57 protein-coding genes (2 of these 57 cut by a window edge) are annotated in these 56868 nt (G+C 48.2%); 41 read left to right on the top strand and 16 right to left on the bottom strand.

What is annotated here, in order from left to right:
* From pyk to Q0380_RS10155, 4 genes are all read left to right on the top strand, one after another.
* Window positions 1-776, top strand: the 3' portion of a protein-coding gene (gene pyk / locus Q0380_RS10170; protein WP_298963379.1) for a pyruvate kinase. Its footprint begins 694 nt before the window's first position; 776 of the gene's 1470 nt are visible here — the last part of the coding sequence; its start codon lies beyond the left edge, outside the window; the stop codon is at window positions 774-776.
* 9 nt (window positions 777-785) lie between these two features.
* A complete protein-coding gene (locus Q0380_RS10165) occupies window positions 786-1736 on the top strand; it encodes a hypothetical protein (RefSeq protein ID WP_298963377.1) in 951 nt (316 codons plus the stop codon).
* 196 nt (window positions 1737-1932) lie between these two features.
* Window positions 1933-2640 (top strand): cytochrome-c oxidase, encoded by a 708-nt coding sequence (locus Q0380_RS10160; protein WP_298963374.1) that lies wholly within the window; start codon window positions 1933-1935, stop codon window positions 2638-2640.
* A 129-nt stretch (window positions 2641-2769) separates the two neighbouring features.
* Window positions 2770-3726, top strand: coding sequence for an NADAR family protein (locus tag Q0380_RS10155; RefSeq protein ID WP_298963371.1), 957 nt, complete (start codon window positions 2770-2772; stop codon window positions 3724-3726).
* An 88-nt stretch (window positions 3727-3814) separates the two neighbouring features.
* On the opposite strand, the gene Q0380_RS10150 is transcribed toward Q0380_RS10155, so the two are convergent.
* Complete coding sequence (locus Q0380_RS10150) at window positions 3815-4036, bottom strand: hypothetical protein (RefSeq protein WP_298963368.1); 222 nt, start codon at window positions 4034-4036, stop codon at window positions 3815-3817.
* 119 nt (window positions 4037-4155) lie between these two features.
* Between Q0380_RS10150 and Q0380_RS10145 the strand changes: the two genes are divergently transcribed.
* The 10 genes from Q0380_RS10145 to Q0380_RS10100 all read left to right on the top strand — a co-directional run bounded on the left by Q0380_RS10145 (window position 4156) and on the right by Q0380_RS10100 (window position 12217).
* Window positions 4156-5391 carry a hypothetical protein gene (locus Q0380_RS10145; RefSeq protein WP_298963366.1) on the top strand — a complete coding sequence of 412 codons (1236 nt, stop codon included), beginning with the start codon at window positions 4156-4158 and terminating at the stop codon, window positions 5389-5391.
* A 253-nt stretch (window positions 5392-5644) separates the two neighbouring features.
* Window positions 5645-6073: a hypothetical protein gene (locus tag Q0380_RS10140; protein ID WP_298963363.1), complete on the top strand. Its 429-nt coding sequence runs from the start codon at window positions 5645-5647 to the stop codon at window positions 6071-6073.
* Window positions 6074-6105: 32 nt separating this feature from the next.
* A complete protein-coding gene (locus Q0380_RS10135; RefSeq protein WP_298963360.1) occupies window positions 6106-7548 on the top strand; it encodes a hypothetical protein in 1443 nt (480 codons plus the stop codon).
* Window positions 7549-7564: 16 nt separating this feature from the next.
* A complete protein-coding gene (locus Q0380_RS10130; RefSeq protein ID WP_298963358.1) occupies window positions 7565-8116 on the top strand; it encodes a hypothetical protein in 552 nt (183 codons plus the stop codon).
* 36 nt (window positions 8117-8152) lie between these two features.
* Window positions 8153-8500 carry a hypothetical protein gene (locus tag Q0380_RS10125; protein WP_298963355.1) on the top strand — a complete coding sequence of 116 codons (348 nt, stop codon included), beginning with the start codon at window positions 8153-8155 and terminating at the stop codon, window positions 8498-8500.
* Between the two features lie 369 nt (window positions 8501-8869).
* On the top strand, window positions 8870-9226 hold the full coding sequence (locus tag Q0380_RS10120) for a hypothetical protein (RefSeq protein ID WP_298963351.1): 357 nt from the start codon (window positions 8870-8872) through the stop codon (window positions 9224-9226).
* 63 nt (window positions 9227-9289) lie between these two features.
* Window positions 9290-10003, top strand: coding sequence for a hypothetical protein (locus Q0380_RS10115; RefSeq protein ID WP_298963348.1), 714 nt, complete (start codon window positions 9290-9292; stop codon window positions 10001-10003).
* A gap of 84 nt (window positions 10004-10087) precedes the next feature.
* Complete coding sequence (locus tag Q0380_RS10110; protein WP_298963345.1) at window positions 10088-10513, top strand: ecotin family protein; 426 nt, start codon at window positions 10088-10090, stop codon at window positions 10511-10513.
* Between the two features lie 184 nt (window positions 10514-10697).
* Complete coding sequence (locus Q0380_RS10105; protein WP_298963342.1) at window positions 10698-11399, top strand: YbaK/EbsC family protein; 702 nt, start codon at window positions 10698-10700, stop codon at window positions 11397-11399.
* Window positions 11400-11599: 200 nt separating this feature from the next.
* A complete protein-coding gene (locus tag Q0380_RS10100; protein ID WP_298963340.1) occupies window positions 11600-12217 on the top strand; it encodes a hypothetical protein in 618 nt (205 codons plus the stop codon).
* 463 nt (window positions 12218-12680) lie between these two features.
* Here the strand turns inward: Q0380_RS10100 and Q0380_RS10095 are convergent, their stop codons facing one another.
* The gene (locus Q0380_RS10095) at window positions 12681-12971 is read right to left on the bottom strand and encodes a DUF5339 domain-containing protein (protein ID WP_291936556.1); all 291 of its coding nucleotides are present in this window, start codon (window positions 12969-12971) and stop codon (window positions 12681-12683) included.
* 335 nt (window positions 12972-13306) lie between these two features.
* A complete protein-coding gene (gene hisD, locus Q0380_RS10090) occupies window positions 13307-14596 on the bottom strand; it encodes a histidinol dehydrogenase (RefSeq protein WP_298963338.1) in 1290 nt (429 codons plus the stop codon).
* 157 nt (window positions 14597-14753) lie between these two features.
* Here hisD and Q0380_RS10085 point away from each other — a divergent pair, with 157 nt between their 5' ends.
* Window positions 14754-15797: an SEL1-like repeat protein gene (locus Q0380_RS10085; protein WP_298963336.1), complete on the top strand. Its 1044-nt coding sequence runs from the start codon at window positions 14754-14756 to the stop codon at window positions 15795-15797.
* 337 nt (window positions 15798-16134) lie between these two features.
* Here the strand turns inward: Q0380_RS10085 and Q0380_RS10080 are convergent, their stop codons facing one another.
* The 4 genes from Q0380_RS10080 to Q0380_RS10065 are packed head-to-tail and all read right to left on the bottom strand — an operon-like array spanning window position 16135 to window position 20323.
* Entirely contained in the window at window positions 16135-17157 is a 1023-nt protein-coding gene (locus Q0380_RS10080) for an OmpA family protein (RefSeq protein WP_298963334.1), read from the bottom strand.
* Window positions 17144-18433: a MotA/TolQ/ExbB proton channel family protein gene (locus tag Q0380_RS10075; RefSeq protein ID WP_298963332.1), complete on the bottom strand. Its 1290-nt coding sequence runs from the start codon at window positions 18431-18433 to the stop codon at window positions 17144-17146. Before Q0380_RS10075 ends, Q0380_RS10080 begins: the two co-directional genes overlap by 14 nt.
* A 1-nt stretch (window position 18434) precedes the next feature.
* On the bottom strand, window positions 18435-19499 hold the full coding sequence (gene fbaA, locus Q0380_RS10070; protein ID WP_298963330.1) for a class II fructose-bisphosphate aldolase: 1065 nt from the start codon (window positions 19497-19499) through the stop codon (window positions 18435-18437).
* Window positions 19500-19513: 14 nt separating this feature from the next.
* Entirely contained in the window at window positions 19514-20323 is an 810-nt protein-coding gene (locus tag Q0380_RS10065; protein ID WP_291936539.1) for a peptidyl-prolyl cis-trans isomerase, read from the bottom strand.
* A 105-nt stretch (window positions 20324-20428) separates the two neighbouring features.
* On the opposite strand from Q0380_RS10065, the gene nth reads away from it, so the two are divergent.
* Window positions 20429-21064, top strand: a complete 636-nt coding sequence (gene nth / locus Q0380_RS10060) for an endonuclease III (RefSeq protein WP_298963327.1) — start codon at window positions 20429-20431, stop codon at window positions 21062-21064.
* Between the two features lie 195 nt (window positions 21065-21259).
* On the opposite strand, the gene Q0380_RS10055 is transcribed toward nth, so the two are convergent.
* Entirely contained in the window at window positions 21260-22735 is a 1476-nt protein-coding gene (locus tag Q0380_RS10055; RefSeq protein ID WP_298963325.1) for a hypothetical protein, read from the bottom strand.
* Window positions 22736-22797: 62 nt separating this feature from the next.
* Between Q0380_RS10055 and Q0380_RS10050 the strand changes: the two genes are divergently transcribed.
* Complete coding sequence (locus Q0380_RS10050) at window positions 22798-22938, top strand: hypothetical protein (RefSeq protein WP_298963323.1); 141 nt, start codon at window positions 22798-22800, stop codon at window positions 22936-22938.
* A 124-nt stretch (window positions 22939-23062) separates the two neighbouring features.
* Here the strand turns inward: Q0380_RS10050 and Q0380_RS10045 are convergent, their stop codons facing one another.
* From Q0380_RS10045 to Q0380_RS10025, 5 genes are all read right to left on the bottom strand, one after another.
* Entirely contained in the window at window positions 23063-24340 is a 1278-nt protein-coding gene (locus Q0380_RS10045; protein WP_298963321.1) for a M20/M25/M40 family metallo-hydrolase, read from the bottom strand.
* 277 nt (window positions 24341-24617) lie between these two features.
* Window positions 24618-24878, bottom strand: coding sequence for a heavy metal-associated domain-containing protein (locus tag Q0380_RS10040; RefSeq protein ID WP_298963319.1), 261 nt, complete (start codon window positions 24876-24878; stop codon window positions 24618-24620).
* Window positions 24871-25272 (bottom strand): aryl sulfotransferase, encoded by a 402-nt coding sequence (locus Q0380_RS10035; RefSeq protein WP_298963318.1) that lies wholly within the window; start codon window positions 25270-25272, stop codon window positions 24871-24873. The genes Q0380_RS10040 and Q0380_RS10035 overlap by 8 nt, the downstream gene beginning before the upstream one ends.
* Before the next feature lie 444 nt (window positions 25273-25716).
* Window positions 25717-26787 (bottom strand): transglutaminase-like domain-containing protein, encoded by a 1071-nt coding sequence (locus Q0380_RS10030; protein WP_298963316.1) that lies wholly within the window; start codon window positions 26785-26787, stop codon window positions 25717-25719.
* 335 nt (window positions 26788-27122) lie between these two features.
* On the bottom strand, window positions 27123-28178 hold the full coding sequence (locus Q0380_RS10025) for a transglutaminase-like domain-containing protein (RefSeq protein WP_298963313.1): 1056 nt from the start codon (window positions 28176-28178) through the stop codon (window positions 27123-27125).
* 107 nt (window positions 28179-28285) lie between these two features.
* On the opposite strand from Q0380_RS10025, the gene cmoB reads away from it, so the two are divergent.
* Complete coding sequence (gene cmoB, locus Q0380_RS10020; RefSeq protein ID WP_298963310.1) at window positions 28286-29179, top strand: tRNA 5-methoxyuridine(34)/uridine 5-oxyacetic acid(34) synthase CmoB; 894 nt, start codon at window positions 28286-28288, stop codon at window positions 29177-29179.
* Between the two features lie 654 nt (window positions 29180-29833).
* On the opposite strand, the gene Q0380_RS10015 is transcribed toward cmoB, so the two are convergent.
* Window positions 29834-30433, bottom strand: a complete 600-nt coding sequence (locus Q0380_RS10015; RefSeq protein WP_298963309.1) for an MBL fold metallo-hydrolase — start codon at window positions 30431-30433, stop codon at window positions 29834-29836.
* 95 nt (window positions 30434-30528) lie between these two features.
* Between Q0380_RS10015 and nadE the strand changes: the two genes are divergently transcribed.
* The 13 genes from nadE (at window position 30529) to cmoA (ending at window position 44293) form a co-directional block, all read left to right on the top strand.
* A complete protein-coding gene (nadE, locus tag Q0380_RS10010) occupies window positions 30529-31332 on the top strand; it encodes an NAD(+) synthase (RefSeq protein ID WP_298963306.1) in 804 nt (267 codons plus the stop codon).
* Between the two features lie 10 nt (window positions 31333-31342).
* Window positions 31343-32479, top strand: coding sequence for a DegT/DnrJ/EryC1/StrS family aminotransferase (locus Q0380_RS10005; RefSeq protein ID WP_298963303.1), 1137 nt, complete (start codon window positions 31343-31345; stop codon window positions 32477-32479).
* Entirely contained in the window at window positions 32472-33587 is a 1116-nt protein-coding gene (locus Q0380_RS10000) for a tetraacyldisaccharide 4'-kinase (RefSeq protein WP_298963300.1), read from the top strand. The genes Q0380_RS10005 and Q0380_RS10000 overlap by 8 nt, the downstream gene beginning before the upstream one ends.
* A gap of 18 nt (window positions 33588-33605) precedes the next feature.
* On the top strand, window positions 33606-34463 hold the full coding sequence (argB, locus tag Q0380_RS09995; RefSeq protein WP_298963297.1) for an acetylglutamate kinase: 858 nt from the start codon (window positions 33606-33608) through the stop codon (window positions 34461-34463).
* A gap of 121 nt (window positions 34464-34584) precedes the next feature.
* Window positions 34585-36123 (top strand): threonine synthase, encoded by a 1539-nt coding sequence (gene thrC, locus Q0380_RS09990; protein ID WP_298963295.1) that lies wholly within the window; start codon window positions 34585-34587, stop codon window positions 36121-36123.
* Window positions 36120-36842, top strand: coding sequence for a 3-deoxy-manno-octulosonate cytidylyltransferase (gene kdsB / locus Q0380_RS09985; protein ID WP_298963294.1), 723 nt, complete (start codon window positions 36120-36122; stop codon window positions 36840-36842). The genes thrC and kdsB overlap by 4 nt, the downstream gene beginning before the upstream one ends.
* Window positions 36832-36969 (top strand): hypothetical protein, encoded by a 138-nt coding sequence (locus Q0380_RS09980; RefSeq protein ID WP_298963292.1) that lies wholly within the window; start codon window positions 36832-36834, stop codon window positions 36967-36969. The genes kdsB and Q0380_RS09980 overlap by 11 nt, the downstream gene beginning before the upstream one ends.
* Window positions 36966-38972, top strand: a complete 2007-nt coding sequence (ligA, locus tag Q0380_RS09975) for an NAD-dependent DNA ligase LigA (RefSeq protein WP_298963291.1) — start codon at window positions 36966-36968, stop codon at window positions 38970-38972. Before Q0380_RS09980 ends, ligA begins: the two co-directional genes overlap by 4 nt.
* A complete protein-coding gene (locus Q0380_RS09970; protein WP_298963289.1) occupies window positions 38969-39553 on the top strand; it encodes a hypothetical protein in 585 nt (194 codons plus the stop codon). Before ligA ends, Q0380_RS09970 begins: the two co-directional genes overlap by 4 nt.
* Entirely contained in the window at window positions 39550-40764 is a 1215-nt protein-coding gene (locus Q0380_RS09965; protein WP_298963286.1) for an SAM-dependent methyltransferase, read from the top strand. The genes Q0380_RS09970 and Q0380_RS09965 overlap by 4 nt, the downstream gene beginning before the upstream one ends.
* The gene (locus Q0380_RS09960; RefSeq protein WP_298963283.1) at window positions 40754-41266 is read left to right on the top strand and encodes a lipocalin family protein; all 513 of its coding nucleotides are present in this window, start codon (window positions 40754-40756) and stop codon (window positions 41264-41266) included. Before Q0380_RS09965 ends, Q0380_RS09960 begins: the two co-directional genes overlap by 11 nt.
* Window positions 41266-42648, top strand: a complete 1383-nt coding sequence (locus tag Q0380_RS09955; protein ID WP_298963280.1) for a riboflavin kinase — start codon at window positions 41266-41268, stop codon at window positions 42646-42648. Before Q0380_RS09960 ends, Q0380_RS09955 begins: the two co-directional genes overlap by 1 nt.
* 940 nt (window positions 42649-43588) lie before the next feature.
* On the top strand, window positions 43589-44293 hold the full coding sequence (cmoA, locus tag Q0380_RS09950; protein ID WP_298963277.1) for a carboxy-S-adenosyl-L-methionine synthase CmoA: 705 nt from the start codon (window positions 43589-43591) through the stop codon (window positions 44291-44293).
* Window positions 44294-44740: 447 nt separating this feature from the next.
* On the opposite strand, the gene rpsO is transcribed toward cmoA, so the two are convergent.
* Window positions 44741-45013: a 30S ribosomal protein S15 gene (gene rpsO, locus Q0380_RS09945; RefSeq protein WP_005871877.1), complete on the bottom strand. Its 273-nt coding sequence runs from the start codon at window positions 45011-45013 to the stop codon at window positions 44741-44743.
* Between the two features lie 104 nt (window positions 45014-45117).
* Between rpsO and Q0380_RS09940 the strand changes: the two genes are divergently transcribed.
* The 5 genes from Q0380_RS09940 to Q0380_RS09920 all read left to right on the top strand — a co-directional run bounded on the left by Q0380_RS09940 (window position 45118) and on the right by Q0380_RS09920 (window position 49281).
* Complete coding sequence (locus tag Q0380_RS09940; RefSeq protein WP_177387765.1) at window positions 45118-45531, top strand: Rrf2 family transcriptional regulator; 414 nt, start codon at window positions 45118-45120, stop codon at window positions 45529-45531.
* Window positions 45528-46580 carry a 3'-to-5' oligoribonuclease B gene (locus Q0380_RS09935; protein ID WP_298963274.1) on the top strand — a complete coding sequence of 351 codons (1053 nt, stop codon included), beginning with the start codon at window positions 45528-45530 and terminating at the stop codon, window positions 46578-46580. Before Q0380_RS09940 ends, Q0380_RS09935 begins: the two co-directional genes overlap by 4 nt.
* Window positions 46570-46812, top strand: coding sequence for a hypothetical protein (locus tag Q0380_RS09930; protein ID WP_298963272.1), 243 nt, complete (start codon window positions 46570-46572; stop codon window positions 46810-46812). Before Q0380_RS09935 ends, Q0380_RS09930 begins: the two co-directional genes overlap by 11 nt.
* Before the next feature lie 1067 nt (window positions 46813-47879).
* Window positions 47880-49073 (top strand): TRAP transporter substrate-binding protein DctP, encoded by a 1194-nt coding sequence (gene dctP, locus Q0380_RS09925; RefSeq protein ID WP_298963269.1) that lies wholly within the window; start codon window positions 47880-47882, stop codon window positions 49071-49073.
* A gap of 67 nt (window positions 49074-49140) precedes the next feature.
* Entirely contained in the window at window positions 49141-49281 is a 141-nt protein-coding gene (locus Q0380_RS09920) for a hypothetical protein (RefSeq protein WP_298963267.1), read from the top strand.
* A gap of 746 nt (window positions 49282-50027) precedes the next feature.
* On the opposite strand, the gene Q0380_RS10560 is transcribed toward Q0380_RS09920, so the two are convergent.
* Complete coding sequence (locus tag Q0380_RS10560; RefSeq protein ID WP_366806693.1) at window positions 50028-52295, bottom strand: molybdopterin-dependent oxidoreductase; 2268 nt, start codon at window positions 52293-52295, stop codon at window positions 50028-50030.
* A 394-nt stretch (window positions 52296-52689) separates the two neighbouring features.
* On the opposite strand from Q0380_RS10560, the gene Q0380_RS09905 reads away from it, so the two are divergent.
* The 5 genes in view from Q0380_RS09905 to Q0380_RS09885 are tightly spaced (at most 10 nt apart) and all read left to right on the top strand, a layout consistent with a single transcriptional unit that may run on beyond the window.
* Window positions 52690-53289: a 4Fe-4S dicluster domain-containing protein gene (locus Q0380_RS09905; protein WP_005871891.1), complete on the top strand. Its 600-nt coding sequence runs from the start codon at window positions 52690-52692 to the stop codon at window positions 53287-53289.
* Window positions 53286-55259, top strand: a complete 1974-nt coding sequence (locus Q0380_RS09900; protein WP_298963265.1) for a proton-conducting transporter membrane subunit — start codon at window positions 53286-53288, stop codon at window positions 55257-55259. The genes Q0380_RS09905 and Q0380_RS09900 overlap by 4 nt, the downstream gene beginning before the upstream one ends.
* A 10-nt stretch (window positions 55260-55269) precedes the next feature.
* Window positions 55270-56199 carry an NADH-quinone oxidoreductase subunit H gene (locus Q0380_RS09895; RefSeq protein WP_298051785.1) on the top strand — a complete coding sequence of 310 codons (930 nt, stop codon included), beginning with the start codon at window positions 55270-55272 and terminating at the stop codon, window positions 56197-56199.
* A 1-nt stretch (window position 56200) separates the two neighbouring features.
* Window positions 56201-56845: a hydrogenase 4 membrane subunit gene (hyfE, locus tag Q0380_RS09890; protein WP_297879995.1), complete on the top strand. Its 645-nt coding sequence runs from the start codon at window positions 56201-56203 to the stop codon at window positions 56843-56845.
* Between the two features lie 2 nt (window positions 56846-56847).
* On the top strand, window positions 56848-56868 hold the 5' end (the start) of the coding sequence (locus Q0380_RS09885; protein ID WP_298963262.1) for a hydrogenase 4 subunit F. It continues 1461 nt past the right edge of the window; 21 of the gene's 1482 nt are visible here — the first part of the coding sequence; its start codon is at window positions 56848-56850; the stop codon falls past the right edge of the window.

Below are 56868 nucleotides of genomic sequence, written 5' to 3'. Positions count from 1 at the left end.
TCGAGCAGATCATCGAAGCAAGCGACGGTATAATGGTCGCGCGCGGAGATCTGGGCATCGAGATGCCGTTTTATGAGATCCCGCGCATCCAAAAACGCATCATCGCCCTAGCCAACGCCCGCTCAAAGCCCGTCATCACCGCCACGCAGATGATGCTTAGCATGACCGAGCACGAGCGCGCCACTAGAGCTGAGATCAGCGACGTCGCAAACGCCGTGCTCGACGGCACCGACGCCGTAATGCTAAGCGAGGAAAGCGCCATCGGCAAAAATCCCGCAGCCGTGGTCGCCGCGATGAGCGAGACGATCCGCGAGACCGAAAAGATCTATCCTTACGATAAATTTAACGATTACGATTTCTACGACGAGACCGATATGATCACTTCAAGCACCGCAGCGCTTGCCGCAAGGCTGGGCGCGGGCGCGATACTTTCGATCACGGGCTCGGGGCGCTCGGCGATCAAACTCGCACGCAACCGCGCCAAAATCGACATCATCGCAATCGCGCACGACGAGCAGACCGCGCACGCGCTAAGTCTCGTGTGGGGCGTAAATCCAGCGATGGTCAGGGAAAAAACGAGCATCAACTCGCTGCTCGCACGTATCATAAGTGAGGCTCTGCAGCGCGGGCTCATCGAAGAAGGCGGCACCTACGTGATGACGGCGGGCTTTCAAAGCGGGCATCCCGGCAGTACCGACTACATCCGCATCATCAAAAAAGATCAGATCGATTTCTACCGCGACGCGGCAGAAACGGGCTTTAGCGGTAAAATTTAAAAAATCAAAATGTCAAAGTCCATTAAAATCAAAGAATCGCGGTTAAATTTAACCCCTTGCTACGAACTAACGCCAAAAGAGGCGCGAGAGCTCGTCAGCATCGGCATCACCGAGCGCGGCGAGATATATTTTCTATGCGAGGATGCGGGCGAATACGTCATAAAATTTATGCAAGACGGGCGGCTGCGCGAGATAAAAACCGACGCGGACGAAAACGGCTACCGCTTCGCCGTGTCCGTGGATTTTCCAAACCGTTGGGCGCTGCTAAACGCTCGCTCGCGCTACGATGAGAAGCTAAAACGCAGCGAGGAAAATTTAAAATTTATCGATGAGCTGGGCGCCCGGACGGGCAAAATTTGCGTGGGCGACGGCATAGCAAAGATCATAGCGCAGGGCGGGCGCCTCTACGTTTCATATTTTGGAGACGGGCTCTTCGGCAACTTCGGCGGAGACGAGTGCGAACTCGCCGTTTGGAACGAAGCGGGCGAAAAACTCTATGGATTTGACCTCAGCCGGATTCACGACTGCTACGCGATAAATCTATTTGGCGGCGCGTGCTACGCGCACTATTGCAGTAGCTTTGATTTCGTGCGTATCAAGGACGGGCAAGCCACGGCGTATACTCCGAAAATCAGTTCTTATAAACCGGGCTCCGCGGCTATTGAAACGTGCGAGTTAGAATTTTCAAAGAGCGATTATATTTTTGCGAGCAGCGACTTCGCGCTGGATGAGCGAAGCGTGCTATTTTGCCTGGCCGATAACGACAAAGAAGAGCTGTTTTTGTTTAAATTTAAAGGCGAAACGCTAGAATTCGACAGAAAAATCAGCCTAAATTTTCTCGGCGCAGACGGCTCGAAAAATAACAAAAATGAGGGCTGCGGCTCGTACGGGAACGGCGAATATTTAGCTCTTTTAAAAGGTGCTAAAATTTATAAAATTTGCGTGAGCGAGCTAGATTGAAATGTAAATTTAGTAGCTAACGGCGTCTAAATTTAGCCGCGTAAAGCGTAGCGCTGAAGCCGAATCAAAAGAAATAGAGCCGCACCGAAAAATTAAAATTCCGCAAAAATATATTCGTTAAAAATCAAGCTCGCGCTCTTAAATTTCAGGGTATAATTACGAAACAAATTTACAAAATTTAACCGAAGGAGAAACCATGAAAAAATTTCGCTTACTACTGCTCTGTGCGGCGGCGGCTGCGACTTTGAGCGCCCAAGGCGAGAGTGAGGATAAGGTGGAAAAAATCACTTCGATCGACATCTATGTTTCGCCGTTTTATTCGGCTAAGGAGGGCAAGCCCGAATACGTGCATGTTTACGAGCCGATCGACGATCTGTTGATGAAAAACGACGTGCCGAGCCTGAAAAAAGCGATCAAAATCATCGAGGACGCCCCGGACATGGTCGCTCCGACTACGCTGATGACCGTCGCTGCGCGCGCTTATGATCTGGGGCTTAAGGACGACGCGGTGTTTTGGTTCTACGCGGGCAAATACCGCTTCATCTCCTTCGCCTCGGTAATCGACGTCAGCGGCGCGATGTTTATGGAGACGGTCGAGGCAAATTCCGCTTTCATGCACCTTGCGGGCGACGTGATCAACCCATACGCGTTTTGCGACATCGACAAGCAGCAGATCATAGTCGAAAAGGCGGTGGATTGGGTAGAGGATCATCCGTACAAGGCGATATTTTCAGATAAATTCCCATCCATGGCTAGCGACCGCAAGGGGGCTCTAAAGGAAGTGATAGAAAAGCTCAAAGCCGATCAGCAGAAGCAAAAACAGTATTTTGCCGATCCGAAAAACAGAGCCGATTACATCGCCGAGCGCAAGAAATACCGCACTGACGAGCGCTTCTGCGACTAAATTTGCGGCTAAGTTTATCGCCTAGTCGGCTTTGGCTAGCTTAGCCGTACTTTGCCTAAATTTCAGCTCGCAGGCTAAATTTAGGCAAATTTCAAGCTATGCTTCAAAATAAAATTTTAAGGAAAGGGCGTGAGCGAAATTTTAAAAAACGTGATGCCGCCGCCGTGGATCAAATACCCCGCTCTTAGCGAGTTTTCGCTTGGCTGGCGGATGGGCGCGGCAGAGGATTATAAATTTAAATTTTGGCAGTGGTTTGAGCGCCTGGATAAAGCGGCGCAAAAAGCGTATGCACGGGCCTTCCCCTATCCTTGCTTTTGGCACTACGGCGACTGGAACGGGCTGGATGAGACGTCTGAAAATGAGCGCGTAAAATGCGCGCATGGCGACGACAGATGCTGCTCGGAGCCACGAAATTTGAAATTTAGCGAGTGTGGTGAGCTTAGGGGCAATCTTACGGACGACACGGACGATTTCTACCGCGAGGGCGTGCCGTTTTGGCGACGTGGCGGAGCGGCGAAATACGATAAAACTTCGCTAATAAATTCTTCCAAAGCGCACGAATTTCTATTTTTCTACAAGCCGGATGCGGCCGCGGACGAATCCTGCCTCGGGCAGTGGCAGAGCTCGCCTTTTGCCGTAGATACCGACGAGTATGCCTGCGCCGAGCAGTTTATGATGGCGAGCAAGGCGCAAATATTCGGCGACGAGCAGACGCGGGAGCGGATAATACAAAGCCGCGATGCAAAGCAGATGAAGGCGCTAGGCAGGCAGGTGCGGGGCTTTGATGAGCGGCTCTGGGGCGAGGTGCGCTACAGCATCGTGCTAAGCGGCAATTACTATAAATTTACGCAAAATCCCGCGATGATGCGCTTTTTGCTCGCGACGGGAGATAAAATTTTAGTTGAGGCCAGCCCGCTAGATAAAATTTGGGGTATCGGCCTTGGGCAGCAGAGCGAAAATGCAAGCCGTCCGAGCGCGTGGCGCGGGCAAAATCTGCTCGGCTTTGCGCTGATGGAGGTGCGAGATGAGCTGCGCAGGCTGTATAAAAACTACGACCTGATCGATAAGAAATTTTTACAAGATTAGGCGTCGGTTAAAATTTTACCGCTCCTGCCGGGTGCATTCGGCACGGACATAGCGCGGCAGAGCGGCGAGGCGCCAAATTTATAAAATTTTAAAATTTATACAGACGGCTGAGGCTCGCGCCGCTTTTGCGACGGTTTGGATTAAAATTTAAATAGCCGCCGTCCGCGCAAAATTCCGCCGAAAGCCCTCGTAAAATTTCAAAAGCAGATCGCGCGGAATTTCGGTCGCTTAAACTCGCGCAAAATTCCAACCACCCGATGATGTAAAATTCCAATCCAAAAACTCGCGCAAAATTCCGACTAGCCGACATAAAATTCCGCCGCCGCCGTCTCAAAGCCCGAGTTTTTTAAATTTAGCCGCGCGGCGAAATTTTATCCGTTTTTATATACGAACATTATATAATTATCAAAATTTTTCCAAGGAGAGAGGATGAAAAAGCTCGCTACGATACTTGCGCTGCTCTGTGCGGCGGCGTTTGCCAAGGAGTATGAGTATATGGTGCAAAGCATGAGCTACGGCTCGCTCGGGCAGCGCAAGGAGAGCACGCATCTAAGCTACGACGCGGCGGCGCGCAAGCTAGAGCAGGTAAGAGATACGAACTCCTCTGACGGATTAGGCTCTAGCTACAAAGAGATCAGCTACTTTGACAAAAAGGGGGATATGGTTAAATTTGAAGTATTTAACCTTGATCTTAAAAGCGGCAAGTGGAAAAAAATAGAAGACTACACGGAAAGCATAAAGGGTAATGTCACGACGCGCGAGAGCAATTCGATAGCAGATGACGGCACGCGCAATGCGAGCAAAACCGTCTCCAGCTACGACGGCAACGCGACGCAGGACGTGCGATATAAGTTTGTAAAGGGCAAATGGCAGAAAGATAGCATGAACAGATCCGTAAAAAACGCGTGGGATAAGGAGGAACTTACGATAAGCTTCAAATGGGACGGCAAGAGCTGGCAGCCCAAAGATAAGACCGAAATTTTCTATGACAGCCTAGGAGAGATGAGCGGATACGTGAGCTACGAGTTTGTAAACGGCGCGTGGCAAAACAGCGAGCGAGAGATGCTTAACGGCGATCGAAACGGTAGCTACGAGCAGATCCGCAGCACTTTCCAAAACGGCGCATGGCAAAACGCGACTATGAGTAAGCACGAGCTTGATGCCGCGAAGGGCGAGGGGATCGTTACGAGCTTCATCTGGAACGACGAGAAGGGCGCATGGGATAATATGAGCAAACAGACCGTTATCAAGAAGGGGGCGGATCTTAATATAACCTCGTATCTGTGGGACGAGCAACTTAAAGAGTGGGTCAAAAGCTACTCAAACGGCGAAATTTACGATAAATCGGGCGAGCGACTGCTCGAGCAAAGCTACGAATCAAATTCCAGCAGCGGCAAATACGTCTATAGCTACGACGAGCACGGCAGCAATACCGCGATGAATATCTACAAGCTTGATGCGAGCGGCAAATGGGTGCAAACGGGGCGCTCGGAGGCTACTTACGATACCCAAATCCCATCAGACAGCGTGGGGCACGGAGCCGCGCTGATGATGTTTGAGATGCCTAGTATCTACGCGATAACGAGCTTTAAGGAATTTAAGCTTACAAACGGCAAGTCCGAGCTCATAACGGAGCAGACGTGGAAATATAAAAAGATAAAGTAGCGTTTGAAGATGCGTCGGTAAAATTTCGCGGCTAAATTTTATCTGCGCGATCTTGCGCGAATGTCGCGGTTAAATTTAGCGGACGTAGCAATATTCGTGCGAGTGCCGGTTTAAAATTTAGCAGGTGCCGGCACACGAGCTTTACAGTTAAATTTAACGGCGCGGATGTTTCGTGTGCCGCGCAAATTTTAAAATTTAAATCCTACATCGCGGCAGGTCCGCACGCAGCGGCGGCAAAAGGAAAGGTTGAAAAATGGTTTTAATTAGAGCGGTAAGGGCGGCTATTTCGGCTTTAATTTCGGCGAGTATCTGTTTTACCGCCGTAGAGGCGCAAGATCACGGCGCGGCGAGCGAGCAAAAACAGACGGCGCAAGGCGGCGGGAGAGATGATCAAACGCCCGCGGACAAGCAAAGTAGCGAAATAAGCGCAACAAAGCATGCAGACGAGCAAGGCGGCGAGGCACAAAATTTTAAAATCAAAAGGCGCTATTTTCGCAGCTGTTCATGCCTACACAAACAAAAATCAAAGGGGCCCGTATATCTTTACGATGAAATTTCGCAAGAGCAGGCCGAAAAATCGGCGAGCTATTTCATCGGCTATTTCAAAGAGGGCAAGCTAAGCCGCTATGAGAAAATTTACAAAGGCGAGAGAGCTTTTTCGAGCGAAGATATAAAGCGATAAACGCAATTTAAAATTTAAATAAAGGAGCGGTCATGAGAGGTGTTTTTAAAATTTTGCCCGAGGATGCGGCAGATTTTACGGCGGCAAATTTAAAGGCGCGAGCGATTATTTCGGCGGGCGTCTTTAGGGCGCTAGCGGCGGTAAATTTGAGGGCGCGGACGGCAGTTTTAGCAAGCTCTATTTTGGCGGCGACATTAGCGCTCGCGGTGCCTGCGGGCGCAACCGAGACGGGCGAGACGCACGAAACGGCATCAAATTTCAAAACGCGAACGGATAAAATTTGCCTGCAAAAGACGAGCTACAAAACAGAGGGCGGCGCCGTGCCGCGCTACGAATATGAAGTGAGCCAAAACTACGACGCTAAAACCCGCCGCCTAGAAAAAATCTACAAAAAGAGCGGCGAAGAGGGATCGTCCGTATCTAAAAGCTTTAGCAAATTTGACGAAAGCGGCGAGCGCGAGATCGAAAATGTCGAATACGACTGGGACGCGGATACAAACAAATTGCGCGAAACTGCGATAAGCAAGCAGGAGATCGCTGCTGACGGCTCAAAAATTTATTTCAGCCTGCAAAGCAAGGACGGCAAGCCGTACGACGGAGAAAAAGTCGTCGAAAAGCGCGAGGGCAAAACGGAAATTTTACAAAATTTCACGCTAAAAAAGGGCAGATGGACGCCGACGCACCTTACAAAAAGGATTGTCGATGAAAACGACAGAAACAATTTCGTAGCGACCTACGAATGGAACGCCAAAGCGAAAAAATGGACTCCGTACGAAAAATCGATATATCACTACAACGGCGACGTTTACGCGGGCTCCGAAGGCTACGCGTGGCGCGGCAAATGGGTACCTCTTACAAAGCATACCGTCTTTACGGCAGCGGACGGGACGCGCAGCGAGATAAATTTTGCGTGGCGCGACGGCGCCTGGCAGCGCGACGAAAAGGCCTTATACAAAATCGAGCCTAAGCATAGGCGCTTTAGTGAGCTAAGATCGCGCTGGGACGCCGCAAAAAACGAGTGGAGGGAGTACTACAAAAACGTGCACGAGGAGACCGAGGAAAGCAGGCCTCTGCGCGAGCAAACCGTGCTCTGGCGCGAGGAGTCGCAGCGCTGGGAGGTCGTGTTTGAAAACGAGTTTAGCTACGACGCGCGCGGCAACGTGATAAAAAATCGCGCAGCTTCCGACGGCAAGCAGTACGAGTATATCTACGGCTACGACGAAGCAGGCAACAACATCTCGATCATCCTGCGCGAGCCTGATGAGAGCGGCAAATGGCGCGAGACGCAAAAGACGCAAAACGTCTTTGAGCGAGATATTTTAGCGCACGACGTCCTGGATCGCGGCTTCATCGGCGACTACATAGCCGCGGGCAAAAACGCGATCAAAAGCAGCAAGCAGTATTTTCTAAAGGACGGCGAGTTTAAGCTAAACGAAACTCGCGAGTGGGTTTACGGCAAATGCGAACCGCAATAAAATTTAGAAAAGCCTCATGAACGAGCCTTATATTGTTAAAATTTCAGATAGCGACGCGATGATGTTCGGCTGCGAAGCGGACGAGCGGGTGCGCGAATTTGCCGCTAAATTTGACGGCCGGGAGTACGAAAGCGAGTTTGAGCGGACCAGCTATCTGCTCGGCACGGACGTTTTTATCGAGGTCGCGAGCGAGGAGAGCTTAAATGAAGGCACCTTACGCGCTCAAATTTTAAACGAAAAGGCTTTGGACGCTGACGGCGGCACGACGTTTTTGAGCCTGCGAGAGTGGGACGGCAAGGAGCACTGGAGAGTTCGCGCGAGCGATGAAATTTTACGCGCCATCAGCGAGGATGAGGACGGCGGTGCGGCGTATCTGCTCCTTGGCCCGCGACATATCGCCGCAGAGGAGCTGCGAGGCGCCTTTGCGGACAAGCCGCCGCAGGAATTTGCGCGCATTATCGAAAGCCTCGAAGCCAAATACGATTGCAAAGACCGAATACTCTGCTACGTCGTTTGTTATTTTACGCCGAAAGGCAAAGAGGGGATGCGAGCGGACTTCGGCGTCTGAATTTAAAGCGCGGCGACAAGCGAAAAGGGAGCCGAAATGATAAAATCCATAAAATTTGGGGGCGAAAGCATTGAGGAGCTGGAGGTTTGGTACTATGCCCCAAAGCACGAATATAGCGCGGCGGAGTTCGCGCAGCAGTGCGGCAAGCTCGTGCGCACGGACTTTGGACTCGCTTCCCTTTACGAGATAAAATTTGAAAAATTCAAGTCCTGCGAGCCCGATGATTTTATGAAAGAGCGTATAGCGGCTGCTTTGAGCGCGGCGGCTCTATCGGACGAGCCGCAAAATTTCGCAATGGGCAGAGAAAACGACTGGGACTGGCAGGAGTGCTCGTTTGAGGCGAGCGGACAACGATTTTTACGCATCTGGGCGACGTCGGCTTGATAAATTTAGCCCCGCTAGCGGGCTTTGAGGCGAAGTGCGAGTTTTTAAAATTTAAAGTTTCAAGCGGCGCATACCATCGCGCCGAAACGCATTTCATCGAGCCTTAAATTTTAAAATTTCGGTCGCAAACTTTCGGATTTTAAAATTTAAACGGCGCTGGGCTTTGAGGTGCAGCGCGAATTTTGCGGCGCGGTAAAATAGCAGCGCAAACGATAAAAAACGGCGCTCGCTAAGTAGAATTTTATAAAAGGTGAATGCGGCTCGCCGTATTTAGGACGCAAAAAGCTTAAACGGGCTTAGGAATTAAATTTCGATCTAAATTTAGGCGAGGCGCCAAAAATTTTAAAATTTAAATGCAAGGAGTGAAAAATGGATGTTTTACAGAGTTTCGGGCGAGAGTATGTGCGACAGGTTAGAGACGGGTCGCTGGCGTGGTTGGACGGGGTCGTAAGCGGTCGGATGAAAGGCGCGCGGTGCGAGCGGCTGTATGCATCGATAGCAGAGTTTTCGCCGCGGCAGAGGGAGGCGCTAAGGACGCTTTGCGCGCATCTTACCGATCACGTCCTGCATGAGACGCTAAGCTTTTTCGAGCAAAGCGAGCGCTGGCGGCTTGCGGACGAGGCGGGCGAAAATCTAGCCGAGCTCTCGGACGGGCTTTGCGGCGAGCTCTACGGCGAGGACGGCTGGATCGAAAGATTTAGTGGCTATCCCGCGAGCCTAAAATAATGCCCTACGGATTTACGTGCCTGAGCGCCCTGCTTTGAGCCAAAATTTATTTGAAGGGAAAATATGAAAAATCTATTTCTAGCCGCGCTTGCGGCATTAGCGCTTAGCGGCTGCGCGGGCTTAAAATGCGGCGCAAAAGACGGGCGAGACGTCGCCGAGATCGACGTGCCCGAAGATGGCTGGACGAGATACCTAGGCACCGACGGCGAGATCAAGGAGGTCGCATTTTTCACGGCGTTTTTCTCCAAGCAGTTCCGCCAGAGCCCAAAAGATGGCGAAAAGATCGGCTTCGTGCTTACCAAAAAGAGCGGCGAACGCATACCGATAAGGCTCGGCAATATGTATAAGGCGGCAGACGGCGCATTTGCGCTCGCGGATCTTGACGCGCAGAGCGACGTATGGGGCGGAGCGGAAGAGCTACGCAGAGCAAAACGGGTGAAATTTTATAAATTTCAAGAAGGCGGCGTCAAAGTGACAGACTATGAGGCGCAAAGAGGGCTTTGCGAGGCATTTTACGCAGGCGAAAAGATACGCGTCAAAAGCGTGCTAAGCCGCCACGCGAGCAAGGCTGGCGAGGCTGGCGGCGAAATTTCCACCGCGCAGACGCAGGGCGAAATATCGCGCGACGCCGTCAAAGCTTTAAACTCGCGGGAAAAACCCTCGCCGCAAGGCTCTAGTAAAAATTTAGCAAACAAAAAGGGCACCGCGCAAAAAACCGATAGCGAGGCGTTAAAACCGGAGGCAGAGGCGCTAAAAAATATCATCTGCTACAGATAAAAACAAAGTCGATTGAAATTTCAGTTTAATGAGTAAAAATTTTGCTAAAATTTTAAATAAAAATATCTTTTCAAGGAGTAAAGTATGAGAAAAAGCGTTTTATTCTTCCTCTTGCCGCTGTTTTTATTCGGCGGCGAAGCGCAAAAGCAGCTGAACGTCTTTGAGCTAACGCCGTCAAAGATGCCGCCGCAGCAGTTTAAGGTCGAAGCGGTCTTTTCGAAAGAGATCAAAGCCGACTGCAACGACGCGTATCTGATCGGCGGCAAAATAAAGCAAAAAGAGGGCTCGGACGGGCTTTATTACGAGTTTAGCGGCGGCGATGAGCTTGCTCAAACGCTGATGCTGTGCGACGGCAAGAAACAAAAGAAGCGGATCTATTACGAGCTCACGCATCCATTCGCCTACGACGGCGGCGAAATTAGAATTTTAGCGCCCAAAGACGTTAAAGTCGAGCTTAAAATTTACGAACTCGTAGAGAGCAAAGAGCCCAAAATCCGCAAGATGAAATAATTTCGCAAGAAATAGGGCGGACCGAGCTTATGCATGGCGGAATTTCCGCCATGCAATAGATCTTTCATCGCGCAATGGTTTTGCGCGTAGGCGAGATAAATTTTACGGCGAAGAATGGAATTTCGGCACCGATGGGTCGTTTGGTTAAAATTTCAGTATAATTTTGCAAAAACAAGGAGAGAGAATGTCAGAGAGAATTTTTGAAAGCCTAAAAGAGCTTTTGACGCAGCAGGGCGCACGCTTCCGCGTAGTAGCTCACGAAAGCGCGGGCACCTCCGCCGAGGTCGCCAAAGCCCGAGGCACGCAGCTGGGACAAGGCGCAAAGGCGCTAGTTTGCACGATCAAGGGCTTTAAGGACGGGCAAATCTCTTTCGCGCAAAATTTAAATTTAGAAAGCGCCGATGACGCGCAAAATCTCGACGCTTCCGCCCTTGCGAGCGCTCAAGGCTGCGAAAACGGCGCCTGCGCGGGAAATTTAGCTTTAACCGCCGATCAAATCTGCGCCAACGCACCGCAGCAGCTGAAGCTTCCTAGCGACAAACCCGCGGGCAGAAACGGCAGGATCTACGTCCTAGCGGTCTTCGCAGCCGATCACAAAACCGATCTAAAGCGCCTGGCAGAGGGGCTCGGCGGCACGAAAGCGTCGCTCGTAAGCCCCGATGAAGTGGGCGATCTCACGGACTGCGTCATCGGCTCGGTGCCACCCTTTAGTTTCCACGACAAACTGCTGCTAATCGCCGATCCGTCGCTGTTCGGACGCTTTGATGAGATCGCTTTCAACGCGGGCTTGCTCGATCACTCGATCATCCTAAACGCACAGGATTACGCGCGCATCGCAGCTCCGCGCATCGTTAGCTTCACCGAAAAGGCTACGGAAGGCGAATAGCAGCGCATCGTCCGTTTCACACAAGAAGAGGACTCGGATTAAATTAGCCCAAAAGCAAGGGTAGAATAGAAAAAGATGGCTAAGGATGGCTGTAAAGCGGCGCTTTGATTTTTGATCTTTTTTCTTCATATTAATAAGGCTTTAAAATTTTCAGTATGATTAGGAGAAAAGGGATCACGACCGAAACAAGGGGGAATGCTATGAAGCAGGTGTGGATATTTTTGCTGTGCCTACTTGCGCTATGCGGCATGGAAAATGCCACAGCCAAGGAAGACGATGCGCCGCGATCGGAGATTTATCAGAGTATGAAAGATATTTACGACGATCTACCGATCGCGCAACTGCCGATTCGCTATCCGGGAGGAATTTCGCCCTTAGCGGCTATCGATAAAAATTTACTTGATAAAAATGAGCTGTTTTCGTTCACAAAGGAGAATTTTTTAATCGACAATCTAAGTGCGTATTGGGAGAGGATCAAAGACATAAGGGCTTGTCGTTTGCCCGAAAAGAGCGCCAAAACAATTCTGCTAAGGCTTTATCTGATGGATTTTCAAGATAGCGAACGCGGGCACGAATATGTTTTTATGTGCCTTTTAAACGACGCATTTCGTATAAGCGATTGTCGCGAAATTTACGCCGATTACGTGCACTGCGGTAAAAGCAAGCCGCCGATGCGCGCCAAGCAGGAGTTCGTCATCGACGCCGATTTACGCTGCACAGTAACAACGCACTACTATACTTTAGATAGCGATAAAGAGCTGCACAGAAATGTCTGCGTGCGCGAAATACAAAACGGCACGATCGTTACTAAGGATTAAAATTCAAGGCGATCTTGCGAGATGTTTTTGGTCGTAAAGCCGTAAATTCATAAGCAGAGCCGCAAACTGAGACGCGAATTTGCTCTATCTATGAGCCCAGCTATTTCAAATCGCGATAAAATAACGCTCAAACCGAGCCTCGAATTCATCATATTGATGAGGCGCTGTTTCGAGCCGCGCCAAAACGGCTCGTAAATCTTTGGTGCACCGTAGCGTCCCACTAAGATGCATCGCCTTACGGAGCATTTTAATGACACGAGCGCTTTATTTGTTTTGGCTTCCTGCGACAAGCTGAATATCAAATCTGAAATTCTTAGTGCACCCCCAAAAACAGCGAGGATAAAACATCCAAATTTTAAAATTTAAAAATTTTTAAAATAAAAGCGTGAGTTTAAAAAGAATTAATCGCGACGATATCGCATCGCCGCGACTAAAGAAGGCATCATCGTGCCCGCGAAGGTATTTATTTCATAGCGCCTTGTTGTTTCATCTGATCCATCATCTGCTTAAATATCTCTTTAGCTTGTTTGCAAGTGGCCTCTTGCTGCTCCTTAGGAAGTGCGCTGATCTGATCCATAGACTGCTTTTTTTGATCCTCGTACATCTTGACCTGCTGCTCTTGACCGGCTTGTTTGTAGGTATCAACCATCTTATCAAGATCTGCGAAGTACTCCTTGCAACTATCTGAAAGATCTGCGGCGCTAAGACTTAGCGCAAAGCCAAAACTAGCCAAAACTAAAAGTGATTTTTTCATTTTTCTCTCCTTGTAAAAAATCAGCGAAAGTATATCATTTCGCTTAGTAAATTTGCCTTAAATTTTAATCAAATACGACCGTTTTTTTAAATTTATAGCGCTTTTGAAATTTTAAAATTTTACTCTCATCGCGATGCTTACATTTTTTAAAATTTAACTCGTCTTTAAATTCTAAATTTCGGCTCGCGGTTTCGCAACTGCCGCCGGTGCTTTTTAAAATTTCGCTTCGCAATTTTTAAGCTGCATGCGAACCGCCTTAAGCTACATGCGGGCAAATTTAAGCCCTGAGCCGCTTTTTTAAAATTTCATTTCGTAATTTCGCTACCGCTGCAAAATCACTTCTCATCAAATCTAATCTGCACCGATTTTTTGTGCGCACCGAGCCCCTCTGCGTCCGCTAACGCCATGCACGCGCCTCCGAGCTCGTCTATGGCGCGCTTATTTAGCGCTATGATCGAGCTTCGTTTGATGAAGTTATAAACCCCCAAAGGCGAGAAAAATCGCGCGCTTCCGCCGGTCGGCAGCGTATGGTTGGGGCCTGCGAGGTAATCACCCATCGCTTCGGGCGTGTAGTGGCCCAAAAATATTGCACCTGCGTGGCGTATGCGCGGAAGCAGCTCGTAGGCGTTTTCGGTCGCGATTTCTAGGTGCTCGACCGCAAGCTCGTTCATCAACTCTACGCACTCGTTCATATCGCGCGCGATGATGATTGCGCCCTTGTTTTGCACGCTGGCGCGAGCGATCGGCTCGCGCGCGAGCGTAGGAAGTTCGCGCTCTATGTGCTCTGCGACGGCAAGAGCAAATTTTTCATCGTCGCTTATCAAAAAGCTGCTTGCGATCTCGTCGTGTTCGGCTTGGCTGAGCAGATCCACGGCGATGTTGCGCGGATTTGCCGCAGCGTTTGCGATGATGCCCACTTCGCTAGGGCCCGCGATCATATCGATATTTACGTCGCCGAACACGAGCTTTTTAGCGGTTGCGACGAAGATATTCCCGGGGCCCGTGATGACATCGACCTTGCCGATCGTGCGCGTGCCGTATGCCATCGCCGCGATCGCGCTTGCGCCGCCCACCTTGTAGGCCTTTTTGATCCCCAGCACATGCATCGCCGCGAGCAGCAGCTCATTTACGGCGCCGCCCACGGCGGGAGTGCAGACGCTGATATCCTCCACGCCCGCGACGATTGCTGGGATCGCGTTCATCAGAAGCGAGCTCGGATACGCTGCCTTGCCCCCCGGGATATATAGCCCCGCGCGATCCACGGGCGTGATCTTTTGCCCGAGCATCGCGCCGCTTGGATCGAAGCTAAACCAGCTTCTCTCAAGCTGTTTTTCATGATAAGCGTAGATGCGCTCGTATGCGATCTGAAGCGCGTTTTTGAGCTCTGCGGTTAAATTTTCATAGGCGCGGCTCATCTGCTCTTGCGTGATAGACAGATCGCCCTGCACGCGCCATCTGTCAAATTTCTCAATCTGTTCAGCTAGCGCCTCATCGCCGCGTGCTCTGATATCTTCGATGATACCGCTTACGACGGGCATTACCGATCTCATATCCGTCTCGCCGCGGCGCACCAGCCTTGCAAACTCCTCTTTGAAATTTGCCTTCGTGCTTTTTAAAATTTTCATTTTTGCTCCTTGTAATGCTTGGAATTTTAACGCTTTTTGCTAAATTTCGCCTTTAAGCTCGCGGCTGTATAAATTTAAAGACCCTTTGGGCCCGCCGATTTTCAAAAGATTAAGCGAAAATGAAATAAAATAGCCGAAATTTTAAATGGAGCGATGTATGAAAAAGATATTTTTAGCGCTGATCGCCACGGCGGCTTTATCGCTAGCAGAAGCCACGGCTTTGCCATCGGCGGAACAAGAAGATCCCGGTATAAGCAGATTACAAAGCGAATGCGATAGCAACAATACCTTAGCATGCGTGAATCTCGCCATGGCATACTATTCAGGGGATGGCGTGAAGCAGGATTATGAGAAAGCAAAAGAGCTAAATTCTAAAGCCTGTAATTTGGGCGATGGCTGGGGTTGCACCACCTTAGGGGCGTCATACGAATACGGCAAGGGCACAGAACAAGATTATAAAAAAGCGACCGAACTATATTCTAAGGCCTGCGACTTAAAAAATAGCATAGCTTGCGGCAATCTGGGTGTTTTATACTACTCAGGCAAAGGGGTAGAGAAAGATTACAAAAAGGCGACTGAACTGCTTTCCAAAGCTTGCGATTTGCAAGAAGGTGACGGATGCTACAATCTCGGGCTTTTATATGCATCTGGCGAAGGCGTAGAACAGAACTACAAAAAAGCAAGCGAGCTATATTCAAAAGCTTGCGATTTGAAACATGGCGAAAGCTGCCACAATCTTGGAGTTTTATACGAAAAAGGAGATGGCGGCGTAAAGCAAGACTACCAAAAAGCAAATCAATTCTATTCTAAGGCCTGCGATTTGGAGATTGCCGAAGGGTGTTATAATCTTGGAGCTTCATATGAAGATGGCAGTGGCGTAAAACAAAATTACAAGAAAGCGTTCGAATTATATTCTAAAGCTTGCAATTTAGGAATGGCCAAAGGATGCTACAATATGGGTGTTTTATATAATTTAGGTAAGGGTGTGAATCAAGATTATAAAAAAGCAAACGAATTATATTCTGAGGCTTGCGACTTGGGATTTGGCGACAGCTGTTATAATCTCGGAGTTTTATATTTCTATGGCAAAGGCGTGGGGCAGGACGCGAATACTGCAAAAAAATATTTAAATAAGGCTTGCGATTTAGGATCTCAAGTCGGTTGTGACGGATATAGAAAGCTAAACGAGCAAGGTTTTTAACCTATCATAAATTTTAAGCCGCTCGTTAAGCCCGCTTTAAATTTACGGCTTAAATTAAAAGTCTAAATTTAAACCATATTATCGCGTGGCAGCGCTAAAAGCGCGTCAAAATGCGCGGACTTAAAATTTAAACCCATTCCGCCGCGGCAGATGCTCCGTAAGCGGTGCGTAAAATTTAGCGAGCCGCCAAATTACGACGACATTCGCGTCAAAATAAAAGGATGCGCTCCGCCGCCGTTGAAATTTCAGATGAGCCGTTAATTCTTTAAGAATTTTAAAATTTTAAGCCCTCTTTTTTGCGGGCTAAAATTTCGAGCGAGCCGTTAAGGGCGAGCCGCTAATTCGTAGCGTTCGCGTCGAACTGCAAAAATTTCCTGATCTCCTCCATCGCCTCTTTGTTTGAGAGCGTAAATTTTATCTCGATACGGCGGCTGGCGTCCTTGTCCTCGACGCCTCTGCGCATCACGGGCTGTGTGTAGCTGCGACCGCTGGCGATGAGATATTTTTGCAGCCGCTCGTCCTTATTCCACGAATTGATGAAATCCATCACGGCAAACGCCCTGTTTTGCGACAGCTCGAGGTTATACAAATACCCGCCGTCGCTATCCGTGTGCCCCTCGATGATGATCTGATCTAAATTTTCACGAATTTCATCATTATTCAAAAGCGCGGCGAAATAGCTCTGCAGCGTCGAGCGGAGCGTCTCTTTGGCGCCCTCTTTTAGCTCACTTGAGCCTTTGTCGAAAAGGATCGACGAGCTTAGCGTCATCGCGCCGCTTTCGTTGTCGATGCGGATCTTGCCGCCCAGCTTCTCCTTCAGATCGGCGATGATCTTGACCTTCATTCCGGTTAGGTTACGGATGCGGTTTTTCGTGACGTTGAGGTCTTGTAAAATTTTATTAAAATCGCTCTCCTTCTTTGTGAGCTGATCGAGCAAAAAGGCGATCTTAAGCTCGTTTTGGCTGATCGTAGCGTTGGCGTCGTCGCGCGCTTTTTGCAGAAGCGAGTTGATGTCTAAATTCTCTTTTTTCAGCCTCTCCGCCATCTCGGTCAGATCTTCGATCTGTATGAAATAGATGGAATTTTGCTTGCGAAGGTCGGTGTTTTCTATATTTAGCTTCTCGAGCTGGTCGCTAAAAATTTTATTCAGCGCTTCAAGCTCGGCGCTTTTTTTCTCCTGGCTTTGCAGGCTTGCTAGCGCGCTTGAAATTTGACTTTCTTTCTCTTGCAGGTTGCTTTGCGTGAGGAAGTATTTGACGATGATGCCGCCTACTAAAAGCACGAAAACAAAAAGTAGTCCCGCCATCAAATCGGCGTACGCGATCCAGAAGGTTTCTTTTTCTTCGTTATTCGTTTTCATCTAAAAGTGCTTTTTCATCGATGCTCGCAAGCGTTTTTCGAAGCTCTTCGATGATACTTTCGTTGCTCGTCCGCGCAGCGCCCTCTCCAGCTAAAAGTGCCTTCAAATCCGCGCTTAGCCCCTTAAAGCTAGCGTCAATTTTAGCGGCGTAAGCATTCTGTGAACTTGAAATTTCGCCCGCAAACCCGCCCAAGGAAGCATTTAGGCTCTTGATTTGAGCGCTTAATGCACTAGTAATGTTAGCCAGCTCGCCTTGCCCGTCCGTTAAAGTTTTAGACTGGCTTAGATACTGCGCGGAAATTCCGTTTTGAATTTCGATTAGGCTTGCAGACACGGACTTGAGCGCAGATAAAATTTGAGCGAAGCTCTTATCTAACTCGCCGTGAGCGAAATTTGTCCTTTGGATCATCTCTCCTGCTTTTTCAAGCTCTTCTTGTGTAATCGCCATACTTCGCTTCTCGGCTTCCATCACGCTTTCAAAAGCGCCGATTTTTTCATCGATTAGTCGGTTTAGTCTTTCGGTAAAATTCGTAGAGCTCATCATCGCAAATGAGCGCGAAATTTCAGAATTAGCGTTTAAAATTTCACTCAGATAGCCCTGTGTTATTTCGTCTTTGTTCCAGAAAAAATTTTTAGTGGAATTTTTGTATTTGATGAGCAGGCGCTCATATTTGCTGATGCCCTTTTTCTCAAAATATATCCACCAAAGCGCTAAGAAAATTCCATAGATCGAGACGTAAAACGCTGTGCCCACGCCGCCTAGAAGCTGCGCGATCTCGGTTTCGAGCCCATCGATATTGCTTGAGGAAAAGTGTGGCATCGAAATCGCAATCGAGATGAAAGTTCCTAAAATTCCAAGCATCGGAAAGACTGCCGACGCGACGGAAGCGTAGTTTTGATTACGCAGCGAGTAGCCGTATTCGTCCACAAAAAGATCAAAGCTGGCATCTGATTTTTTTTTACCGCCGATACTTAAGAGATTGGCGACGATGTAATTCTTTAGCTCGCGCTTGAAGTCATCGATATTATTTTGAAAATTTAAGCAGCCGTATTCTGCATTATGACGAGCTAAAATTAGTGCAATAATGAGCAAAACCGCAAGCATCAGGATCGAGTGCGTTTCTACCTTCAGCCCGATAAGCCCCAAATAGCCCAGCAAAAACACCACAAAAACCGCGATCGGCAGAGCTGCGATCTTAAAAAAAACGCCCGCTAGCGAGCGCTCCTTCGCCTCAGGTAGCGTGATATCGAGCACTTCGTTATTCGGGCGATCCATATTAGTTCCTATTTAGGCAATTTAGATTTTCAAATGCGACCTGCAAGCGCGCCACCATACTCTGCTCGCCCGCTCTCAGCCACTTGCGAGGATCGTAGAATTTTTTATTCGGTTTATCCTCACCTTCCGGATTGCCGATTTGAGCTTGCAAATAGCCGCGATTTTTGGCCTCATAAGCGCGCACGCCGTCCCAAAATGCCCACTGCGTGTCGGTGTCGATATTCATCTTTACCACGCCGTAGCTCACGGCCGTCTTGATGTCGGGGGTCTCGCTGCCGCTACCGCCGTGAAAGACGAAATTTACGGGCTTTTCGGATTGCAGATTAAATTTCTCGCGCACGAATTTTTGCGAATTTTTCAAAATTTCAGGTCTCAGCACAACATTGCCCGGCTTATACACGCCGTGGACGTTGCCAAAGCTCGCCGCGATGCTGAATCTATCGCTGATTTTGCCAAGTCGCTCGTAGGCGAGCGCGACATCTGCAGGCTGGGTGTAAAGCCGAGCATTATCGACGCCGGTATTATCGACACCGTCCTCTTCGCCGCCTGTGACGCCAAGCTCGATCTCAAGCGAAATTCCAAGATCGCTTAAAATTTCCAAATATTTCTCGCAGGTCGCTAAATTTAGCTCCAAATCATCCTCGCTAAGATCGAGCATGTGCGAGCTAAAAAGCGGCACGCCGTGAGCTTTTTTATGAGTGGTATTGGCTTTTATAAGCTCGTCGATCCACGGGAGCAGCTTCCTTGCGGCATGATCGGTATGTAAAATCACCGCAACGCCGTAATGAGCCGCCAGAGCATGCACTTGATGCGCGCCTGCGATAGCGCCTAAAACTGCGGCATTAGGGCAAGTAGCGCCTGCATAAAATGCTGCGCCGCCGTTGCTAAACTGAATAATAACGGGCGAATTTGCGATTTTAGCGCTTTCCAAGACGGCGTTTATGGAATTTGATCCCACTACGTTTACCGCAGGGATCGCAAAGCCCTGCTGCTTCGCATACGCATAGACCTTACTTACGTCATCGCCACTTAAAACGCCCGGTTTTACTATATCTAAAACGCCCATTTTTAGCTCCTATATTATTTATACTCGATTTTAGCGTTTTTGTGAAGATCTGCCGCTTTTTGCTCGACTACTTTCGCCGCTTTTTGCTGTCTAAGCACGCGCTCAATAAAAGGCTTTGCTTCGCTTTGACTTAACTGCTTTTTAGCTTGAGACTCCTCTTTTAACACGACGTGATATCCAACCCTGCTTCTAATCGCTTTAGTAGTGATTTGACCATCTTTTATCTTAGAGATCGCATCGGCAAAAGGCTTGACCTGATCGCTAGGCATCCAGCCTAGCTCGCCGCCGGTTTGTTTAGCCTGCGGATCGATAGATTTAGCTTTGGCAAGCTCTGCAAATTTAGTAAATAGTGCACTGTCGCTAAGCCCTTTTAACTGCTTAATAATATCGTTTGCCTCAGCTTCGGTTTTAACGACGATCTGAGCCGCTTTGATTCTCGCAGGCTCGGTAAAGCGCGCTTTGTTTTTGTTATAAAAATCGGCTATTTCTTTATCGTCGATATTTATTTTACTGGCTTCTTTAGCCTGCCATACACGAAGCGCTAAGTTATCTTTTACGATTTCAAGCTCTTTTTTATAAACGTCTTCGTCCATAACGCCCGATTTTTTAGCTTCATCCGTTAGCAGCATCAGATCGATGCCTTTATCGATAAGCTCCTTTTTTTGATCGGCATTAAGAGCAGCGATATCTACATTGCCTATGCCTTGAAGTAGCGGAGCGAGCTCTTTTTCGGTTACGTCTTTGCCATTTACGGTAGCGTAAACAGTAGCGTTAAGGCTGATAGCGGCAGCCAAACTAAGTGCTGTAAATAAAACTTTTTTCATCACAATTCCTTAAAAAAATTTTAACGGCGATTATAACTCAAAGTTGTTAACAATCAAACTGTACTTTAGAATTTTAGGGTAGAATTCCGCCTTGAGGAAATGCAAATGAGAAGTAAAAAAGATATTTTAGAGATAAAAAAGAGAATTCTGCAAAACTTCGCGGAAGAGCGCAGCGAGTTAAAATTTAAAGATAACTATCAGCTTTTAGTCTGCGTGATGCTTAGCGCGCAGTGTACCGACAAGCGGGTAAATTTGATAACGCCGCGCTTTTTTGCGGAATTTCCTAACGTTAAGGAGCTCGCAAAGGCCAATCTGGCAAGCGTTAAGCTGCTAATTAGCTCGTGCAATTTCTACAACAACAAAGCGATAAATTTAATCAAAATGGCGCAGGCGGTGGTTCGCGACTTCGGCGGCGTCATTCCTCTAGATGAAGCGGGGCTAAAATCTCTTGCGGGCGTGGGGCAAAAGACTGCTCACGTCGTGCTTTTAGAGGGCGCGGGCGCAAACGTGATGGCGGTGGATACGCACGTCTTTCGCGTCGCGCATCGCCTGGGGCTGAGCCGTGCAAAGACGCCCGAGCTTACGGAGCGCGATCTAAGCGAGGCTTTTAAAACGGATCTTGGCAAGCTACACCAAGGCATGGTGCTTTTCGGCCGCTACACCTGTAAGGCGATAAAGCCAAACTGCAAGGAGTGCTTTTTAAACGAGCTGTGCAGCAGCAAGGATAAGAATTTTCCGTAAAATTTTAACCTGCAAATGCGAGCTTAAAATTTACGCACTTAAATTTGACGGAATTTTAAAATTTTGACGCCTTGCTTAAAGCCGCTTTATAGCAGACGCTCGGCTTTATGGCGCGAAAAATTTAGATTGAAATTTTATAAACGCCTCTTTTGATTTTTATCTTTTAGCAAAATTTGAAATTTTACTTTTCGGAGCTTACTGTTTTGCCAGCCAAGCCCGGTATCCTTCGCTTTTAATCACGTCCGCGATGCTTTTTGCCATCTCCTGCGGCAAAAATTCGGACTTTTTATCGATGACGGACACTAGCGCGTAAGTGCTATCGTAATCTTGCAGCTCCAAGCCCGCGCGCACCAGCGTTTCGTATAAAAACGGCTCGTCTTTTTCGATGCTTACCGCATCATCGTTTAAAAATTCATAGATGAACGCAAGCTGTTTTTTATCGCCGATTTTTAAAAAATAATCGGCTAAATTCGTCGCGCTCTTAATGATGATTTTGCGCAGATCGTCTATCTGCTGCGCAGAGTAACGCTGGGTAATCAGCCGCCAATTTTCCGCCATCCTCGCCGCGATGATAGATAGCTCGAAGGCTCTGCCGCCATAAGCATATTTTTCGCTTTCATCGTCTATTTTTTCTATGGCTCCGAATTCGCTCACCATATGCTCGTATAGCTCCTCATCGCCACCGCTGAAATTTTCTAAATTTAATATCTCGGCGACGGTTTCGGAATTTTTAGGCAGATCGCTTGAATATCCAGGCTCCTGCTCTTCACTCTCTTCATCTAGGGCGGCTTTTCTAGCTTCAAAAGTTTTAAAATCCACTAGCGGATTAACGCCTTTTTTTACGAATTTAAAAAAGGCGGAAATATCGATCTGATGCTCATCTTCACAAATTCCGTCCTTAAACATCAGCTCGCTATTTTCGAAAAAATCCCAACCCTCAAGCGCGCCCAGGTAGCTTTGACCGATCCGTCCGTCTAGGACATAGACGCATTGGCTAATGCTATGATCAGGCATCGCGTGGTCGTTTGAGACGATATACGGCGCTTGCGTTTTTCCAAAAACCTGCAACATCCCGTCGTTGTATTCGCCGCTTATGCCCCAAAGCGCCGTTAGATTGCCGCCGATTGCGATAACGCCGTCCTGCGAATGCAGATAATTGCACGCCGTATCTTTGGCGACCTGTAAAAACAGATAATCATCATCGATGATATCGCCGCCGATAGATAAATTTCCATTAACAAACATCGCTCGTGCGTTATTTTTGCCGCCCGCTTCGTTAAATTTATCCTTAAGCCAAGCGGAATTTATCGTGCCCCCCGACAGGCTAAGATCGCCGTCAAACACCAGCACGTCAAAACTACTATCCAAATGTAAATTTGAGCCGAATTTTTGCTCAAATTTATCATAAGACAGTATAAAAACGGGCGGAATTTTGGTTGCGAGAGAGCTGCGGTTTTCGTATTGCTTTGCTTGTGATTTAACGATCTGCTCGCAATTTTGCAGAAAATTTTTGATCTGGCTTTTCATTCTATTTCCTTTTAAATTCTTATTTGCGGTTTGCGTATTATTTATAAAAGTTCCTTGTTTGGACGATAGATCCACCGCCATCGCGCAGGCTACGCCAAAAGCGCACAAAACGGCGATCAATGCTAGTCGTAATATCTTTTTCATTCACATACTCCTTAGTTAAAACAATAATTTTAACCGCAAATTACAAGGCGAAGTATCGCGCGATGATTTTGAAAGTTGTGCAGAAAATTTTAATCAAGACTAGGAATAAAGCTCGTCGCAGATTAAAATTTTCAAATTTCTTTCAAAACCAGCGTAGCGATACTACAGGCGTGGGCTCAAAAGAGGGTCACTGCAAAATTTAAAGGCGCAGTATTTTTGTTCTAGACGAGGCGGATTTAAATTTTAAGACGGGAGCTACCTAGTCGGTAATGACCGAGTAAAATTTGAATCCAACGAAGTATAGGACAAAAAGACAAGCCGCTAAATTTATTGCAACCTAGCGATTATGTTTCTCACCACCTCCGCCATCATCTCCACCGACGCTATCTCGCAGTGCTCGTTTACGGAGTGAGGCGAGTGGATGTTTGGGCCTATGGAGCAGGCTTGCAGCTCGGGCTGTTTTGCGACCAGTACGCCGCACTCAAGGCCAGCGTGCACGGCGGCAAATTTCGCTTGTGGCTTTTGTTTTTGCAGCTCTTCGAGCACCAGATGCGCAAAGTCGCTGATGCAAGGCGCCCAGTTCGCCGAGCGGTCAGCCACCTTAACCTCAAAGCCCAGCGCGCTAGCCAGCGTAGCTGTTTCAAAACCCAGATTTTCAAGCCCTTCGCGCTTCATCGCGCGTCCGAAAAAGTCAAACTCGATCACTTCGCCCTTCTGCTTAACCGTCGAGAGATTTATACTTTCATTTACCATGCCAAGCTGCGTGTCGTAGCTGCGCACGCCCTGGGCGAAGGAGTTGATGAGCGCCAAAATTTTGCCGCTGTTTACCAGCACGTCCGCTTCTCCCTCGCCCAGGCTCTTTACCCACACTAGACCGCGCTGCTTTAGCTCATGTGCACAAAGCGCCTTGCACACGGCGTTTGCGGGGATCGAGTTGCTCCTCTCGCCAAAATCCAGGCTGATTAGCTCGCAGTCCTCCTCGGCGAGGAATTTCGCCAGCAGCTTCGTCGCGTTTGGGATATTTTTATGTATCTCGTTGCCTGAGTGCCCGCCGCTAAGCCCGGTAACGCCGATCTCGTAAATTTTACCGCTCTTCTTGACGCTCGTGGCGCCGATTTTTGCGCTCACGTTTATGCCGCCGGCGCATCCTAGCGTCACGCGGTCGTCCTCTTCGCTGTCTAAATTTAGCAAATTCGGCGATAAAATTTTACCTTTAAATGCATTTGCGCCCACAAGCCCGACCTCTTCGTCGTTGGTAAATAGGCACTCCAAATTCGCAAACTCTCTCATCGCTCCCATCATCATCGCCACGCCGATGCCGTCATCAGCGCCTAGAGTAGAGTTTTTCGCCCTTAGGATGCCGTTTTCTTCGATGAGCTCTAAATTCGGCGCCGCGCCCACGCAGACCATGTCGTAGTGGCTTTGTAGGCAGATTTTAGGCTCGCCCTTTACGGCGTGGATATTGCCCGCCTCATCGACGTTTACGTTAAAGCCCAGGCAGCGCGCAAAATCCGCTAAAAACTCCCTCATCTGCTCCGTTTCGCAGCTGCAGTGCGGTATCTCACACAGCTTTTTAAAATCGTTCATAACCTCGTTTTTTTGCATGTTCGCTCCTTTTGAATTTATTATATCCGCGCGTTATTGCGACACGCTCGTTAAATTTAAAAGCGACTGCGCTCGCTTAAACGCTTGCGAAATTATGCTAAATTTAAACGCGATCGCGCCGACATAGCGCTTCCGCAAAATACGCGCAGAATTTCAATCGCGCTAGCTTACGCTGCAGGCAAGCCGCGCAAAATGAATTTTATGCAAATCGTAGTAATTTTAGCGAAATTTAGCAAGAATTTTATTTAAAATTTAGTCCGAATTTTGCCGGGGATTTTTATTTTACGATTACGCCCTCATAGCCCGTTTTAGCGATCGCCTCAAGCATCGCAGTCTCGTTTGCGTCATCCTTTGCCGCGACGATTGCGGTTTTGCTCTGCTGCGAAACCTTCGCGCTTACCACGCCTGGCGTTTGCAAAAGCGCCTTTCGCACGATCGTAGTGCAGAGCGGGCAGTGGATTTTTTCCACGTAAATTTTAACCTCTTTGTCGGCAAAAAGCGCCGTAAATCCAAGCATCAAAAACAAAATTTTACGCATAAAGCTCTCCTAAAATTTCAGGATATGTAAGCATAAAGGCAAGCAAGGTCCCTAAAAGCACGTAGATCAGGATCCATTTTTTGCGCCCGCTTTGTAGTGAGCATGCGCGCGGCTTTTTGAAAAAGAAAAACGTCGAGAGAGCGAAGCAAAAAAGCGCTAACGCAGAAAGCGGCGCACGGTAACCTTCCAGCGCCTCCGCGCCTGAAAAAATGGAAAAACTCGCGCCGAAAATCAAAAATAAAAGCGCAGGCAGGCAACAAAACGTCGCCGCGACCGCGCTAAAAATCGCGGCGAATATCAGCCAAAGACTGCGCGCGCTGAAGCGATTTTTGCTAGGATCTCCCTGCTTTTGCGCCGAGATTTCTTGCGCGGAATTTTCTAGTTCAGTTTTCAAATTTTACCTTTTAATTATAATCTTGTCATAATCTTGTCGCACCCTCGTCGGCTTTAGGCGTGGAATTTTATCTGCAAATTTTACCGCTACCAAATTTCGCACAGAGTGGCAAAGAGGCAAAATTTTAAATTCCGTAAGCCGTAAATTTTAAAATTTCGCGCCGAAAAATTTCAAAATTTTGCTCGCTTTAAAATTTCAAAATTTCGCCGCCATGTCGCTCGCAAAATTCTAAAAAATTCTAAAAAATTCTAAAAAATTCTAAAATATAGCGCTAAAACAAGGCGCGCTTTTACGCGCCCCAGCGCGCATAGTCAAATTAGGAACGGCAGCACGCAGATCAGGCGTGCCTTTATGTATCCGCTTCAAAATCGCCTAGCCGAAAGCCTTTTGCATGCCTACTTAAAAAAGTCCAAGCTGACGTGCCGCATAGCAAAACGCGAACCGCTACAGCTCCTTCGATCTGTAATCGTAGCTGAAATCTTTCGGCGAGTAGTAATTTAGCGTGTTGCCGTCCACTTCGCCGTAAGGATAGCCGAAATTATTGATCGGAAACTGCGCCGGGCGCGGGCTTAGCGTGAAGTCCCTGCCGTAGTTAAAGCCGATCCAGCACATCTCCCAGTTGCCAAATAAATACTCGCGAATTTTAGCGAGCTTGCTATCGTCGTTGCTTAGCTTCTCGCCCAGCCGCACCTTTGTAACGTCTGCGGGATCGACCGGGATCCAGCCGTGGCCTTTTAGATAAAATTCCGCCCTGCAGTGCTGCGCGCCCGAGATATGGCTGACGCCGTCTTTAGGCGCGGCGCCCATTTGAGTGCTAAATCTTGACGCGCCGACGCGGATGCCAAACATCTCTCTTGCGGCTATGCCCTGCGCACGGCAAAGTGCGACGAAAACGCTATTTATGTCGGTGCATTTGCCGCTTAGCTTGCCGCTACTTAAAATTTGCTTCACGTCCCCTAGCCCGCAACCTAGCACGCTGTTATCGCGCTGCATAGTGTTCGCCACCCACGTATAAATCGCGCGCGCCTTTTCCAAATCGCCCTTTATGCCGCCTGCAATCTCGTCTGATTTTTGCTTGACGACGCCGTCGATTTGAATCTGCGCACTAGGCTCTAAAAACTTCGCCACCTCGGGGCCAAGCTTTTCGTTCGGATTAAATTTTACCTTGCTAAAATCGGTATTTCGCTCAAAGGTCTCGACGCTAAATTTAATATTTAGCGTGGGCTTTGCCACATCGACGTAGCCGGCATAGAGCGTCGGAATTTCGCCATAGTCCACGGACGGATCGTTGAAATTGCCGTCAAATTTTATGTCGCTTACCTTTTGATACTCCGTGATGAGAGGAAGCGGTATCCAAAGCCGCGTCTGCTTACCCTTCTCCAAAATTTCGTGATTTAGCGATAGCCCGAAAGTTCTCTTTTTGCCAATGACTTCTTCCCCGCCCAAAATGATACTCGGAGTTGCTATAACGGCGCCTAAAATCGCAGTGTTTCTTAAAAAATCGCGTCTTTGCATGAAATGCCTTCAAAATAAAATGGCTAAGCCTTAGCCCTAATTACGCGTGGATTTTAGCCTTTTGCGGCTTTGAAATCGCTAAATTTAAAATTTCACCAGCTTTAAAATTTTAAAATTTTGCTTCAAGACATAGCGCGAAATTTCGCCAAAGCGGGCATAATAGCCCGCAACCTAGGCGCGCAGGCAGTATGTATCGGCGGCACAGGCTAAACCACGCAAAAAGCGCCGCTGTCGCAAAAGCCAAGCGTGCGTTTCGATGGAACGGTTAAGCTTTGACGAAGCGCGGCGGCTTAGCTTAAGCAAATCGCGGCGGTAAAATGCAAGCCGCCAGAGGATTAAATTTCTCGCGAAAAATACTCGTAGATAAAATTTTTAGGCGAGTACGGATCTTTCGGCGTACCGCCCACTTCGCAATACGGATGCGAAAAAATTTCAATCGGGACATGCGCCGGGCGCGGATTTAGCACGATTTCGCGAGCGTAGTTAAAGCCCAGCCAGCACGGCTCCCAGTTGCCGAAAAGATACTCCCGTACCCGCGCCAGCTTGGAATCATCCTCGCTTAAGTTCTCGCCCAATCGCACCTTTGTAACGTCCGCGGGATCGACGGGGATCCAGCCATAGCCTTTTAGATAAAATTCCGCTCTGCAGTGCTGCGCGCCCGAAATTTCAAGCGCACCGCCGCTTAAGGCGCCCATGACGCCCATTTCGGGCGAAAATTTCTGCGCCGCGCCCGTGCGGATGCCGTAAATAGCGCGCGCAGGAATGCCAGCTGCCCTGCAGAGTGCGACGAACACGCTATTAATATCGGCGCATTTGCCGCTTAGCTTGCCGCTGCTTAAAATTGTCGCTGCGTCGCCGCTGCCGCATGCAATCACGCTATTATCGCGACTCATATTTTTAGCGACCCACTCGTAGATCGCGCGCGCCTTTTCCAGATCGCCTTTAAGCGAGCCGGTGATCTCGTCTGATTTTTGTTTTGCAGCGCCGCCTACCGGAATTAGCTTTGAAGGCTTTAAAAACTCCTCGATCTCTGGGCTCAAGCGCTCGTTTTCATTAAAGCTTACCTTGCTAAAATCAGTGTTTCGCTCCGAAATTTCAATATCGAAGCTAAGCTCAAAATAATCGTCATCTTCGCCTACGACACCTTGCTCGCCGTATTTGCCGACGCCCGCTCTTGCCTCTTTATCGGGTGCGAAGCGCGCGTAGTACGTGCTTATATGATCTCCACAGATAGCCGACTCTTGTGCATTTGAGCGGGCATGATATTCGCCAAGCAACCTCTGATAGGGCTCTTGCAGCACTAACGGCAGCCAAAGCCGCACCTCTGCGCCACTACTTGAAATTTCGTGATTAAACCTGAGACTAAATTTTCTCGTTTTTGCTTCTTGCATTTTTTGCTCCTTTGCTTGAATTGCAAGTCGATTTTATCTCTTTGCGCCTTAAAATGGATAAAATTTTATGTTAAAATGGCGCTAAATTTGAAATTTTAGGATTAAAAATGGATCTGCAAAAAATCAGAGACGAGAACTTTAAAAAGCTGCAAAGTGGGCAAAACCGCGAAATTTTAAGCGCGATCGAGGCGCTGCAAATAGGCGAGTGCGACTGCGACTGCGGCGACGTCGTGCGCGCAAGCTTTAACGCGAACGCGGAGCAGAGAGATGAAATTTCGCGTATCGCGCGAGCGCTAAAGCCGTGGCGCAAGGGGCCTTTTGCGCTGAATGATCTTTTCATCGACTCCGAGTGGCGAAGCTTCGTGAAATTTAACCTGCTGCGGCCGTTTTTAAATCTGAGCGGCAAAACCGTCGCCGACGTGGGCTGCAACAACGGCTACTATATGTTTCGCGCAAGCGAGCTAGCGCCTGCGCAGCTAGTGGGGTTTGATCCGAGCGCGCTATTTTATCTGCAGTTTCGCTTCATCGAAAAATTCCTCCGCAGCGGCGCGAAATTCGAGCTTTTAGGCGTGGAACATCTGCCTTTTTACGAGCACAAATTCGATACGATCTTCTGCCTCGGCGTCATCTACCACCGCAGCGACCCTGTAAAGATGCTAAAAGATTTACGAGCCTCGCTAAATGCTGGCGGTGAGGTGTTTTTAGACACGATGTATATCGAGGGGGCGGGCGATTTCGCGCTGTGCCCGAAAAACAGCTACTCAAAAATTTCAAATATCTACTTCGTCCCGACTGTCGGCGCACTGCAGAATTGGTGCGAACGGGCGAAATTTAGAGATTTTGAAATTTTGGCTCAAAAGCCCACGGATGCTAGCGAGCAGCGCAAAACGGAGTGGATCGACGGGCAGAGCTTGGAGAATTTCCTAGACCCGCTCGATAGCTCGCGCACGATCGAGGGCTACCCCGCCCCTAGGCGTATCTACGTGCGGCTTCGGGCATGATCTGCGCCTTTAAAACATTTTTCGTGTACCCGTGCGCCGATATGAAATGGGTTTCGGGCATGATTTGTGCCTTTAAAAACGCGTAAAATTTTACTGAATTTAATCGGCTCGCAGGGAAAATTTTACATTCGGCGGGATGCGAAATTTAGCTAAATTTGGCGGACTCGAGTCGGATTAGATCGCATTGTAGCGGCCAGGGTCGGTACGGCGGCGCAAATTTTAAATTTCGCCTTTTGTGCTACGCTTTACACGCGCGACAGCACGAATTTTAAATTTTGCTTTTGCGCTACGCTTTGCGTCTTGCATACGCGGCGGCGCGAAATTTTATTAAATTTAATCAAGCGGCGGTAAATTTTAAAATTTTATCTACGCAGCGCACGCTGGTGCAGGCATAGTGCGAACGCGGCGCATAATTTAACGCCCGCGACCGTAAATTAAGCGGCAAATTTCGGCGCCTGTAATGCGAGCAAAGTTGCATAAATTCTGCTACCTACAAATAAAGCGGCACAAATTCTAGCGCCCACGAACAAAGCGGTATAAATTTCAAACGCCGAGCAGCTTCACACCGCTTCACACCGCTTCACACCGCTTCACACCGCTTCACACCGCTTCACACCGCTCTTTGCGCGACGAAGCGCGGTTAAATTTAAACGATCAGCGCTCAAAAAGTTGCAAAAAATATTTTAAATTTTGCCTCTCGGCCACTAGGCTCGTATTTGGGCCGTGTCCCGGATAGAGCGTAAAATCGCCCCCTATCTGCAAAATTTTATGCAAAGACTCTCTCATCTGCTCGCCGTTTGAAAAAGGAAAATCCCACCTGCCGATAGAGCCTTTAAACATGACGTCGCCGCTAAAGATCGCGCCGCCCGCTTCGATCATACAGCTGCCAGGCGTGTGTCCTGCAAAAAGGCTAAATTTAACGTTAAAGCCCGCTATTTCAAAGCTTTGCTCCTGCCCTTTTACGAGTACGTCCGCTTCTATGGGCTCGGGCATCGTCTCAAAGGGATCCGCCCGCAGCATAAAGGCGTCATCCTCGTGGATATAAATTTTAGCGCCCGCCCTTTGCAGCTTGGCGTCGTCGTAAACATGATCGAAATGCCCGTGCGTATTCAAAACCGCGGTGATCTTTCCCGTATTTTGCATCACCCAATCAAAACTGCCCTCGCCCGGATCGATCACCAAATCGCCCCGCTCGCCCTTTAGAATGTAGCAGTTCGTCGCGTATTCACCGAAAGCTTTTTTTAAAATTTGCATTTAAATCCTCCTTTTAAGCTTAAATTAAAGCCGTAATTTAGCCAAAAATAGTTAAAATTCGCACAATTTAACGTAAAATTTTAAGGCTAAATATTATGTTTTTGGATGATTTGCTGCCGCAACTGACCGATTTTTTATCGGAGAGACTCGATGAAACGGGTGCGGACGCCTTTGTAGTAGGCATCAGCGGTGGGCTTGACAGCGCCGTGGTTTCTGCGCTTTGTGCACTTACGGAGATCCCCACTTACGGACTTATCCTGCCTAGTGCGGGTTCAAATTTAGAAAATATGGCAGACGGCATCTTTCACTGCGAATCCTTTAATATCCCCTACGAGATCAAAGAGATCGCGCCGTTTGTAGAAAATTTTACCGCTTTAAATCCCGGTGTAAGCGCTCTTCGCATCGGAAATTTTGCCGCGCGCGTGAGAATGAGCTTGCTTTATGATTACAGTGCGCAAAAACGCGGAGTAGTCGTAGGCACGAGCAATCTTAGCGAGAGGATGCTCGGCTACGGCACGATTTACGGAGATTTAGCCTGCGCGTTTAATCCGATCGGAGAAATTTTTAAAAGCGATCTGTTTAAATTTGCAAAAATTTTATGCATAGACGATGCGATCATCAAAAAAGCCCCAAGCGCCGATCTATGGGAAAATCAAAGCGATGAACGTGAGCTTGGATACAGCTACGAGATTTTAGATAGCGTGCTAAGAGATATTTTTTCGCACGAAGCGCTGCGGACGAAATTTCGCTCAGGCGAGCAAATAACCGTAAACGATCTAAAATATCTGCAAAACTCGCACCACAATCAAGAGCTGGTAAAATTTATCGTCCGTAGAATTCTTAAAAATAATTTTAAGCTTCGCGCGCCCGCGGTCGCCCGCATAGAGCCCGCACACTAAGGAGAGATTTATGAAAGAGATACCGTTTTATAAGGCTCAAATCGATAAAAAAGAGGAAGACTTAATCAAAAGCGCCCTCTACAACAGCGATATAAGATATAGCGAAATTTTTGAAGAGGATATTTGTAAATATTTCGGCGTAAAGCATGCCGTATCGACCACGAGCGGCACGACGGCGCTGCATCTGGCGCTTTGCGCGATGGATATTAAGCGCGGAGATAAAATTTTATGCTCCGTAAATTCCTTCCCTAACGTTGCCGAAGTGATCCGCCACTTCGACGCCGAGCCCGTTTTCGTAGATATCGATCCGATAAGCTTTAATATCACGAGCGAAAGCCTTGCTCGCACGATAGATCAAAACCGCCACAAGAAACTAAAATGCGCTTTCATCTCGCACATCGCGGGGCTTGCTGCGGATATAGACGCCATCAGCGAGGTCGCCAAAAGCGAAAATATCATCCTCATCGACGATGCGTGCCGCGCTATGGGCGCTACTTATAAGGGCGCAAAAATCGGAGCACTTAAAAGCTCGCTCATATCGTGCTTTCAGATCAATCCTCAAGCGCAAGACGCGATCTCTACGGCGGGCTTTTTCGTCACGAACGATGATGAGATCGCAAGCTCCGCGCAAATTTTAAGAAACGGCGGCATCGTGGGAGACGCCTTTTACAAAGACGGTAATATGTCCTTTACCTACGACGTCGATCGCATCGGTCAAAAATACGATCTTAACGCTATAAATTCCGCCTACGCGATCGCCCAGTTTGAAAAAACCGACGCTTTTATAAAGCGCCGCAAGCAGATCGCCGCAGCCTACCGTGAGCAGCTCGCAAACTGCCCTCACGTGACGCTTCCAAGCGACAGCGAGGAGCATATCTATACTCAATTCATCGTAAAGATCGACAAAAACCGCGACGATTTCGCCAAGGCGCTGATCTCGCGCGGAGTGAGCGTTTCGCTGCACTACGTACCGGTGCATCTGCTAAGCTACTACAAAAGCAAATATAATTACAAGGTCAATGATTTCCCGAATGCGCTTAAAAACTATCAGCAAATTTTATCCCTACCGATCTACACGGCGCTTAGCGACGACGATGTGAGCTACATCTGCGAGCAGATCAAAGAGATAGCGCAAAATCGTGTTTAAACTCCTAATCGAGCGAAACCTATACGATCCGAGCCCCGCGTGGCTTGCGCTAGGGGTGATTTTAGCGCCGTTATCGCTACTTTATACGCTGATCGTATGCCTAAAAAGGCTCTTTGCTAAGCCGCAAAAATTTAAAATTCCAATAATCAGCGTCGGAAATTTAACCCTCGGCGGAAGCGGCAAAACCCCGCTAGTGCGGGCGCTTTTTAAAGAATTTAACTGGGAGCTCAAAACATGCATCATCCTTCGCGGATACGGGCGCAAAAGCAGAGGCTTGCTCGAAGTAGCGCTCGACGGGCGGATACTTTGCGACGTACGGCAAAGCGGAGACGAGGCGATGGAGTACGCGCTGTCTTTACGCGGCGCAAACGTGATCGTCAGCGAAGATCGCGCCACAGGGATTTTGCGCGCGCAAACTCTCGGCTTTGAGCTGGTGATCTTAGACGATGGGTTTTCCAAATTTAATATCTCTAAATTTGATATCTTGCTACGCCCGCAAAGCGCGCCCAAGCTGCCCTTTTGCCTGCCATTCGCCGCGTATCGCTACCCGCCGTTTTTTTATAAATTTGCAGACTTCATACCCGCGCCGAGCGACATTTCGCAGGGCTTTAAGATCGTTTCGGCAGCGGATCTACAAGGCGCGCTAAACGGCACGGATGAAATTTCAAATCCTGCGGATGAGATTTCAAATTTAAATTTAAAAACTGCCGCAGATGAAATTTCGGATTTAAATTTAAATCGCGCCGCGGATGAAATTTCGAATTTAAACCCTGCGGCTGCGGATAAAATTTCAAATTCCAAAGAAGCGGGTCTTGAGAGATCCCGCACGATCTTAATCAGCGCTATCGCCAAGCCTTGGCGCTTGCAGCGCTTTTTGCCGCTCGTAAAAGCGTACGCGTTCTTCCCCGATCATTATGATTTCAAAAAAGAGCAGATTTTAGAGCTGCTAAGACGCGAGGGCGCGGAGCATATCCTTTGCACGGCGAAAGATTACGTGAAATTGAGGGATTTTGGCGCGGAAATTTCGGTGATTTTGCTAAATTTAAAGCTAAGCGAAAACTTTATCCGCAAAATTCAAAACTACATAAACCAAGCTATGATAAAATAAGGTTTTTAAAGGAATTTTATGATAAAAAAGAGCAAAACCGCCGAAGTCATCATCTCTGCGCTGCCCTATATCCGTAAATTTAGAGATAAAATTTTTGTCGTCAAATACGGCGGCGCGGCGCAAACCGACGATACGCTCAAGCTTGATTTTGCCCGCGATATCGTGCTTTTGCATATGGTCGGCATCAAGATTATCGTCGTGCACGGCGGCGGTAAAAAGATCAATCAGACCCTGGATAAGATCGGCGTGCAGAGCGAGTTTAAGGACGGGCTTCGCGTAACGAGTAAAGACGCGATCGAAATTACCGAGATGGTGCTAAGCGGCGCGGTAAATAAAGAGATCACGGCGCTTTTGAACCAAAACGGCGCGCCCGCGATCGGTATCAGCGGCAAGGACGGCGGGCTTTTGAAAGCGAAATTCCTCGATGAGAAAAAATACGGCTTCGTAGGCGAGATCACCGAGGTAAACACCAAGCTGATAAACGACCTGCTGCAAAAGGACTATCTGCCGGTGATCGCCCCGCTTGCGGGCGGCGAGGCGGACGAAAACGTAAGCTTTAATATCAACGCCGATCTCTGCGCCAGCAGGATCGCAGCCGCGCTAAAAGCGAGCAAGGCGATATTTTTAAGCGACATTGACGGCGTGCTTGATAAAGATGGAAATTTAATCAGCAAACTCGATGCCGCGCTCATTTCGAAGCTTAAAAAGGACGGCACGATCGCAGGCGGCATGATCCCCAAAGTCGATGCGTGCCTGCAATGCGTGCGAAACGGCGCGAATGCCGCGCATATCATCAACGGCAAAATTCCGCACTCGATCCTGCTTGAGCTTTTCACGGACGGCGGTATAGGAAGTTTGATAAAGGAAGAAATTTAGGCGCGAGCGCGGAGGCGGCAGGCTTAAAGCGGCAATGCCGCAAATCCGTGCAAGCGACCTAAGCGATCAAATTTAAAGCGCCTAGGCGGGCGTAAATTTTAAAATTTTAAAAAGGAAAAAGATGAAACTGGTTTCAACGAGAGATTTTTCGCAAAAAGCGGATCTTAGCTACGCGCTGCTAAATCCGAGCGCGCACGGCGGCGGGCTTTTCAGCCCCGAGCGGCTGCCGCTTTTGAGCGAGGATTTTTTAAAGCAGTGCGAGGAGCTGAGCTACAAACAGATCGCGCTTAAAATTATCGAGAGCTTCGATTTTGACGTAAGCAGCGAGGTCTTTGAGAGCGCGCTAAAGCGCTACGATAAATTTGAAAATCCCGCCTGCCCCGTCCAGATCAAAAAACTAAGCGAAAACGCCTATATTTTGGAGCTTTACCACGGCCCGACGCTTGCGTTTAAGGATATGGCGCTGCAGCCCTTCGGCGCGCTTTTAAAGAGCATCGCAAAATACAGGAATGAAAAATTTTTAATAATGTGCGCCACGAGCGGCGACACGGGGCCTGCGACGCTGGAGGCCTTTGCGGACGACGAGAATATCAAAGCGGTCTGCCTCTACCCGCAGGGCGGCACGAGCGAGATACAGCGCCAGCAGATGGTCAAACAAAGCGCGGCAAATCTTAAAATTTTAGGCGTGCGCGGCAACTTCGACGATACGCAACGCGCGCTAAAATCGCTGCTGGCTGACGATGATTTCAGAAACGAGCTCGCGCGGGCGAATTTAAATCTAAGCGCCGCAAACTCGGTAAATTTCGGCAGGATTTTATTTCAAATCATCTACTACCTCTACGCTAGCATCTATTTCTCAAAGCACGGGGTATTGAGCCCCGAGCAAAATTTAAAGCAAAGCGATCAGTGCCAGGCGTGCGGCGAAAATTTTAGCGCGACGGGCGCAAACAGCGCGCAGAGCGCTAAATTTAACACCTTCGACGTCATAGTGCCAAGCGGAAATTTCGGCAACGCGCTAGGAGCGTATTTCGCCAAAAAAATGGGCGCAAAGATCGGCAAAATCAAGATCGCTTCAAACGCGAACAATATCCTGACCGAGCTTTTTACGCGCGGCATCTACGATCTACGAAAGCGCGAGCTCATCCGCACGATCAGCCCTGCGATGGATATTTTAGTTAGCTCCAACGTCGAGCGGCTGCTTAGCGATATGTTCGGCGATGCGCGCACGAGCGAGCTGATGCAAAGCCTGGCGCGAGATAAATTTTATAAGCTTAGCGCGAGCGAGCTTGCGAAGCTGCAGGAGATTTTTGAGGCGGATTTTTGCGACGATGCGCAGTGCGCTAAATTTATCAAGCAAGAGAGCAGCCGCGGCGTGCTGATCGACCCGCACACGGCGACCTGCTTTAAGCTACTTGACGAAAGCCGTCTAAATCTCGTCATCTCGACCGCCAAGTGGATTAAATTTACGCCGTCGATGATCGGCGCGATTAAAGGCAGGGCTTGCGAGGACGAGCGAGCCGATATGATCGCGCTTTCGAAGGAATTTCGCAGCGACATTCCGCCACAGATCTCGCGCCTTTTTAGCGCGCCGCAGGTGCATTCTAGCGTCGTGGAGCAAAGCGAGATCAAAAACGCCATAATGGAGTGGATCAAAAAATGATAGTAATCCCCGCGCGCCTTGCTTCGACGCGCTTTAAAAATAAAATTTTATGTGAGTTTGGCGGCATGCCGATGTTTATCAAAACGGCTCAAAATGCCGCCAAAGCGGATCGCGTGCTAATCGCCGTGGATAAGCCGCAAATTTTAAAGATCGCGCAAGATTACGGCTTTGACGCCGTTCTCACCGCGCGCGAGCATCAAAGCGGTACCGATCGCATCGCTGAAGCGGTCGCAAACGCAGCGCTTGCGGACGACGAGATTGTCATCAATATCCAAGCCGACGAGCCATTTTTCGAGAGCGAAAATTTGATTAAATTTAAAGATTTTGCCAACGCCATGATTACGCAAAAGGGCGCATTTATGGCAAGCTGCTACAAATACATAAGCCAGGAGGCGGCGGCGGATCCGAATTTAGTCAAGCTAGTGCTTGATAATGCGGGCTTTGCGATCTATTTTTCGCGCTCGCTCATCCCCTATCCACGCGCGGCATGCGAGTGCTACCTCGGACACATCGGCATCTACGCATACAGCGTGCGAAATTTAAAGCGGTTTTGCGCCCTGCCCGCCTCAGCGCTGGAAGATACCGAAAAACTCGAGCAGCTTCGCGCCATAAGCGCGGGCGAGAAGATCGCGATGCTAGGTATCGAGACTGCAAGCATCGGCATCGACACGCCGGCTGATTACGAGCGCGCGCTAAAGGAGTTCGGCAATGGAAATTAAAATTTACTCGTTATGCGCCGTAGCGTTTGGAGCGCAGGGGCCCGCTGCGGAGCGTAAAATTCTAGCAGCGCATGGAATTTTAGCGGTGCGCGGAATTTTAAAATTTAAAGATGCGAGCACAAGATGAACTACGATGAATACAGATCCACAGTAGATACGCTAAATGCGTGGGCGCGGGCATATTACACCGACGATAAGCCAATCGCGAGCGACGAGGAGTACGACGAACTTTATTCGCAAGCGGAGAAATTCGAGGAGCAAAACCCCGAGCTCGCGCTGCCGTACTCGCCTACGCGGCGCATCGGAGGCGCGATCAGCGAGGGCTTTTCCAAGCTCGCTCACGGCGCGCAGATGTGGTCGATGGAGGATATTTTCGACGACGCGGACCTTTTGGCGTGGCTAGCTCGCGGCGAAAAAAGCGGCGCGCAGTTTTACGTCGAGCCGAAATTTGACGGCGCGAGCTTAAATTTAACCTACGAAGGCGGCGTGCTGATAAGCGCGGCGACGCGCGGCGACGGGCTTATAGGCGAAGACGTGACGCAAAACGCAAGAGCTATCAAATCGGTGCCGCTTCAGATCCCCTACGCGCAAAGGATCGAGATCCGCGGCGAGACGCTGATCGCAAAGAGCGATTTTGACGCGCTAAACGACGAGCGCGCCACAAACGGCGAGAGTTTGTTTTCAAACCCACGCAACGCCGCCGCAGGAAGCCTGCGCCAGCTAGATAGCGCGATCGTAGCGAAGCGGAAACTAAAATTTATCCCGTGGGGAGTGGGCGAGCATTCGTTAAACTTTGCGCTGCACTCGCAGATAATGGAATTTGTGCGTAGTCTAGGTTTCTTACGCGACGAGTTTTGCCGCATCTGTAAGAGCGCAAGCGAGATCAGGAGCGCGTACGAGGCGCTACATAGCATGCGCGCGAGCAAAGACCTGATGCTTGACGGCATGGTAATCCGTGTAAATGAGCTTTCAAAGTGTGCGCAGATGGGCTATACGGTGAAATTCCCGCGCTTTATGGTCGCGTACAAATTCCCCGCAGTCGAAAAGGTAACGCGGCTGCGCGAGATCAATCTACAGGTCGGCCGCACCGGCGCGGTCACCCCCGTAGCCGTCGTAGATAGTGTAAATATCGACGGCGCGAACGTTTCAAATGCGACGCTTCATAATTTCGACGAGATCGCGCGGCTGGGGCTGATGAAAAACGATTTCGTAGGCATCATCCGCAGCGGCGACGTGATCCCGAAGATCACGAGCGTTTTCAAACAGCGCAGAGACGGTACGCAGAGCGAAATTTCGCGCCCGGATCGCTGCCCGGTTTGCGGCGAGAAGCTGCTTGACGAAGGCGCGCTCATAAAGTGTCAAAACATCGATTGTAAGGCGCGTGTGATAGGCTCACTGATCTATTTCTGCTCCAAAAAATGCATGAATATCGAAGGGCTAAGCGACGCGACGATTACGCAGCTTTTTGAAAACGGCAAAATTTCAAAGATCAGCGATATTTACGCCCTCGGCGCGCAGGATTTGGCGGATCTTGAGGGCTTTGCAGATAAAAAAATTTCAAATCTTTTGGGCGCGATAAATGCGAGCAAAAACGCGCCGCTTGAGCGCTTCATCGCTTCTTTGGGGATCGAGCACATCGGCGAGGTGGCCGCGCGCAAGATCGCCGCGGCATTCGGGCAGGATTGGCTGGATGCGAGCGAGGATGAAATTTTGCGCTTGGAAGGCTTTGGAGAGGCGATGGCAAGGAGCCTAGCGGAGTTTTGCAAGATAAATCGCGAAAAAATTCTAAATTTAAGCGAAATCATCACGCCGCGCGCGCCCCAGATGCAGACCACTAAAAGCGCTTTCACGGACCGCAGCGTCGTTATCACCGGCACGCTCAGCCGTCCGCGCGACGAGTTTAAGGCCAGGCTTTTGGCAATGGGCGCGAAGGTGCAGGGCTCGGTATCTGCCAAGACCGACTTCGTGCTTGCGGGCGCAGAAGCGGGCTCCAAGCTGCAAAAAGCTCGCTCGCTTGGCGTGCGAGTGATCGACGAGAGCGAGTTTGAAGCGCTTGCGAGCCTAGCGACGACCGGTACAAATTCGCCTAGCAAGAGCGAGCTTGAAGCGCTCGTGGGGAGCGGCGAGTGAAGGTTTTTTGCTGGGTGCCGAACCCACACGCAAACGGCGCAGGATTAAATTTTAAAAGCAACCTCCGTCCTGCGACGCTTGCGTGTTTTACGAAGCGCGAGAATTTTAAAAATTTTAAAGAGTGTGAGGGGGCGGTAAATTTGCCGCTAAAAGCGAGGGTAGCAAATCGAGCGGTCGGCGCGGTATCGTCAGGCTTTGAGGCGCACTCAAAAATGGCAAACCGGGAGGCGGTTTCTGCGAGGCGCGCGGGCTTCGTCTGCCGCGGCGCTAAAACGGCGGGCGCGACGCCGATAGATGCGGCTGCAAGCGAGAATATCTCAAATTTTGCGGCGCGCGAATACTGCGCCGATAGGAAAAATTTTAAAATTTTTGCTAGCGACGAGATAAAATTTGCAACGCACGGCGAGCTAAAATTTGCAACGCGCAGTATGGCTAAATTTACGGCGTGCAGCGTAAAATTTGAGCCGCGTAGCACTGCTGCGCGCGACTTTGCTTTGTGCGATAGAATTTTAAACCCAAGGCCGCGCAAAAGCCGCGCAAGCTTTAAGGTTTCATCGCGGCGCGGAGAAAAAACAAAATGAGATTTGATCTGCTCGTAGCAAACACGCTTAAAATCAGCAGAAATCAGGCTACCGCACTGATAAAGCAGAATAAAATTTTGCTGCGTGGCGCCGTGCAAAACAGGCCCTCCGCGCAGATTGCGCCCGAGCAGAGCGGCGAAATCAGCGCGATTGATCAAATTTACGTAAGCAGGGGCGCGCTCAAGCTTGCGGGCTTTCTGGACGAGCTCGCTGAAAACGGTCTTTTAGCAAGCTGCGGCGCAAATTCGCCTAACTTGGCGACAGAAATTTCAAAGCCGTACAGCGCCGAGAAGGGCGCGGATAGCAAAGCGACAGCGACGCAAAAAGCAGGCGAAGTAACGACGCAAATTTCAAGCGCAGATTTCGCGGCTACGGATAAAATTTTAGGCGCGGACGAGACGACCGAAATTCCAAGCGCGACGACGGCAAAGATCGCAGAAACAAATACCGCGACGACCCGTACCGCAAAAACTAGCGCCGAAACGGCGGAGCTTTTACAAACCGGTGCAGGCAAGCAAACGGTGGAATTTTTACAGACGAGCGCAGGAGTCGAGACGACAGGGCATTTGCAAACGGACGCAGACGCCGAGACGGCAGAGATTTTAAATGCGGCGAAAGCCTCCAAATCGGGCGGCAAGGTGGGCGCGCGCTGCAGTGAAGGCAGCGCGAAGCTAGCACAAACAAAGCCCTCGCAAAAAGATATTTTAAATTTAGCGGGAGCCGATGTTTTGGACGTAGGCAGCAGCACCGGCGGGTTCGTGCAGATCTTATTGCAGCGCGGCGCAAAGAGCGTGACCGCGCTTGACGTCGGTAGCTCGCAGCTAAGCGAAATTTTGCGACGTGACCCTCGCGTGATCGTGCGCGAAAACACCGACATCAGGGAGTTTGCAAGCAAGAAAAAATTTGATCTAATTACCTGCGACGTGAGCTTCATTTCGCTAAATTTGATCCTAAAAAGTCTCGCGAGCCTTGCAAAAAGCGCTCTCATCGTGCTATTTAAACCGCAATTTGAAGTCGGCGCGGAGATCAAACGAAATAAAAAAGGGGTGCTCAAAGACGAAAAAGCGGCGCACGGCGCACGGGCAAAATTTGAGCGGCTATGCGCCGAGCTGGGGCTTGCTGTGCTGCACGCTAGCGCCTGCAAAATCACGGGCAAAGAGGGAAATAGGGAATTTTTCTATCTTCTAAAAAGGATGAACAATGAAATTTAAAAACTTAATTATATTGGCGTTTTGCGCGCTATTTTTGGGCTCATGCGCCAAAAGTCTGAGCCCGAAAGCGCCGCTGGTAAAAAATTTCGACATCTCTAAATTTAGCGGCGGCTGGTATGAGATAGCTCGCATGAAGGGCGGCGGCGATCTGCAAAACACCGCGTACGAGTGCTTTATCGATAAAAACTCTACGATTAATCTTCTAAAAACCGCCAAAACAAGCTCTGGTAAAATCGAAAACGAGCAGCACGTGTTGGAGTTTGCGGGCGATAAAAACGTAGGCCTGCTCTATCAAAAAGGCCTGATTTCCGACTCCCTCTACCGCGTGGCGCAGGTGGACGGCGACTATCGCTACGCCCTGATCTTCGGCTCCGATACGAGCGAGCTTTACATCCTCTCGCGCACCAAAACCCTGCCCGAGCCGATCCGCATCGTCTATCTGAAAAAGGCGAAGCACAGCGGCTACGACACCAAAAAAATTATCTGGACGAAGCAGCAATAATGGCTAATCAAAAATCATGTAAAGACCATACAGAGGCTTCGCTACGGAATTTTAAAGAGCAAAATTTCGTAACGCAGAATTCCAACTTGCAAAATTTTACGGAACAGAATTTCACAAGCAATGGAGAAAATTCATCTCAAAATATCAAACGCCCAAGGCAAGAGCTCAGTGAAAACAAAACCGGCGATGTGCACTGCGCAGATGAAGCAGACACCGACGCCGCTTGCAACAATGAAACGGCTTATGGCGGCACTTGCGGCAATGGCGTAGACGCGCAAGCTCAAGGCACGCTTCCTGCTTGTGCGGAAGTGCTGCGTGCGCGCCTAAGCGAGCAGTTCATACGTGGCGAGATTTTCGTAACGCTACAAGGCGCAAACCGCGATAATGTGCGCGCCGTAGCAATCGGCAATTTCGACGGCATGCACCTTGGACATCAAAAATTATTTGAGCGCCTAGGCGAGCAAGGCGCAATAATCGTAATCCTAGCAGGTGGTGGCACGAAGCTCACCCCTTTTGCGTCGCGGCAGGCTTTTACGGACAAAAAGATTTTTTATTGCGATCTGCGCGCTATCAAAAGCCTTAGCGGAGGCGAATTTATCGCACTTTTAAGGCAGAATTTCATAAATTTACAAAAAATTGTCGTCGGTGAGGATTTTCGGTTCGGGCGCGACAGAGCGTGGGGTGCGGAGTTTTTGCGGCGCGAATTTAGCGGGCAAACCTGCGTCGTAGGGGAGTTTTGCTTAAGCGGCGACGGCGTGCATTCAAGCAGGATCAAGGAGCTTTTATCGCGCGGCCAGTGCGAAGCGGCGGCGGAGTTTTTAGGGCGAGATTACGAGATCTGCGGACGGATCGTACGCGGCCAGGGACGCGGGGCGCGGGAGTTCGTAGCGACGCTAAATCTTGATGCGAGCGGCTATTTTATGCCAAAAAGCGGCGTTTACGCAACCGTCACGAGCGTGTGCGGCGCAAGATATAAAAGCGTGAGCTTTGTGGGAGAGCGCCTTAGCACCGACGGGGCTTTTGCGCTTGAAACGCACATTTTAGGGGACTTTGCAGGCTTTGAGGCGGGTTTAAATTCTGCGCAAGATCGCCCGCCGTGCTGCGGGGGGCAAGCCGCATATTCTGCGCAAAATTTAGATGAAATTTCGGCGCGTAATTCGACCGAAATTTCTACGCAGAATTTTGCGGCGAGCGAGAGCTTGGACGCCGAGAATAAAATTTTAGAGGCTACGGACAAAAACGGCGGCGCGAAATTTGCCTGCGTTAAATTTATAAAGTTCCTACGTGAAAATCGCAAATTTAGCGATCTAGCGCGGCTTAAGGAGCAAATTTTAAAAGACGCTTCGAAGGCGGAGGCGGTACTACGAAGCCGCAAATTTTAATCTACGGCTTGTAAGCTTAAAAATGAAATTTGCGGGCTGTGCGCTTGATTTGATGCGTCTGCCCGCGTTTTGCATCTACGGCGCATTAAATGTGAGCCATCTGCGTCGTCCCGTATAAAAGTCGTGTGCCCGTTGCCTCCGAGGATGCTTGGCGCACCGTCTGCGTCTGCGATGCCATATGGGAAGTGTACACAAAAGCGGCGCGCAAGCTGCTAAAAAGTCGTTAAATTTTAACGACGTACCACCTGCAGGACTTTAACGCACCTTGAGCTTCAGCTCATGCAAAACAAGGCAAGTGCAAGCCGCGCCAAAAATTAAGGGCGATAAAAAATCTTAGTTGCGCTGCGAAGCTTTAAAATTTAGCAGGGCTAAGCCGCTAAGCAAGAGTCAAGCGGCTAAATTATGCGCATAGTCAAACGTAAAATTTTGCCAAGCGCCTCTATTTTTGCGGCGCGTAAAATCGCAAAATAGGCGTAAAATTCTACCAATATAGCTTTGGCTATGCTTTTAGTTTAAGTTAGTAATTAAAGAATTTAAAGGAGCTGTTTTGGCAGTGCGAGATTTGGCGGCGTAAAATTTAATGTTGAGAAATTCTAAGCCCGCTAAATACGGCGTAGAATTTTAAGAATGTATTTGCACGGCACGGAATTTTAGAGTCTGTCAAGCAAGACGTGAAATTTAATCATGCATCGAGCATATCCGGGCTAGAAGTTGGGCGCAAACTGGGATGCGGCTCGCTTGCATCAAAAGCGCCCGTGCTGCCTTTAAAACTTAGGTATGCTTCGCGCAGGGCAAACTAAGCGCAAAAATTCCATGCGTAGCGGTCGCAAATAGAGTGTCGCGTAAGTGCAGGAAGCACAGCGTGAGAATTATGCGCTTAGCATGCGTAGGAAGTATAAATCAAGTGCTGCGCGAATAGCGAAACTAAAAAAGGAAACAGATGAAAGACGAAATTTTTAAAGAGCCTATCAAAAAACAGTTTGAGTTTGACGCCAGCGTCGCGTCGGTTTTTGATGATATGATCGGGCGCAGCGTGCCGTTTTATGAGGCTAGCACGCGGCTTAGTAGCGAGCTTTTGGCGAGGATACTGCCACAAAAGGCCCGCGTGATCGATCTTGGCTGCTCGACTGCGACCGCGCTGCTGGCGCTGTTTGCGCTGCGCCCCGATCTGCGGCTGTGTGGCATCGATAGCTCGGAGGCGATGATACAAAACGCCTGCGCCAAGGCGGCAGCGTTCGGCGCGAAGCTCGATCTTAGCGTATCGGACGTGCTGGATGCGAGCCTCGCGGACTGCGACGCCGTGATTTTAAACTACACTCTGCAGTTCATCAGGCCGCCGCGCCGCGCCGCGCTAGTGAGTAAAATTTACGACGGATTACGAGAGGGCGGGGTTTTGATCTTTAGCGAAAAGATTATCTACGAAGAGCCTGCGCTCGCGCGTCAGATGATCGAAATTTACGAGGATTACAAGCGCGCGCAGGGCTATTCGCGCTACGAGATCGCGCAAAAACGCGAGGCGCTCGAAAACGTACTCGTGCCCTACACGGAGGCGGAAAACCGCGCTTTGGCGCTGGGCGCAGGCTTTAAGCGCGTCGAGAGTATCTTTAAATGGGCGAATTTTATGAGCTTCGCGGCGTTTAAATAAAAGTTCAAATTGCAAGAAGCAAAATTATTTTTAAAAAATTCCAAAAAACGGAATTCTAAGAGCCGCCCTATTTTTGGCGGCATAGTAAAGCTTCATCCAAATTTTTGGAATTTGACAATTAAATTTTGATACAAACAGCGCGAATATATAATTCTGGCTGCGTGCAAGACGGCACAGATAAAATTTATTGCCGCTCGTAATTTCAAAAATCCGTCGCGGATGTGAACTGCGCAAATTATTATAATCCGGCAAAATTTCAAAATTTCTATGGAATTTTAAAATTTCATAATCTAAGCAGAATTCATAAATTTTACAAAATTCTCAAAAAATTCAAAGATTGAAAAAATGTGGCTATCTAAATTCCGGGCATAAAAAAGCGCTCGCCATTTGACGGACGCCGCATATAAGTCACGACGACGAAATAAACGCCGCCGCGAGCAAAGGAGCTTATTTATCTCTTAAATTTAACTCGCTAACGAGCTTGGAATAAACTGCGTAGTCTTTGTTTTTAAGATATTTCATCATTCTTTTGCGCTGACCTACTAGCTTTAGTAGTCCTAAGCGAGATGAAAAATCTTTCGGATTTGCTTGCAAATGAGTGGTAAGAAGCGTGATCCTCTCGGTAAGAAGCGCGATTTGCACCTCCGCAGAGCCCGTATCTTTCTCTCTTCTAGCGAATTTCGCAACTATCTGTGCTTTTTGAGCCGTGTCTAAAGCCATGATGACCTCCTGATCGGTAAAATAGGAAGCGATTATACTTAATTAACCTAAATTTTTGCTTTCTTTGTGTAAAATGCACGTTTTCAGACCAAAGGAGAGAATAAATGCTTTTTACAAAAGCAAGCGAATATGCCCTGCTTTCAATGATCTGCATCGCGGGTAAGGAGGAATCGATGGATGTCGATTCGATCTCTAGCGAGCTTGGAATTTCACGCAGCTTTTTGGCTAAAATTTTACAAAATTTAGCTCGTGCGGGGCTTCTAAATTCCTTCAAAGGCGCCAAGGGCGGCTTTGTGCTCGCGCGCAATGCGGACGAGATCACGCTAAGCGAGATCATCAAAAGCGCCGAAAGACGCAAGGCGACGGTATTTGACTGCACCGCCGAAGGGATCGACGCCTGCCCGAACGGTCGCACGCTATGCCGCGTCAATCTAATGTTTGGCGAGCTTCAAGAGAAAGTCGATGAGTATATGGATACGATCACGCTAGCAGACATCATCGGCAAAGAACGCAAATGAAAATATATCACCTAAGCCACACCGATCTAGACGGCTACGGCGCGCAGTTCGTCGCGGCGCACTACTTGACGGACGTGGAATTTTTCAACGCCAACTACGGCAAGGAGATAAACGAAAAATTTGATCTCATCCTCGCTCGTATCGATGAGCGGCTCGCTGCAGACACGGACGAAAAAAGCCTGGTTTTAATCACCGATCTAAATTTACTGCCCGCACAGTGCGAGAAATTTAGCGGCGAGCTGGCGCGTCGCAACGCCCGCATGATCCTTCTGGATCATCATCAAAGCGGACTTGAGTGCGCAAAAAAATTCCCGTGGTATTTCCTGGACTCATCGCGCTGCGCCACGAAGATCACCTATGATTTTTTCAGCGCGATGTTCGGCGGCGAGACGCGGCTGGACAAGCTCGTGCGCGTCGTAAACGCCGTGGATATCTGGCTGAAAGACGAGAGGGAGTTTGAGCTCGGCAAAGTCTGCCTCGGCATGGTCTCGGGCGCGAAAGAGATCAATAAGATCATGTTTGAGCGGGAGAGCAGGGATTATATCTTTTTCCTATTAGAAAAAATTTTTAAATTTCAAGACGAGCCGAGCGCACACATCGCGCTAGATAGCGCGCTGCACGGCATAAAGAAGGAATTTTTTAAAAGCGAGCGCGACGATACACTAAGCAATCTCGTCTCGCAGTTCGTAGTCGCCCGCCTAAGCACGCAAAAGCAGCGCTTTGAGATCAGCTACCTCGATAAAAAGGGCATTTTGACCTACAATATCGGCAACGTAAGCGTCATCGGCAACGACTTTTTGACGCAAAACCCTGATGTCGATTTTTTCATCGACGTAACGAGCAAGAAAACACTCAGCTTCCGCGCGGACGGCAAGATCGACGTTAGCGAAATGGCAAAGCTGCTCCTCGGCGGCGGCGGGCACGTAAACGCGAGCGGCGGGATGTTTGCGGGCTTTAAGGACGCGAGCTCGTACGAAGCCGTAAAGGCGCAAATCGTGGATCTAATCGAGAAAAAAACTCAAATTTCAAAGGAAGAAGATGAAAAATAATGACGAAAAAATCGCCGAGCAAGACCTCATCTACGAGATTAATATCCTGCTTGACGCGATGCTGCTTTATGCGGGCATCAAGCGCGAGCGGCTCGCTGATGCGGCACAGTTATACATCGAAAACATCGACACAGTGCTTGCGAACTCGGACGCTAGCGGCGCGGACGAGGTGATCGCCGTGGTGGAGTTTTTGCGCGGCAAACACGCGGAGTTATTTGAAAATAAGGGCTAGCTCGCGAAATTTTAAGCGAAATTTTGCGAGATAAAATTTTACGAAGCGCAAACTATGCGGAGTAAAATTTCATTGAGCGCAGAAATTTATGGAGCGAAATCTGCGAGATAAAATTTTGCGAAATAGAATTTCTAAAATGCGGAATACGGAATTTTACGGGTTTAGACTTAAAATTTTAAAATTTAGCAAACAAGCTTTGCGAATAAAATTTTAAGGCATGATGGCTGTAGAATTTTGTTTTAAAATTTTATGCTGTCAAACAAGAGCAAAATTTCAAGGCTTAGAATTTACGCTAAGAAATTCCGCGCAATAGCAAATTTAAAATTTTAAGTGCATTTTGCAGCACGGGATTTTGCAAAAAATTTTAGACAACGCGGGGTGGCTCGTAAAATTCTAATCTAGGCTTCGCGCGGAATTTGCATCAAAACTTCGCGCGGAATTTTGTGCTTAACTAAGGCGCAAAATTTAAATATAAAGGCGCAGTCTCCGCTTACCGATGCGGTACAAAGAGTGCGCAGATTGCGGAATTTTAAATTTAAAAGTACGATTCTGCCGTCTAAGATCAAAGAAATGGCGTAGCGTCTAAGCTTGCTGAAATGACAAAGCTCGCTTTGAAAGAAAAAGAGAATTTTATCTGCAAAAGCGCAGAGATGGCATTTTAAGATACTTTTGTTGTTTCTAAGCAAAATAGGTCCGCTGCCAGAGGCTTTTAAGCAAGCGCGCTTGATAAAATATTATCGCTAGATATAGCGCAGGTGCAGGTAAGTACGCCCGAACGCGGCAAAATTAAAACGAACGCGGCGCTCTATCATCGCAAAGCCAGGTATCGTAAAACAAAAAGCTTGGGCAGGGCGCTTAGAAACAAAATATCGCGAAATAAGACGTCTGCAAAGCAAAGTGCCTATAAGATGAAGCGTCGTAAAATAGAATAGAAAGCAACGTGTCGATAAAATAGACACCGTGAAGCAGAATTCCGTAGTAGTAACGCAGGACGCGATTAAATTTTAAGCCGGCGGCGCGCTAAATTTTGAAATTTTATGAATTTAAAACTTTATGAAAGGATAGAAATGAAAAAGATTTTTTTGTTTGCATGTCTCATGCTTTTGGGCTCGCAGCTTTTCGGCGACGATAAGGTATATCGCCTAAGACTTGCTAGTACGTGGGAGGCGACTACGCCCGTTTTGGGCGCTGCTGCTGAGGATTTTAAAAACTATGCCGAAAGCCTTAGCGGTGGTAGGCTTCAGATCCGCATCGATACGCCGAGCAAGCACAAGGCAAGCTTTGGCATCTTCGACTTCGTCAAAAGCGGACAATACGATCTAGGATATACTTCGCTTTATTATTATAAAGGCAAAGACGCCAAAACTATGCTCTGGACGGCGGTGCCTTTCGGTATGACTACTGATGAGCAGCACGCGTGGTATTACTATGGTGGTGGACGAGAGCTTAACGATAAGATGTTCGCACAATACGGCATGAAGACCTTTTTGATGGGATCTACCGGCATGCAAATGGGCGGCTGGTTTAAAAAAGAGATCAACTCGGTTGCAGATTTGCAAGGGCTTAAATTCCGCATACCGGGGCTAGGCGGAGAGGTGATGAGCAAGCTGGGCGCTACTATAAACACGGTGCCTACGGGCGAGCTATTTATGGCGTTAGAAATGGGTACGATCGATGCGGTCGAGTGGGTAAGCCCTGTCTATGATATGCCACTTGGATTTCATAAAGTGGCTAAATACTACTACACAGGCTGGCAAGAACCTATGGGAGACTGCCAGCTGCTGGTAAATCAAAAGGCGCTAGAGAAGCTGCCTGCGGATCTTCAAGCGATCTTAGAGGCTGCAGCAAGACTTGCCGGAGAGAACTTCCAAAATAAGGGCTTTTACGAAAACGCTCGCATTTGGGCAGAGCTAAAAGCGCAGTTTCCGGACGTGCAGGTGCGCGACTTCCCTGCGGACGTGATAGCCGCGCTTAAAAAAGCAACGAATGAAATCTTAGACGAGGAAGCGGCGAAAGATCCGATGTTTAAAGAGATCCTAGACAGCCAGCGCGCGTTTTTGAAAATCGGTAGAGAATGGAATAAAATAAGCACCGTAGCCTACATAAATAACGTAAGCGGTATCGCGGGCGAAAGCTTAGCAAATCCAATCTCCGCAGGCTCTAGCGGTGCGACGAGCTCAGATTCTGCAAGCAGCGAAAATCACGGCGCTGCGAGCGATTCTAACGCGACGGACGGCAAAAATTTAGGCGCGACAAAGTAAAACAGCGGGCACTATGAGCGATAAAAATTAAAGCGCGACGAACAGACCGGCGCAATAAGTAACTCAAGTGCGACAAGCGGCAGAAATTCTAACTACTTTTAATAAAGTAGATGGAATTCTGCCGCAGAAGCTTTGGCGCAATAACTTCAATATCAGAGCCCAGTTCATAAATCTGGTTCGCAAGCAGGCAGAAGCTTTGGCGCAATAACTTTAACATCGCAAGCAGCGTGATCTAGCGCAGCGAACGACTCTCATGTGAAATAGAACGCAAAAAACACGCGATGAAACAAAATTCTAAAAATTCCGAATTCCAAGCACGACGGAATTCGGAATTTTAAATCTAAAATTTTAAAATCAAAATTTATGGATTTCAGACGAAACGCGAAACTACTCCAGCTATGCTAGAAATCGGCATTTGCGACCATTAAGACTAAAAGCCGCGTCTAGCGCCTTAAAAGCCTATGAGCCTTTTGCATTTACATATTAAAATCACAAAAATTGCATTTGCGTTATTAAAATTACAGCGCTACTTGACAATATAGACTAATTCGCATAAAATCAGCCTGTACGCGTTAAAATTTAATCAATAATGTAATTTGGTAAGATTCGCCGCGATAAAATAGTCTTATTATCATGCTTATCTTTAAAATTTACTCTATTATGCCGCTCTGATTAAAACTAAATTTATTAGGATTTGTTAAATCACGAACGGCTGATCTCTTGCCGCCACATCTATTAACGCAATAGCAGATAAATTTCAACTGCCCTCTTATCGATAGTGCAACTACGCGAAGAGGCGTATTAAAATATCGCTGAATTGATTGAATTTTGAAATCTTTGATCTTTAAAATACTGCAAGACGGCTAAATCGCCAAAATTTCATATTATTTGAATTGATTGTTAAAAAGTAGATTCGGAAGCATAGCCCCCGAATCTACGGATAAGATTAAATTCTTAGAATTTAATCGGATGGTGGTGGAAGTCGTCGTAAACGACTTTATTGGTTTGAAATTTAATGCGCTTAAGCTCGCGGATACGCAAAAATTCCTCTTCGTCGATCTTTTTAATCTGAATCGCTGCCTTAAACGTAGGCGTTTTAGCGATTAGATCCCAGCCGCCGCTAGTTAGCTCGTTGCAGCAACTCTCCCAGTAGTGATAAGACATCTGAATGATACCGTCCATTATACACTCGGTAATGTCAGCCTTGATCGCGATATAGCCGTAGCGGCTCCACGCGACGATGAAATCGCCCTGTGAAATTCCGTATCGCTCGGCGAGTTTCGGATTCATTTCCGCAATCGGTCCTATCGCGTCGCCGCCTTGCTCGACGGTCTTAGAGCGCCTAGTCATCGCGCCTCCTGCGTACTCGTAAACCTTACGCGTAGTTAGAAGCTGGATCGGGAACTCCTCGTCGGTTTTCTCATCGACCGAGCCCGCCATTACAGGATAATCTTTCGGCATATTCATACGCTTTGCGAATTCCTCTTTGGCGCTTTCGATCTTGCTCTTATCATCCACGAATAGAACTGGGACGAAATTTCCTTTACCGTCCAGGGTAAAGAATTTTTTATCAAGATACAATGCAGGTCCGCCCATAGAATTCTCATCAGGGCACGGCCAGTGAAGTCCGTGGTATTTTTTGATACGGTAATAGCTCATTCCGCCGTAGTTGTGCGGAGCTACCCTGCGTACCTCTTCCCAAATCTGCTCTGGAGATTGGAATGTGAAATAATCTCCTAGACCTAAACGTCTGGCAAGCTCGCAGATGATAGCCCAGTCTTGTCTAGCTTGTCCCGGAGGGGCAACTACAATCTCGCTATGCTGTACGCGGCGCTCGGCGTTAGCATAAGTGCCCTCCTTCTCGCCGCTGCAAGCTCCAGGAAGCACAACATCTGCTTTGCGGCTCGTCTCGGTTAAGAAAATATCTTGGATCACATACATCTCTACCTGCGAAATCGCGCGCAAGAAGTGGTTTGCGTTCGGATCGGTCATAACCGGGTTTTCGCCCATCGTCCAGAAGAATTTTACCCTACCATCAAGAATTGCGTCAGGCACTTCGGTTTTATGAATACCGATCTTGCCATTTAGATGACCTTTCGGCAAATTCCACTGGCGCTCAAACCAATCACGGGCACTCTCGTCGGTTACAGCCTTATAGCCGGTAAATACGTTAGGAAGCATTCCCATATCGCAGCAGCCTTGAACGTTTTCTTGTCCGCGGATCGGTAGATCGCCACTGCCTAGCTCGCCTACGTTGCCCGTTACAAGCATTAAATTTGAAATGTCGCAGACCGCGCCCACGCCGTGGTTGAAGTGAGTTACACCCATGCCGTGCGTGATAACCGCAGGGCGCGTAGTAGCGTAAATTCTAGCCGCTTTTCTAATATCTTCAGCGTTTAACCTAGTGTATTTGGCTACGGCTTCAGGCGAATAATCCTTAACCGCCTCTTTTACATATTCAAAACCCTTGGTGTATTTCTCAACGAATTCGTGATTTACCAAATCCTCGTCGATAATAGCATGGATTAAAGCGTTTATAACCGGGATATTGTGCTCCGGCTCAAGCTGGAGGTGGATATCTGCGCGATTTGCAAATTCCGTCTTAACCGGGTCAATGACGATGAGTTTAGCGCCTCTATTTAGCGCTCTTTGAACGTGCATAGCTACGATCGGGTGGCCATTTTCCGGGTTTGAGCCGATCATCATAATGCAGTTGCTGTGAGTTCCGATCTCAGTAAAGCTATTTGTAGCCGCCCCGTTACCGATTGTTTTGGCAAGACCTGCCACAGTCGGAGCGTGTCAAATGCGCGCGCAGTGATCGATATTATTCGTGCCTAAAATTCTAAGTAGCTTCTGCGCTACGTAGTTATCCTCATGCGTACAGCGTGCGGAATAGTTTCCGGCTATCGCGTCGGCGCCGTATTTTTCTTTGACTTCTAGCATCTTTTTAGCAACCAAATCAAGCGCTTCGTCCCAGCTAGCCTCGACCAAATCGCCGTCTTTACTAAATTTGCCATTCTTTTTACGAATTAGCGGAGTAGTAAGCCTATCTCTAGAGCCTACGTAATTCCATCCGTAATAACCTTTCAAACATAAACAACCCTGATTTACGGGGTTGTCGCTTACGCCGGTTGCGGATTTGATATAATTGTCTTCCGCAGTCAGCTCGATTTGACAGCCTGTGCCACAATAAGGGCATATGACCTTGCCTTTATTCGCCATATTTTCTCCTTTCGAAAATACTAAACATGCAAAATTACCATATATGCAATTTCGGCACAATTATATAAATTCTTACCTAAAATAAAATTGAAATTTTGCCTTAAGCTAAAAGAATTTTTTCAATTATAATTAGGAGTAAGTTGGGGTAATTTAAGTAGTAATTTAAATTTTAAAATATACTTCAATACTTACATACTAGACTTTTAAAGTAAATAATCAACGAACCGGTTTAAAAAAGAAATTAGTTTTTAGATTTAAGCTTTGAAAGCAAATTTATCAAATAAATTCCAAATATCGTCAGATAAATGACGGAATTTTTTTACGGACTTAAATATAATTACACCAAAATTTTTAGTAAAAAATTTTTAAAATTCCTTAAGTCAAGGAGAAAGGTATGAAACAACATAAATTTGTAATCTGCGATTACAAACGATGTATCGGTTGCACGACGTGCATGGCAGCCTGTTACTCAAGTGCCTACGAGCGCGGTAAGCTTGCTAAATCGCGACTTACCGTGCTTAGACAGGCTTACGGCGTTATGCCTACGCAGTGCAGGCAGTGCGATGACGGACCATGCGCAAACGTCTGTCCTACCGGTGCGCTTCGCTTCGATAATAACTATATCGAATTGCACGAAGAAATTTGCATCGGATGCAAGATGTGTACGCTCGCCTGTCCTTATGGCGCGATCAGCTCGAATGCCGAGCTTATGCCGTCAGTAAATTATGCGGTCGAGCCGAAGTATTATCTAGAGATCGAAAGCCAGGCGGGCGCCAAAAGCACCGCCATCAAATGCGATCTATGCAACGGACGCGAGAACGGTCCTGCATGCGTCGAGGTTTGCCCAACCAGCGCTATCATTATGATAGATCCTAAAGAAGGTAAGCATAAATTGGGCTTTGCGATAGACTACGATGCGGCTAATGCTTTTGCAAAAGACGTGTTAAACGGCGAAATCAGTTGCGTCGCCAAAAAAGAAGGAGGCGCAAAATGATAAGCGTCTATACTTTATTTATCGTCAGTGCAGTAATTAGTATCCTTTTATACTGCGCTCCAAAAACTGCCGTTAAGGTGGGATTTGGATTAGGTGCTATCAGCTGTTTTTATGCGATGTGTCATTTCGTAGCCAATATGGGCATAAGCGATAGCTTCGTTTTGGGCGGTACTTTCTTATATGCGCCAAAATTTGCTTTAAGCCCGCTTGGAAATTTCTTCAGCTTCGTAGTCGTTTTTATAGGCTTTGCAAGCAGCGTTTACGGTATGAGCTACGCCGAGGAATATATCGGAAAGGCAAATATCGGCGTTTTTGCATGTTTATTTAATACCTTCATCTTATCTATGCTTTTAGTTATCAGTGCAGATAATGTATTTTGCTTCGCTGTTTTATGGGAGCTTATGACGCTAATCTCGTCATTTCTAATCATAGTAAACGATGGCAAAGGCACGCTCAAAGCCGTTATGGTATATCTAGGTATAGCGCAGATCGGTGCATTTTGTATCACCTGTGGCTTACTTATCATTGCAAACTACGCAGGCAGCTTCGAATTTGCGGAGTGGGGAAAAGTAAATATGCCGATGGGCGCTTCTGTAGCAGCATTCATCTTGTTTTTGGTCGGCTTCGGCTCAAAAGCGGGAATGTGGCCTTTTCACGTTTGGCTACCGCAAGCTCACCCTGCGGCTCCATCGAATGTCTCTGCACTGATGAGCGGCGTTATGATTAAAGTAGCGCTCTTTACGCTTGTTAAATTTACGTTATTTTTGCCGCTAAGCATCTATTTTGGACTTGCAGTTTTGATCCTAGGAGCAGCCAGCTCGCTTTTCGGCGTTTTATACGCGTTGTGCCAGCACGACTTCAAAGCGCTTCTTGCGTACCACTCGGTTGAAAATATCGGCATTATCTTGCTGGGTCTTGGCACCGGAATTTACGGCGTCGCAGCAGGCAATGTAACGCTAGCTGCAGTCGGATTTTTAGCAGGCTGCTACCACGTAGTAAACCACGCAATATTCAAAGGCCTTTTATTCTTATGCGCAGGCTCAGTAATCCACGCTACTCATACGCAGAATATGGACGTGCTAGGAGGGCTAGCTAAAAAAATGCCTCTAACTGCCGTCGGTATGTTTATCGGTATCATGGGTATCGCAGCGCTTCCTCCGGTAAACGGTTTCGTCTCAGAATGGTTTACCTATCAAGGAATGCTTCAAGGTGCCAAGGAAAGCGGAATTTTCATTAGATATGCCTTCTCTTTAGCGGTGGTCGCTCTTGCACTCACCGGCGTTTTGGTCGGTATGCACCTTAAGCTTTATGCGGTAATCTTCGCAGGAACCCCAAGAGATGAAAAAATTTGGGAAAATGCAAAAGAAAGCCCATTAGGAATGGTTTTAGGAATGATCATTTTGATGATAGGCTGCGTGGGATTTGGCGTAGGCGCACACTTCATAGTTGATTACATAATGCAGGCAGTAAATTCTATCACTTCCAATAGCGGGTATGTCGCAAGCCTAGGCGCTTCGTCAATCACTTCGCCTTTGGGAAGTATCGTTTCAACTCCTCTTATTGCAGTGATTTTGTGTTCTACAATGCTGCTTCCGTTTATCATCCTAGCGGTTATGAAAGCAAATCGTGACAAACCTCGCGAGACAGATCCTTGGGCGTGCGGCTTTAAATATAGCCCTCGCATGCAGATGACCGGCGGTCCTTTTACCGGCGATTTAAGAAAGATTATGGACTGGTTATTTAGAGGTCATAAACGCAGAATAGAGCAAAACGGCTACTTCGGACCGATCGAGTATCACAACCACCCACAAGACATTTGGTGGACGATGATTTATCAACCGGTAATCGATTGGAGTAAGAAGATCGCCGATAAGATAGGAATTATTCAAAGCGGCTATGCAAATTTATATACGCTTTACATCCTAATCTATCTTTGCGCGATACTGGGCGTCGGATATTTCTTGATCTAGGAGGTTTAAGATGCAGACTATACAAACTATATTTTTAATGATATTTCAAGTCGCGGTTATCGTCCTAGTCGCTCCACTTTTCGACGGTATGGCGAGAAAACTTCGAGCCAAGCTTCAGTCGAAACAAGGAAGCGATTTTTTCCAGACTTACCGCGATATTATTAAGCTTTTTAAGCGCGGCAGAACCGTTCCTGCGTGCAGCCACTGGGTATTTAGGTGGGCGCCGTTTTTCCTTTTCGCTACTTCGGCAGCGATTTTGGCGGCTATTCCTATTACATACAGCAAAGATACTCTTTTCGGAGCGTATTCGGATATTTTCGTTATCCTATATCTAGGCGCGCTTTTGCGCTTCGTATTCGGTGCGGCATCGCTAGATAGCGGTAACCCTTTTGCGGCAACCGGCGGTGGACGCGAGCAGATGCTTGCCGTTTTTGTCGAACCTGTGATGATAATGTGCCTAATCGTAGTAATGATGGCTGCGGGAACTTCAAATTTAGTTGAGATCCAGCAGATGGTACGCAGCGGTCAGATCGGCTATCAAATTCCAAGCTTTGCCGTCGCTTCGATTGCGTTTTTATGGTGTATGTATGTCGAGACCGGCAGAAAGCCATTTGATCTTGCCGAAGCCGAGCAAGAACTTCAGGAAGGTCTACTTGGCGAATACGCAGGCAGCGATCTCGGCTTAGTGCAAGCGGCGCTTATTTTGAAGCAATTTGCGATGATCGGATTATTCCTAACGATATTTGAGCCGTGGAATTTTAGCAATCCGCTTTTAGCGATCATAATCTTTGTGCTAAAAACCGGCGTATTTTACGTAGCAGCCGTTTTCATCGACAACTTTGGACCGCGCTTTAGAATGACTTCGAGCATGCGCAAAATTTCATGCGGCGCTCTTGCCATTGCTTTTGCGGCATTAACGCTTTACGTAGTAGGATTTTAAGATGAATAGTATCGATATTTTAGCAATTTGTATGATCGTAACGTCACTTGCGGTATTCGGACTTAGAAATTTAAAGCTTTCGATCGGAATTTACGCGATTCAGACGCTACTTTTGGTAAGCATATTTTTTATGCTGTATTCTAACTTCAATGCGCCGCAACTTAGAATTTGGGCGATAGTGGCGTTTTTTACGAAGGTTATTTTCGTGCCGGGAATTTTATTTTGGCTAGTTAAAAAGCTGGATGTTATCAGCGAGGATGAGCCGGTAGGCGGCTTTTTCGTAAGCCCCGTTATTGCGATGGGATTTTCGCTAGCGATTGCGATGACAATCAATCCGATCTTGCTTAAATTCTCTCTTATTCAAGAAAGAATCGTTCTAATAGCGGCGGTAACCGTATTTATGATGGGAATTTTTGGCTTCATGCTAAGAAATTCTTTCATCAAGCAAATTCTAGCCTACTGCCTATTTGAAAACGGCATCCACCTAAGCCTTGCGCTTATGGCTTACAACTCTCACGAGCTCGTTGAGCTTGGAATTTTAACCGACGCGATCTTTGCGGTTATCATTATGAGCGTTTTGGCGGTTAGATTTTACAAAGCCTATGACGGACTTGATACGTCTAAAGCTTCGAATTTAAGGGGTTAATGATGAATAGTTTAGCTTTTATA

It is taken from the genome of uncultured Campylobacter sp., assembly GCF_937959485.1.
Taxonomy (GTDB): Bacteria; Campylobacterota; Campylobacteria; order Campylobacterales; family Campylobacteraceae; genus Campylobacter_B.
Note: the sequence above shows the minus strand (reverse complement) of the source record. Positions and strands in the feature narration are given on the sequence as shown.

What these genes read in the sequence shown, in the direction of transcription:
- Q0380_RS10165 (WP_298963377.1), top strand. Translation starts at nt 786, where the DNA reads ATGTCAAAGTCCATTAAAATCAAAGAATCGCGGTTAAATTTAACCCCT.
- Q0380_RS10160 (WP_298963374.1), top strand. Translation starts at nt 1,933, where the DNA reads ATGAAAAAATTTCGCTTACTACTGCTCTGTGCGGCGGCGGCTGCGACT.
- Q0380_RS10150 (WP_298963368.1), bottom strand. Translation starts at nt 4,036, where the DNA reads ATGTCGGCTAGTCGGAATTTTGCGCGAGTTTTTGGATTGGAATTTTAC.
- Q0380_RS10145 (WP_298963366.1), top strand. Translation starts at nt 4,156, where the DNA reads ATGAAAAAGCTCGCTACGATACTTGCGCTGCTCTGTGCGGCGGCGTTT.
- Q0380_RS10140 (WP_298963363.1), top strand. Translation starts at nt 5,645, where the DNA reads ATGGTTTTAATTAGAGCGGTAAGGGCGGCTATTTCGGCTTTAATTTCG.
- Q0380_RS10135 (WP_298963360.1), top strand. Translation starts at nt 6,106, where the DNA reads ATGAGAGGTGTTTTTAAAATTTTGCCCGAGGATGCGGCAGATTTTACG.
- Q0380_RS10130 (WP_298963358.1), top strand. Translation starts at nt 7,565, where the DNA reads ATGAACGAGCCTTATATTGTTAAAATTTCAGATAGCGACGCGATGATG.
- Q0380_RS10125 (WP_298963355.1), top strand. Translation starts at nt 8,153, where the DNA reads ATGATAAAATCCATAAAATTTGGGGGCGAAAGCATTGAGGAGCTGGAG.
- Q0380_RS10120 (WP_298963351.1), top strand. Translation starts at nt 8,870, where the DNA reads ATGGATGTTTTACAGAGTTTCGGGCGAGAGTATGTGCGACAGGTTAGA.
- Q0380_RS10115 (WP_298963348.1), top strand. Translation starts at nt 9,290, where the DNA reads ATGAAAAATCTATTTCTAGCCGCGCTTGCGGCATTAGCGCTTAGCGGC.
- Q0380_RS10110 (WP_298963345.1), top strand. Translation starts at nt 10,088, where the DNA reads ATGAGAAAAAGCGTTTTATTCTTCCTCTTGCCGCTGTTTTTATTCGGC.
- Q0380_RS10105 (WP_298963342.1), top strand. Translation starts at nt 10,698, where the DNA reads ATGTCAGAGAGAATTTTTGAAAGCCTAAAAGAGCTTTTGACGCAGCAG.
- Q0380_RS10100 (WP_298963340.1), top strand. Translation starts at nt 11,600, where the DNA reads ATGAAGCAGGTGTGGATATTTTTGCTGTGCCTACTTGCGCTATGCGGC.
- Q0380_RS10095 (WP_291936556.1), bottom strand. Translation starts at nt 12,971, where the DNA reads ATGAAAAAATCACTTTTAGTTTTGGCTAGTTTTGGCTTTGCGCTAAGT.
- hisD (WP_298963338.1), bottom strand. Translation starts at nt 14,596, where the DNA reads ATGAAAATTTTAAAAAGCACGAAGGCAAATTTCAAAGAGGAGTTTGCA.
- Q0380_RS10085 (WP_298963336.1), top strand. Translation starts at nt 14,754, where the DNA reads ATGAAAAAGATATTTTTAGCGCTGATCGCCACGGCGGCTTTATCGCTA.
- Q0380_RS10080 (WP_298963334.1), bottom strand. Translation starts at nt 17,157, where the DNA reads ATGAAAACGAATAACGAAGAAAAAGAAACCTTCTGGATCGCGTACGCC.
- Q0380_RS10075 (WP_298963332.1), bottom strand. Translation starts at nt 18,433, where the DNA reads ATGGATCGCCCGAATAACGAAGTGCTCGATATCACGCTACCTGAGGCG.
- fbaA (WP_298963330.1), bottom strand. Translation starts at nt 19,499, where the DNA reads ATGGGCGTTTTAGATATAGTAAAACCGGGCGTTTTAAGTGGCGATGAC.
- Q0380_RS10065 (WP_291936539.1), bottom strand. Translation starts at nt 20,323, where the DNA reads ATGAAAAAAGTTTTATTTACAGCACTTAGTTTGGCTGCCGCTATCAGC.
- nth (WP_298963327.1), top strand. Translation starts at nt 20,429, where the DNA reads ATGAGAAGTAAAAAAGATATTTTAGAGATAAAAAAGAGAATTCTGCAA.
- Q0380_RS10055 (WP_298963325.1), bottom strand. Translation starts at nt 22,735, where the DNA reads ATGAAAAAGATATTACGACTAGCATTGATCGCCGTTTTGTGCGCTTTT.
- Q0380_RS10050 (WP_298963323.1), top strand. Translation starts at nt 22,798, where the DNA reads ATGATTTTGAAAGTTGTGCAGAAAATTTTAATCAAGACTAGGAATAAA.
- Q0380_RS10045 (WP_298963321.1), bottom strand. Translation starts at nt 24,340, where the DNA reads ATGCAAAAAAACGAGGTTATGAACGATTTTAAAAAGCTGTGTGAGATA.
- Q0380_RS10040 (WP_298963319.1), bottom strand. Translation starts at nt 24,878, where the DNA reads ATGCGTAAAATTTTGTTTTTGATGCTTGGATTTACGGCGCTTTTTGCC.
- Q0380_RS10030 (WP_298963316.1), bottom strand. Translation starts at nt 26,787, where the DNA reads ATGCAAAGACGCGATTTTTTAAGAAACACTGCGATTTTAGGCGCCGTT.
- Q0380_RS10025 (WP_298963313.1), bottom strand. Translation starts at nt 28,178, where the DNA reads ATGCAAGAAGCAAAAACGAGAAAATTTAGTCTCAGGTTTAATCACGAA.
- cmoB (WP_298963310.1), top strand. Translation starts at nt 28,286, where the DNA reads ATGGATCTGCAAAAAATCAGAGACGAGAACTTTAAAAAGCTGCAAAGT.
- Q0380_RS10015 (WP_298963309.1), bottom strand. Translation starts at nt 30,433, where the DNA reads ATGCAAATTTTAAAAAAAGCTTTCGGTGAATACGCGACGAACTGCTAC.
- nadE (WP_298963306.1), top strand. Translation starts at nt 30,529, where the DNA reads ATGTTTTTGGATGATTTGCTGCCGCAACTGACCGATTTTTTATCGGAG.
- Q0380_RS10005 (WP_298963303.1), top strand. Translation starts at nt 31,343, where the DNA reads ATGAAAGAGATACCGTTTTATAAGGCTCAAATCGATAAAAAAGAGGAA.
- argB (WP_298963297.1), top strand. Translation starts at nt 33,606, where the DNA reads ATGATAAAAAAGAGCAAAACCGCCGAAGTCATCATCTCTGCGCTGCCC.
- thrC (WP_298963295.1), top strand. Translation starts at nt 34,585, where the DNA reads ATGAAACTGGTTTCAACGAGAGATTTTTCGCAAAAAGCGGATCTTAGC.
- kdsB (WP_298963294.1), top strand. Translation starts at nt 36,120, where the DNA reads ATGATAGTAATCCCCGCGCGCCTTGCTTCGACGCGCTTTAAAAATAAA.
- Q0380_RS09980 (WP_298963292.1), top strand. Translation starts at nt 36,832, where the DNA reads ATGGAAATTAAAATTTACTCGTTATGCGCCGTAGCGTTTGGAGCGCAG.
- ligA (WP_298963291.1), top strand. Translation starts at nt 36,966, where the DNA reads ATGAACTACGATGAATACAGATCCACAGTAGATACGCTAAATGCGTGG.
- Q0380_RS09965 (WP_298963286.1), top strand. Translation starts at nt 39,550, where the DNA reads ATGAGATTTGATCTGCTCGTAGCAAACACGCTTAAAATCAGCAGAAAT.
- Q0380_RS09960 (WP_298963283.1), top strand. Translation starts at nt 40,754, where the DNA reads ATGAAATTTAAAAACTTAATTATATTGGCGTTTTGCGCGCTATTTTTG.
- Q0380_RS09955 (WP_298963280.1), top strand. Translation starts at nt 41,266, where the DNA reads ATGGCTAATCAAAAATCATGTAAAGACCATACAGAGGCTTCGCTACGG.
- cmoA (WP_298963277.1), top strand. Translation starts at nt 43,589, where the DNA reads ATGAAAGACGAAATTTTTAAAGAGCCTATCAAAAAACAGTTTGAGTTT.
- rpsO (WP_005871877.1), bottom strand. Translation starts at nt 45,013, where the DNA reads ATGGCTTTAGACACGGCTCAAAAAGCACAGATAGTTGCGAAATTCGCT.
- Q0380_RS09940 (WP_177387765.1), top strand. Translation starts at nt 45,118, where the DNA reads ATGCTTTTTACAAAAGCAAGCGAATATGCCCTGCTTTCAATGATCTGC.
- Q0380_RS09935 (WP_298963274.1), top strand. Translation starts at nt 45,528, where the DNA reads ATGAAAATATATCACCTAAGCCACACCGATCTAGACGGCTACGGCGCG.
- Q0380_RS09930 (WP_298963272.1), top strand. Translation starts at nt 46,570, where the DNA reads ATGAAAAATAATGACGAAAAAATCGCCGAGCAAGACCTCATCTACGAG.
- dctP (WP_298963269.1), top strand. Translation starts at nt 47,880, where the DNA reads ATGAAAAAGATTTTTTTGTTTGCATGTCTCATGCTTTTGGGCTCGCAG.
- Q0380_RS09905 (WP_005871891.1), top strand. Translation starts at nt 52,690, where the DNA reads ATGAAACAACATAAATTTGTAATCTGCGATTACAAACGATGTATCGGT.
- Q0380_RS09900 (WP_298963265.1), top strand. Translation starts at nt 53,286, where the DNA reads ATGATAAGCGTCTATACTTTATTTATCGTCAGTGCAGTAATTAGTATC.
- Q0380_RS09895 (WP_298051785.1), top strand. Translation starts at nt 55,270, where the DNA reads ATGCAGACTATACAAACTATATTTTTAATGATATTTCAAGTCGCGGTT.
- hyfE (WP_297879995.1), top strand. Translation starts at nt 56,201, where the DNA reads ATGAATAGTATCGATATTTTAGCAATTTGTATGATCGTAACGTCACTT.